Source organism: Pseudomonas sp. NPDC078416 (assembly GCF_050268485.1).
Taxonomy (GTDB): Bacteria; Pseudomonadota; Gammaproteobacteria; order Pseudomonadales; family Pseudomonadaceae; genus Aquipseudomonas.
In genome coordinates this window covers 1-55,216 of sequence record NZ_JBNNGV010000017.1, presented here as the reverse complement: position 1 = coordinate 55,216, position 55,216 = coordinate 1, and the positions used below count along the sequence as shown (strand labels likewise).

The window sequence follows — 55,216 nt, the reverse complement described above, 5'->3', positions numbered from 1 at the left end:
GCGGGTGTATCCGCCGCTGACGCCGAAAAGGTCAAGATCGGTTTTCTGGTCAAGCAGGCTGAAGAGCCCTGGTTCCAGACCGAATGGCAGTTCGCCGAAAAGGCCGGTAAAGACCACGGTTTCGAAGTCATCAAAATCGCCGTTCCCGACGGTGAAAAAACCCTCTCTGCCATCGACAGCCTCGCCGCCAACGGCGCCAAAGGTTTTGTCATTTGCCCGCCTGACGTTTCCCTCGGCCCGTCCATCGTCGCCAAGGCAAAGGCCAATGGTTTGAAAGTCATGGCCGTCGATGACCGTTTCGTCGATGCCAAAGGCAAGTTCATGGAAGACGTGCCGTATCTGGGCATGGCCGCTTTCGAAGTCGGCCAGAAACAGGGCGCGGCCATGGCCGACGAAGCGAAGAACCGCAAGTGGGACTGGAAAGAAACCTACGCGATCATCAACACCTACAACGAGCTGGACACCGGCAAGAAGCGCACCGACGGTTCGGTCGATGCGTTGAAGAAAGCCGGTTTGCCTGAAGATCATATCCTCTTCGCACCACAGAAAACCCTCGACGTGCCGGGCAGCATGGACTCCACCGGTGCAGCTTTGCCGAAACTGCCAAGCGGCGCGAAAAACCTCATCGTTGGCGGCATGAACGACAACACCGTGCTGGGCGGCGTACGTGCCACAGCGGGTGCAGGCTTCGCGCCGGCCAACGTGATCGGCATCGGCATCAACGGCACTGATGCCATCGACGAGTTGAAGAAGAAGGAAAGCGGCTTCTTCGGCTCGATGCTGCCAAGCCCTGACAAAGAGGGCTACAACACCGCCCTGATGGTCTACGAGTGGGTCACCACCGGCAAAGAACCGCCAAAATACACCGCCATGGACGACGTGACGCTGATCACCCGTGCCAACTTCAAGGACGTGCTCACTCCGCTCGGTCTGTACAAGTAAGCGCGGCAGTCGAGTCGGGACGCCTGGCAATCAGGCGGATATCTGCGAGGCCCCGTTCCACCCGGCAAGGGTGGGGCGGGGTGGAGGTGGTTCATGCAACAGGCATCGGTTCAGCAACAGGTTCAGCACGGCGGCAGCCTGCGCTTCAACGGGATCGGTAAAACCTTCCCCGGTGTGAAGGCGTTGTCGGACATCAATTTCGAAGCTCGGCCAGGCAGCGTTCATGCGCTGATGGGCGAGAACGGCGCGGGTAAATCGACGCTGCTGAAGATTCTCGGCGGCTCGTACCAGCCCAACAGCGGCGATCTGCAGATCGGCGATCAGCATCTGGCGTTCAAATCCACCGCCGACAGCATCGCGGCCGGGGTGGCGGTGATTCATCAGGAATTGCACCTGGTCCCGGAAATGTCGGTGGCGGAAAACCTGCTCCTCGGCCACATGCCCAACCGCTGGGGCATGATCAACCGGCGGGCCATGGTTCGCCGCGCGCGGGAGCTGCTCAAAGGCCTGGCCGACGAGATCGACCCGAACACGCGTCTGGGTGATCTCTCCCTGGGGCAGCGGCAACTGGTGGAAATCGCCAAGGCCATGTCCCGCAATGCTCACGTCATCGCCTTCGACGAGCCCACCAGCAGCCTGTCGGCGCGGGAAATTGATCGTCTGATGGCGATCATCACTCGGCTGCGCGATGAAGGCCGGGTCATTCTTTACGTTTCCCACCGCATGGAAGAAATCTTCCGCGTCTGTGACGCCGTCACCGTGTTCAAGGACGGACGCTTCGTGCGCACCTTCGAAGACATGGCCGATCTGGACCATGATCGTCTTGTCACCTGCATGGTCGGGCGCGACATTCAGGACATCTACAACTACCGAACGCGTCAGCATCAAGGGCCGAGCCTGCGCGTGACCGGCCTGATGGGGCCAGGCTTGCAGGAACCCGCCAGTTTTGCGGTTGAGAAGGGCGAGATCCTCGGCTTCTTCGGCCTGGTCGGCGCCGGCCGCACCGAGATGTTTCGCATGCTGTCGGGGTTGACGCGCAGTCAGGCCGGGACCTTGCAGCTGGAAGGCAAGCCGCTGAACCTGCGTTCACCGCGCGACGCCATCGACGCCGGCATTCTGCTGTGTCCGGAAGACCGCAAGAAAGAAGGCATCGTGCCGCTCTCCAGTGTCGCCGAGAACATCAACATCGGTGCCCGTCCTCGGCACGTCAGCCTGGGTTGCCTGATTCAGGGACGCTGGGAGCGTGACAACGCCAGACACCAGATCAAATCAATGAACGTCAAGACGCCTTCGCCCGAGCAGCAGATGTTGTTTCTGTCGGGGGGCAATCAGCAGAAGGCCATTCTCGGCCGCTGGCTGTCGATGCCAATGAAGGTGCTGTTGCTGGACGAACCCACCCGTGGCATCGACATCGGCGCGAAATCCGAGATCTATCAGATTATCCATAACCTCGCCGCCGACGGCATCGCGGTCATCGTGGTGTCCAGCGACCTGATGGAGGTGATGGGGATTTCCGATCGCATTCTGGTCATGAGTGAAGGCGCCATCACCGGCGAATTGTCCCGGGAAGAGGCTAATGAACAGCGTCTTCTGCAACTGGCATTGCCGCGTACGCGCGGTTGAACCTGGCTATGAAAACTGGCTATGAAAAATAAGAACGAGGTGCGTATGTCTACCGAATCCAGCCTGACGGCTCCCCGCCAAGGCATGAACCTGCGTCGATTCGTCGACGACTGGGCCATGCTGATGGCCGCCCTGGGCATTTTTGTGCTCTGTGCGCTGCTGATCGACAACTTCATGTCGCCGCTGAACATGCGCGGACTCGGCCTGGCGATTTCCACCGTCGGCATCGCCGCCTGCACCATGCTGTACTGCCTGGCGTCCGGGCATTTTGACCTGTCGGTCGGTTCAGTGCTGGCATGCTCCGGGGTCATTGCCGGTATCGTCATTCGTGACACCGACAGCGTGTTTCTCGGCGTATCCGCGGCGCTGGCCATGGGCTTGCTGGTCGGCCTGATCAACGGCATCGTCATCGCCAAGCTGCGCATCAACGCGCTGATCACCACCCTGGCGACCATGCAGATCGTCCGGGGGCTGGCCTACATCTTCTCCAACGGCAAAGCGGTGGGCGTTGGCGACGAGGCCTTCTTCGTGTTCGGTAACGGTCAGCTGTTCGGCGTGCCGGTGCCGATCCTGATCACCGTCGTCTGTTTTATATTCTTCGGCTGGCTGCTCAACTACACGACCTACGGGCGCAATACCCTGGCCATCGGCGGCAACCAGGAAGCGGCGTTGCTCGCAGGCGTCCACGTTGACCGGACCAAGATCATCATCTTCGCTGTGCACGGCTTGATCGGCGCGCTGGCCGGTGTGGTGCTGGCCTCGCGCATGACCTCGGGTCAGCCCATGATCGGCCAGGGCTTTGAGCTGACAGTGATTTCAGCGTGCGTACTGGGCGGGGTGTCTTTGAGCGGCGGCATCGGCATGATTCGTCATGTCATCGCCGGGGTGTTGATTCTGGCGATCATCGAGAACGCCATGAACCTCAAGAACATTGACACGTTCTACCAATACGTCATTCGCGGCACGATCCTGTTGCTGGCGGTGATCATCGACCGGTTGAAGCGTCGCTGATCCGCAGTCCTTGAAAGGGCGCTGCGTGGGGCAGGTATTTCCCCACGCAGCACTGCTCACGTCCTGATCCCGCTCTGCCCGTCCCGGCTCATTTCCCCAGCAAGCTCAACCCCGTAGATCGCGAGTCACAGACGCCTTCCGCTCAGGGAGCGAGCCGCGTTACACGAGTTTAGAGGTCTCGAAGATCAGCTTCATCGTCGCCTGGGCCAGCGACTGCGCTTCAACCCGTATCGTCTCCAGCTGCGCTTTTGCCTCGTTGAACCGGGCGTCGTGGTTACGCACTTCGATGAGCTGCGTCAGCTGCAGCGATGCCTCGATGAGACCGTATAGATTACGGTGCAGCTGGTGGGTGACTTTCGTGAGATGGGGGTGTAGGTCCGGCTTCTCCTGAGGACCGATCGCCAGTGCCGTGTTCAGTGCGTCGGCGGACGATCTGTTGCCACTCATGACGTAGTTCAAGTCGACACCGGCTTCTGCGATGCGAAGCAGGTAGTCAGCCTTTGGTGATCGGTTGCCGTTCTCGTAATTCCCCTGCGCGTTGGTCTCGACGCCGCCGATGGCCCCCAAAGCGCTCTGTGAAAGCTTCAGTCTATTGCGTTCCTGCCTGAGTCTCAGGCCAAGGCCTTTCATGTGCTCAACTCCATTTGACGATCCCTGACTTTAAGCAGCTGATTGCGACTTCATGAATCGACTCGGCGTGGGAATGAGCGGATCAACGCAAACGGGTGCGGCTTATGAGGTTTAATCTATTCATACCGGGCCAGACAATAGCGTCATCCGGTTGGAATGTGGATCCTAAAATAATTGCGTGTACGAATTTTCTCAAACAGCCGTACGATAAAAATCCGAACGAATACATTTGGTGCGACTGCTCGGCTTTTTGGATGAGGGCTTGGAAGAGTGGCAGGGCGGTGGACGGCCGGGCGCCTGAAGCCCCGGCGTCGATGCGGTCAGGAAGGGCAGCGGGTTTCGGATTGGCGCGCCCATTGTGTGGCAGTGCGGGCGATGGTATCGGCCAGCGTTGAAACGGCTTTCTGGTGCGCGATAACCAGACTTTCCATGCCGATGCCCGCCGGCTGGCGAATGACACTGCTGCAGGTGAGGTTCTGGCGCTGGGTACCGGGACCGGTGCCGCTGGCCCGAAGGCTCAGGTTCCAGACCACGTCGATCAGTGCGTATTGATCCAGCACCGATTCAAAGCGACGTACGTCGGTGCGCACCGACAGAACGGGCTGGTCGCTTTGTTTTGGCAAACCCGCCAGGTCCCGGGAACCGAAGCGCCGCTCCAGCTGCCCGGTCAGGGCGTCATGGAATTCATCGCCCAGCGGCGCGCCCCAGCGCTCATTCTCCAGAATCGCCAGACTGCCATCACCCTGGCGGATGACCAGTGGCGGCTGATCGACCTGTACCGCCATGAGCACCGCCTGCATTTCGAACTGGAATGGCGACGGGCTTGCATTCGCCGGAGCCTGGGTCGCCGGTGCGATCAGTGTGTAGTAATGGGTCGGCGTGGAGGAGCAGGCCGTCACACCCAGCACACAGGCCAGGGTGAGCAGGGATTTACCCAAGATAGAGTTACGCAGGGTCATTGAGCAGGCTCCGGAGCGATTTCACGTGAAGAGGATGATCCTTTATACGAGCCAGGCGCTGCGTCGCCGGTGCGACCGCGAATCAGCGATTCAGGATGGCGACTGAGGAAATCGGTCAACACTCGCACTGAACGCGCCGTACGCTGCACTTCGTCCATGGCCTGCCCCAGTTGCTGACGCGCCGGGGAGTCATCCGACAACGCTTCGTTGGCCGTGCCCAGGGTTTTCTGCGCCTGCTGCAACGCGCCGCGCATCTGAGGCAACACGTCGCTGTTGACCTGCTTCATGGTTTTCTGAAGTTCGATCAGGCTGCCATTGAGGTTCTTCGCCAGGTCGTCGAGGGGGATCTTGCCGAGTTTGTCGACGAACGCTTGCAACTGCTCCTGCAGTTTATCGAAGCTGCCGGGCACCGTCGGGATCTCCAGCGGCCGGGCTTTGGCGTTGTAGGCAACCTTCGCTGCCTTGGGATCGAAATCCATCGCGACGTAAAGCTGGCCGGTCAGCAGATTGCCCGTGCGCACTTGCGCCCGCAGCCCGCGCTCGACGAACTGGCCGAGAATCCGTGAGGTCTGCTCTTCGTCATCGCCACCGCCGGCTTGCTGTTTCAGCTTGTCATTCGCTGCACCCAGACGTTGCGGATAGATCACGGCGCCCACGATACCGGGGAACGTTCCCGTCGCCGGATCGTAGTCGAGGTCTACAGACACCACGCGGCCTACGTTAACGCCAAGGAAGTCCACCGGCGCGTTTACCACAAGGCCGCGCAACGACTGGTTGAAGCGCATGCGGATGTATTTGGGTTCGCCGTCGGGCGGCGCCAATGCAGTGGCCTGGTCTTCAAATAGCTTGAATTCGGCGTTGCCGGCGGCCGGCTTGGCGTCCGGGCTGTATTTGGGTTCGCGGAAGGCGATACCGCCGGAGAGGATCGAGGCCATGGACTGGGTGGAGACCTTCAGGCCCGAGGCGCCAAGGGTGACGTCGACGCCGCTGGCGTTCCAGAAGCGTGAATCGTCGAGGACGAACTGATCGTTTGGCGCGCCGACAAAAATTTCGACGTCCACGCCCTTGCCGTCCTTCGCCAGTTCGTACGCCACCACCTGGCCCACCTGAATGCGGCGGAAGTACACCGGCGAACCGATGTCCAGCGAGCCGAGGTCGTCGGTGTGCAGAATGAAGCGCTTGCCTTTCTCGCCAAAGGTCACGGCGGGCGGAGTTTCCAGACCGGTGAAGTCTTTCTTGGTCTCTTCCGAGCTGCCGGCGTCGGCGCCAATGAAGGCGCCCGACAACAGGGTATCGACGCCGGTGACGCCGTGGGCGCCGATGCGTGGACGCACGACCCAATACTGCGTGTCGGCGCGGGTGAACGGAACCGCCGACTGGTTCAGGTCGATGCTCGCCAGCACGTGGGTGCGGTCATCGCTGAGTTCGATGTCGGTCACCATGCCGATCACCACGTTCTTGTACTTGACCTGGGTTTTCTTGGCTTCCAGACCCTCGGCCGTGAGGAAGCTGACCACCACTTTGGGGCCGACGTTGAGGAAGTCATGGACCACCATCGACAGGCCGATCAGGGCGGCGACGATCGGCACCAGCCAGACCAGTGAGACGCGCACCTTGCGGGCCTTGACCTGCGGTCGGGTCGGCGGGGAGGGGGGTAGGGTGTTATCGGACATCTTCAACCTCTGCGTCCCAGATTAGCCGGGGATCGAACGTCATGGCGGCAAGCATAGTCATCACCACCACCAAACCAAAAAACAGAATGCCAAGGCGCGGCTCGATGGTGCTGAGCCCGCGAAACTGCACCAGCGCTGCCACCAGCGCGACCACCAGCACATCGAGCATGGACCAGTAGCCGATCACTTCAATGAAGCGGAACAACCGCGAACGCTCGCGCATCGCCCAGGTGCTGCGGCGCTGGCACGTGATCAATAACAGCCCCAGCACCAGAAACTTGATGCAGGGCACGACCACACTTGCGATGAAAATCAGAATGGCGATGTCCCACGAGCCGCCTTCGGCGAACTCGATCACCCCGCTCATGATGGTGTTCTCGCTGCTGCTGCCGAGCATCGTCGTGTACATCACCGGCAACAGGTTGGCCGGGATGTAGAAGATCAGACCGGCGATCAGAAATGCCCAGGTGCGCGTCAGACTGTTGGGCTTGCGCCGATGCACCGGCGAATCGCAGCGCGGGCATTCATGGGTGTCTTCCGGGCAGACGTAACTGCAGACGTGGCACAGGGTGACTTTGTACTCGCGGGCGTAGGGGATGCCGTTCATTCAGGGCCGACTCCCAGCTCGTCCCACAGCCGGCGGATGTCTTTGCCGGCAATCAATACGATCAGCACCATCAGCATGGCCATGGCCCACAGCCCTACGCCCGGATGCACATCCAGCATGCCCGCCAGCTTGACGATGGCCACCAGAATCCCCAGCAGGCACACCTCCAGCATGCTCCAGGGCCGAAGGTGTTCCAGGGTGCGCATGCACATTTTGAAACCGGGGGCGATCTCGCCGCGATGGGCGTGGGCCAGGACCCAGAACAGCAAGGCGATCTGCAGCGCCGGCGCAAGGATGATGGCCAGCCCTGCGACCAGCGCGATCAAGGTGATCTGCCCCTGGGCCAACGCCTGAACCGAACCCCACAGGGTCACTTCGTTGTGCAGACCCTGCATGCTGATGCTGATGACCGGAAATACATTGGCGAAGATGAACAGCACGCAAGCGGCGATGCTCAGGGCGAGCAGTTGTTCGATGTTCAGCCGGTGACTGCGACGCAGGATCGCGGCGCAGCGCAGGCAATAGGCAGCCTCGCCTTTATTGAGGGGCATGGCCTCATAGACCGAGTCGCAATGCTCACAGATGATCCACTGATCAGCGCGCGTCTGGGGCTGCGCAAGCGCTGGAGCAGGCGGCTGCTCGGATGGATGAGCCTGGCGGTGAGAACTGGCGGTCATCGGCGCGTGCGTCGCGGAATTCGTCGGTGTGTTCACGATAGGTCGGCTTTTGTCGGTTGCGCGCCTGAGTGGCGGGCGGGCAACGATACCCTGTCGGCGAAGCGCAGGCTCGCATTTGCTGAAGTGAATGTCATGAAAGGTGCGCCTGCGAAAAGACTTGAGAGATTGACCACAGTGCCATCATCGGGTTCGGTTAATTGTAAGGCGGGCAGCAATCTTTCCGGGCGCTGTGACCAAGAGTGCTGAAGACGGGTTCATGGCTGCCGCCGAGCAGTGTACCGGCTGGACGTTCAACTCGCACTCGCCTGCGGTGATAGACTCCCGCCACTTCAAACGAGGAGCAACAGACGTGCGCAAGATGGCAATGATGGTGGCGGTGTTGATGCTGGCAGGTTGTGATGGCGGCAAGCCGGCGACGCCCGCCCAGGTTCCGAGCACTGATTCGACCGCGGAAGCGCCGACGCCGGCTTCGCAGCAGTGGACCATTCGTGTCCATTTGAAAGAAGCGCTGAGCGACATGGCCTATTGGCTGGTCGAACACCATTACCCGTCCTACGTGGTGAAGGTCGATGGCAGGGAAGTGGTGATGATCGGGCCGTTCGAGTCTCAGGCAGATGCCGAGAAGGCCAAGACAGAGATCGATGCCGCGATGGTCAAGGGCCATCGCCTGTCACAGCTGGAAGTGATTGCGCCGAGATCCTGAGGATCTCAAGCCGGAGGGATCAAGTGATGCCTCCGGCTAAAGCTAATCTTGCGTCAGAGCCACAGGTCGTTGATCAACGACGGCCCAGCAACAGACCCACCACCAGACCAAAACCTGCGGAGACCGCTACGGTCTGCCATGGATGGCCGCCGATGTAATTCTCGGTGGCATCAACGGCTGGCTTGGCGCGTTCGCGCACGCTGCCCACGGATTCCATTGCCTGCTTGAGCTTCTGGCTCAGTTGAGCACGTACGGTGTCGGCTTCTTCGCCTACCAGAGAGGCGCTGTCCTTGAGCAGTTTGTCGGACTCTTCAATGAGGGCGGCCAGTTCGCTGAACGCTTGATCCTTGATCTGTTCGACAGCGGCGTTTTGGGCAGCAGTTTTACGAGCCATGGCAAATTTCCTTTCAATAGTTATGGCAGTGTGCAATGGAGTTATGAGCGTCTGAAAAGTTGCAGCACATTTCCGACAGCGGCCAAAAAGTACAACGAATGGAGTCGGGGTTCGCCCTCGACGGGTGTAAGATGCTGACGTTTTTCGAGCCCGCTACCGGCTCCGTTCAAGCGTTTCGTTTTGCACATCGAGGTACATACCATGAGCTACAACCTGGCCAATAAAACCCTTCCGGAACGTGCCGCCATCGAGGACGAAAAGTCTCGCCTGTTCGATCTGTGGCAGAGCAATCTGGGCAAGGCCAAGGGGGACGCCGCCCGGCTGATGGGCGAACGGGCCAAGCGCAAGGGCAAATGGTCGGAGTGGGTGCGCGGCGAACTCGACGCCATGTCGCCACCGGAGTACGCCAACATGGTGCGCGCCGAGGTCAATCGTTTGGTGGCAGCGGCGCGGGGCTGAGGCAGTCGATCCCGCCCATTGTGGGACCGGCTTCAGCCGGGAAGAGGCCAGTCCTGGCGACTTCATTTTTGCCCGTTTTTGCGGTCTGGCGCCTCACGCTTTCCCGGCTAAAGCCGGTCCCACTGAAAGTGTAAAGCCGATCACGCCGTTCGCCATCACCAACTGCCGCTGGCCGGTTTCGGCAGGCTCAGCGTGCCGCTGTCTTCAAAGCGCATGGTGCCGAACAGTCCGCCGGCCAGCTTGCCGTGCAGCTCGTAGGGCAGGTTGTCCAGCCGTTGCTGATCAGCGAGGCCCACCGCCTGGCGCAGGGCGGCAAAGGCTGAAACGGTGACCGGCACCGTCAGTACGCCCTCGGAGAAACGCCCGATCGTGCCTTTTTGATCGCTCACGCCGGACGCCAGCAAGCGGCCGTTGACGTCCAGGTTCAGCGCGACGCCGTCGTACTGGATGTCGGTGTCGTTGGGATTTTGCAGGCGCAGCTTCACGGCGAAGCGGATTTCCAGATCCTGGCCGGGCAGGGGATCGATGCCTACCACGTTGATGTTCAACGGGTCCCGGTTGGGAAACAGCGCGCAGGCGCTCAGTGCGAGCACCATGGTCAGGCCGGCGAGGAGGGTGCGGATCAGGCGTAGCGGCATCGGTGACTCCCGTGGCAGGCCGTTGGGGCACAACATGCCCCTTCAAACGTCCTGACGATTCAAGTGTGCGACCCCGCTCGCCGGAAGAGGTTCTGCGTCAGGAGCTGCATCAGCTTCTGCATCGGGGCCGCGGGACGGGTCCTGCAGCACCTTCAAAGTCGCGGCTTCCGGGTCGAATTCGGTGAGCTCCGGCTCCTGGTATTCCTCCGGCAGAAAGATATTGAGGATGATCGCGCAGAACGCGCCGACGGTGATGGGCGATTCGAAAATGTTGTGCAGCGCCTTGGGCAGCTCGCGCAAGACCTCCGGCACGGCAGCCACGCCCAGGCCCATGCCCAGGGAAATCGCCACGATCAGCATGTTGCGCCGATGCAGGCCGGCCTCCGAGAGGATCTTGATGCCCGCCACCGCGACGGTGCCGAACATGATCAGCGTTGCGCCGCCCAGCACCGGCTTCGGCATCAGTTGCAGCACGGCGCCGATGATCGGGAACAGGCCCAGCAGCACCAGAATCCCGGCGATGAAAAACGCCACGTAGCGGCTGGCGACACCGGTCAGCTGAATGACCCCGTTGTTCTGCGCGAACGTCACCATGGGCAGGCTGTTGAAGGTCGCCGCCAGCGCCGAATTCAGCCCGTCCGCCAGCAGCCCCGACTTGATCCGGCGGATGTACACCGGCCCGCTCACCGGCTGTTGGGAAATCATGGAGTTGGCGGTGAGGTCCCCGGCGGCCTCCAGCGGTGACACGAGAAAGATCACCGCGATGGGGATGAACGCCAGCAGATCGAAGGAAAACCCGTATTTGAACGGCACCGGCAGGCTCATCACCGGGACATGGGGCATCTGCGCAAAATCCACCCGGCCCATGAACCAGGCGACGGCGAAGCCCAGGGTCAGGCCGATGATGATCGCGCTCAGGCGCAGTAACGGAATGTTGAACCGGTTGAGCACCACGATAGTGATGAGCACCAGGCCGGCCAGGCCCATGTTCGCCGCCGAGCCCAGGTCGCTTGCGCCGAAGCCGCCAGCTATGTCGGTCATCGCCACTTTCAACAGCGAAAGGCCCATCAGGGTGATGATCGTGCCGGTGACCACCGGGGTGATCAGCTTGCGCAATTTACCGATGAACTGGCTCAGGGCAACCTCGACGAACGCTGCGCAGAAGCACACGCCGAAGATCGTCGAGAGGATTTCGTCGGTGCCGCCGCCACGACTCTTGACCAGAAACCCCGCGCTCAGAATCACGCTGAGGAAGGAGAAACTGGTGCCCTGCAGACACAGCAGCCCCGAGCCGATCGGGCCGAAGCGTTTGGCCTGAACGAAGGTGCCCAGCCCGGAGACGAACAGCGCCATGCTGATCAGGTAGGGCACTTCGCTGTCGAGCCCGAGCACGTTGCCGACGATGAGGGTAGGGGTGATGATGCCGACGAAACTGGCCAGCACGTGCTGCAACGCCGCGAAGATCGCGGCGGCGAAATGCGGTCGGTCATTCAGGCCGTAAATGAGTTCGGTTCTGGATGCGACCGAGGCTGAAGCCAAGCGGGTCGGGGCGCTGTTGCGGGGTGCGGTCATGGTTAGCCTGCCATTTTGTTTTTATGGGGTCATGGGCTTTGCGGATGACACATCTCCAACCGGTGCGAACATCTTGTCTTGCCGGTCAGGATTGCCGACTGTACAACATGTCCACAAGCAGAAATACATTTTAATGAGAGATTGTGTACAAAGCGCAAGGCGAGGCATGGCAGTCGGTCGTGGGAAAAAGGGCGCGCAGGATGCCAGAAAACACTACGCAGGTCAGCGGGCAACGTGGAGTGCTTCGCAGGCAAGTTCTCCCGGCGCTGAACGATCTTTTGCCCTGAGCCTCCATAGTGTTGACCGCCAGTGATGATCGTCATTAGCCTGTCGATTTAGTTCTGCAGTATCTCTGGACAAGGAGGTTTTTACTGAGGCTTCACGATGATCATGAGCACGGCGCAGCAGTTTCCGTTGAGTGAATCGCAAATCGCATTGATAGCCCGGGCGCTGGCTGACAGCCGCCGCTTCCGGATCCTGGTTCAGATTGGTAACAGCGAACAGGCGCTGCCCTGTGCCGAAGTGCTGAAAGTTCACCCGGTCAGCGCCGCCACCGTTTCCCACCACACCCGAGAGCTCGAGCGAGCCGGCCTCATCGCCACCCTGCGCGAAGGCAAATACGCCAGCTTCATGATCCAGCGCGAGGTCCTGCACGCCTACGCTCGGCAGTTGATGGAGATCTAGCAAGCTGCGCGTTGTCTGCAGGACGCGGAGCGTCCGGGGCGGTGTTACCACGCGGAGCGTGGGAACAATCAACATCTATGGTGAACAAACCGGCCTCTTCCCGGCTAAAGCCAGTCCCACTAAAAGCAGCGCGTACACCCCGTAGATCGGGTTATCTCGACTAAAAATTGATGTCGCCTGCACCGGCGTCTTCCCGGCTGAAGCCAGTCCTACAAGGGCACCTTGTACAGTCAGTGGGACCGGCTTTAGCCGGGAAGCTTTTGCTTTGCTTCTGATCTGCTTTTGGTCTTCATACGCAAAAAGTCCAGACACCGCAAAACGCGACTTGGGTGCAGGCCGAACGCAGACGACGCGGAGTGGGCCGAGCCGCATGGATGCGGCGAGAGCGCCGTCAGGACATGGATGTCCGTTCGGCGCGGGCCCGCGGAGCGTCGTCGGAGTGAGGGAACCCCGAGGAACGAGGGGCCAAACCAGGAGCAAGCACCCTTGGTTACTTGGGGTGCTTTTCCAAGTAACTCGCCGAAGGCGAAACAGTCTGCCCCCAGGCAGACGCCCTTGATCCGCTTTAGATCTTCTTCAGCCCCATTGAAAATAGCCCTGACCACCCTTATGTCTTGAACAGTCCCGCATCCGGAGTTCCCCATGTACCCAGACGTTCAACTGTTCATCGATGGTCAATGGCGTGCCAGTACAGACGGCCGCACTATCAACGTCATCAACCCCGCCAACGGCGAAACCCTCGGCACCGTGGCCCACGCCGACATCGCCGACCTGGACCAGGCGCTGGCAGCGGCCGAGCGCGGCTTTGACACCTGGCGCAGCACCCCGGCCTACGACCGCTACAAAATCATGCAAAAGGCCGCCAACCTGCTGCGCGACCGCGTCGATCACATCGCCAACATCATGACCCAGGAACAGGGCAAACCCCTGGCCGAAGCGCGCATGGAAACCCTGTCCGCCGCCGACATCATCGACTGGCTGGCCGAAGAAGGCCGCCGTGCCTATGGCCGCCTTGTGCCATCGCGCAACGTCTCGGTCGAACAGAAAGTCATCAAGGAACCGGTCGGTCCAGTGGCGGCCTTCACGCCGTGGAATTTCCCGATCAACCAAGTGGTGCGCAAGCTGTCCTCGGCGCTGGCGGCCGGCTGCTCGATCATCGTCAAGGCCCCGGAAGAAACCCCGGCGTCGCCTGCCGAACTGGTCCGTGCGTTCGTCGATGCCGGCGTTCCAGCGGGCGTCATCGGCCTGGTTTACGGCGATCCGGCGCAGATTTCCAGCTACCTGATTGCCCACCCGACCATCAAGAAAGTCACCTTCACCGGCTCGACCCCGGTGGGCAAGCAGCTGGCGGCGTTGGCCGGTCAGCACATGAAGCGCGCGACCATGGAGCTCGGCGGTCACGCCCCGGCGCTGGTGTTCGACGATGCGGACATCGACCTGGCCGCGCGCACGCTGGCGGGCGCCAAGTTCCGCAACGCCGGGCAGGTCTGCGTGTCACCCACGCGGATTCTGGTCCAGCGCGGTGTGTTCGATGAATTTGTCGAGAAGTTCGTCGGCCACACCCACGAGCTGAAAGTCGGCAACGGCCTGGAGCAGGGCGTGACCATGGGCCCGGTGGCCAACGAGCGACGCATTCCAGCGTTGAGCGCGTTGATCAAGGACGCCAGCGACAAGGGCGCCAAGGTTCATGTCGGCGGCAAGGCCATCGAAGGCCCGGGCTACTTCTTCCAGCCCACCGTCATCAGCGGCCTGACCACCGAAATGCGCATCATGAACGAAGAACCCTTCGGCCCGGTGGCGCTGCTGGTGCCGTTCGACACGGTGGAAGATGCGGTCAAGGAATCCAACCGCGTGCCGTTTGGCCTGGCGTCGTACGCGTTTACCTCGTCGATGAAAACCACCCACATCCTCAGCACCCGCATCGAAGCCGGCATGCTGTCGATCAACCACCAGGGCATCGGCCTGGTTGAAGTGCCGTTCGGCGGCATCAAGGATTCCGGCTACGGATCCGAGGGCGGTACCGAAGCGATCGAGGCGTACCTGAACACCAAGCTGGTGACGGTGTTCAACGTTTAACGCCTACTGTAGGAGCCGGCTTGCTGGCGAACCGTGCCTGCCAACCACCCTTGAGGCGACTGACCCCGCGCATTCGCCAGCAAGCCGGCTCCTACAGGTACTGAGTGCGGCTGAACTCCCACGCACCCCGCGAACTCTGAACCCACAGATCACTTCCGATCCACGGGGACGAGCCATGGCGACCAGCGGCGTGCAGGCAGTAGCGGCAGACAGCAAAGGGGCGGTGTTCGAAACGGATCTCCCCGCCCGGCTCGATCGTCTGCCGTGGGGGCGGTTTCATACGTTGCTGGTGTTTGCCCTGGGCATCACCTGGCTGCTCGACGGGCTGGAAGTGACCCTGGCGGGCTCGGTGTCCGGGGCGTTGAAAGACAGTCCGGTCCTGCACCTGACCAACGCCGACATCGGTCTGGCCGGCGGCGCCTATATCTGCGGCGCGGTACTGGGAGCATTGTTTTTCGGTTGGCTGACGGACCGTCTGGGGCGGCGCAAGCTGTTCTTCATCACCCTCGCGCTGTACATCACAGCGACCGCTGCCACGGCGTTTTCCTTCAGCCTCTGGAGTTTCCTGCTGTTCCGGTTTCTCACCGGGATGGGCATCGGCGGCGAGTACACGGCGATCAACTCGACCATCCAGGAATTCACCCCGGCACGGTTTCGCGGCTGGGTGGACCTGACCATCAACGGCACCTTCTGGATCGGCGCGGCATTGGGCGCGGTCGGCTCCATCGTGCTGCTGGACGCCCCATGGGTTGGCGCGGACATGGGCTGGCGCCTGTGTTTCGGCATCGGCGCGGTGCTCGGTCTGATCATCCTGCTGATGCGCCTGTGGCTGCCGGAAAGTCCGCGCTGGTTGCTGATTCATGGCCAGGGCGAGGAGGCGAGGGTGATCGTGGAAGGCATAGAAGAGCGCCTGCGCCGCCAGGGCCACGACCTGTCCACCCCGGTCGGCCCGCCGTTGCGTTTGCACGCGCGGGACCACACGCCGCTGAAAGAGATTTTCCACACCCTGTTCAACACCTACCGCCGTCGCGCCTTGGTGGGCCTGACGTTGCTGACCGCTCAGGCGTTCTTCTATAACGCGATTTTCTTCACCTACGCCCTGGTGCTCACCGAGTTCTACCAAGTGCCGTCGGCCTCCATCGGCTGGTACGTGTTGCCCTTGGCGCTGGGCAATTTCTGCGGGCCTTTGCTGTTGGGGCGGCTGTTCGATGTGGTGGGGCGGCGGGTGATGATCAGCCTGACCTACGCCGTGTCCGGGGTCTTGCTGACCATTAGCGGCTATCTGTTTCAGCAGGGCGTTCTGGATGTCACGCAACAGGCCATCGCCTGGATGATCATTTTCTTCTTCGCATCGGCCGCGGCCAGTTCAGCGTACCTGACCGTCGCCGAAACTTTTCCGCTGGAGATACGTGCGCTGGCGATTGCCGTGTTCTATGCGTTCGGCACGGCGCTGGGTGGCATTGTCGGCCCGACCCTGTTCGGCCAGTTGATCGACACCCACGAGCGCGGCCCGGTGTTTATCGGCTACCTGATTGGTGCCGCGTTGATGTTGCTGGCCGCCGTGGTGCAGGCGATCTGGGGCGTGGCCTCGGAAGGCAAATCCCTTGAAGAAGTGGCGCGGCCCCTGTCCCAAGCCCACGACTGACCCAGCCCCACGACTGACTCAAGCACGCGGTCGGCGATTGGTCAGTTTTGTTCAATCGCCCACCCGGCCGCGCTTCGTACACTCACCCGACAGTCAATGAAGGGTGGGAGGTGCAATGAACCTGATGATTTCCATGGCGGCGTTCGCACTGGCCGCGTCCATATCGCCGGGGCCGGTGAACGTCGTGGCGCTCAGCTCGGGCGCGCAGTTCGGCCTCATCGCCAGCTTGCGCCACGTGCTCGGCGCGACAGTGGGCTTTGTCGTGCTGCTGCTGTTCACCGGGTTCGGCCTGCACGAAGTGCTGCAGCGTTGTCCGATGCTGACCGAGATCATTCGCTGGGCCGGGGTGGCGTTTCTGCTCTATCTGGCGTGGAAACTGGCGATGGATAACGGACACCTTGACGTTGCCAAACCCACCCGCGAGCCGTCGTTTCTCCACGGTGCTGCGATGCAGTGGCTGAACCCGAAGGCGTGGCTGGCGGCGGTGGCGGGGATGGGTGCGTTTGTAGCCGATGGCGAGGCGCGACTGATCGGTCTGTTTGCGCTGATCTACTTCGTCGTGTGCTACCTGTCGGTGGGCTGCTGGGCCTGTGCCGGTGCCTTTCTCGGCCCCTGGCTGCGCAGCCCCGGGCGCATCCGCGTGTTCAACCGCAGCATGGCGGCGCTGTTGGCAGGCTGCGCGGTGTCGCTGTTTTACGTCTGAGCTTTCTCTTGCGAGCAACTTCTTGCGAGCAACTACAGGCGGTCAGGGCTTGTACTGACCCGGCGTTGCCGCCAGATGTTTTTTGAACGCCCGCTGAAAGTGCGCCTGATCGGCAAAGCCACTCTGCTGGGCGATGTCGGCAATAGGCTCGCCGCTGCGCAATTGCGCCTGGCCGTGCTGGATGCGTCGGTTGACCAGCCAGGCGTGCGGGGTCATGTGGTACTGCTGCTCGAACGCACGAATCAGGTAGGCCTCGGACAGATTCGCCGCCGCGCACACGTCTTCCAGCCGAATCGGCTGCAGGTAATGCGCATCGATGTAACGCGCCGCACGTTCGACCTTGGGATTGGCCTGTCTTGGCGTCAGCGTCGAGCCGCCCAGACGCTGCTCGACCAAGGTGAAAAACCCGACCGCGGCTTCCTGTTTCGCCAGCGTATCCCGCTGCGAATCCACCAGTTGCCGATGAAGTTCGAGCAGCCCGTCGAACAACAGCGGGTCGCGACTGTGGGTGGCCGGATAACCCCGAAACAGGCCCCCGTCGCTGACCCCGCAATCACGCTGAAGCGCGCCCAGCCACTGCGCGTTCACGTACAGCATCAGGTAGGACCAGGGCTGATCGTCGATGGGATTGCAGGCGTGGACCTCGCCGGGGTTCATCACCACAACGGTGCCGGTGGTGATGGTCTGGGTGGTTTTCTCGTGCAGGTAGGTGCTTTGGCCGGCGGTGATTGCGCCGATGGAAAATACGTCGTGGGAATGGCGGGAGTAGCAGACCTTGCGGCCGTCCTCGATAGAGCGCGCCTCAATGAACGGCAGTTGCGCGTCCCGCCAGAACACCGGTTTATCACGCTGTCTCACCGGGTTCTGGCAGGTCATTTCAACTCATCCCTTCTCGCGCTTGCAGCTGTGAAAGAGGTCCAGCGCCGGCTGGTATTCCGTGCTGGTGACGCCGAGCAAGCCTAGCACCGAATGAAACACGTAGTCATGGCTCAGGTCGGGCTGGCCTTGCCTGGCAGCCAGACAATGGCGATCAACGCCGGCGTCTTCCAAGGTCGAGTGGCCGAACCACATCACCATCGGCACGTGGGTCTGGGCTGAGGGTGCGATGGCGTAGGGCGCGGCGTGCAGGTAGATGCCGTTCTCGCCGAGGGATTCGCCGTGGTCCGAGACGTAAATCATCGAGGCATCGACCTTGTCCTGATTGCGCTTGAGCAGCTCGATGGTCTGGGACAGGAAGTGATCGGTGTACAGGATGGTGTTGTCGTAGACGTTTTTCAGCTCGTCGGACGTGCAGCTGCCCAGCTGATTGGTTTGACAGACGGGCGTGAAGCGCTCCAGGGTCTTGGGGTAGCGATCGTAGTATTCCGGGCCGTGGCTGCCATCGGAATGGAGGACGATGACGGCGTTGTCCTGCAGCCCGTCAATGTAATCCTGCAAGCCCACCAGCAGCGATTCGTCGAGGCAGTTTTTGCCATCGCAGAACGGGCTTGGCTGGTTTTTCGGGATATCACTGTGGGGCACGCGCAGGCAGGTGCCTTTGCAATCGCTGTTGTTGTCCAGCCACAGCACCTTCAGGCCGGCGCGCTGGAGCATGTCCAGCAGACCCTCGTAGGTTTTGCCCTTTTTGTCGCTGTAATCAGTGCGCGGAAATTTCGAAAACATGCACGGCACTGACACCGCGGTTGACGTGCCGCACGAGGCCACGTGGGTGAAATTGAGAATGTCCTGCTGCTTCAGTTCCGGGTTGGTCTCCCGCCCATAGCCGTTGAGGGAAAAGTGGTCGGCCCGGGCCGTTTCACCGACGACGAAGATCATCAGGCTCTTTTTCGGCCGCTGCTGCGCTTGCGGACTGAGCGCAGCGTCGGCGCCGACGGTCTGGATTTTCAGCGTCTCTTTGATGGCGACGGTCTGCTTGGTCAGCTTGCCGATGGCGTAGAGGTAATTGGTCGGGTTGATGAAGTGGGTGAGCTTGTCTTCATCGCGAAAGATCGGCGCATAGGTCGCGTAGAAGGGCCCGACCGCAGCGGCGATCACCAGCAGACAGCCGACGCAGACGAGCACTTTGTTGACCAGCCCGGGCAGCACGCGACGGTAGGTCACCGGCAGCCGCCAGATCAGCGCGATCGGCAGCACACCCAGCAGCCCCAGGTAGACAAACAGCTTGCCGCTCAACAGGGCCTCGGCCTCGCCGGGGTTGGTTTCAAGCACGTTCTGCATCATCGTCGTGTCGATGCTGATGCCGTAGGTGTTCATGAAATACGCGGCGCCGGCCGAACACAGCGCGACCAGGCTCAGCACTGGTTTGAGCGTCGGACGAAACGAGAAAGGCGTGAGCAGCAGGGTGATCGCGGCCCACAGCAGGAAGGCAAACGACACATAGAACGCAATGGCTTTGACGCCCTGCAATTGCGCCTGGTCAACCAGTGCGCGCCAGGTCGCCAGGTTGTAGAACAGCACCAGACACAGGGAAAACAGCATCACCAGACGAGTAGACGTGACCGGTTTGATCATCGATTTCATTTCCGTATAAGGGACCACGCAGCGCCTGGTATGCGAATGCATCAGGCAGTTCCATCCTTGGGGCCGAGACGTCAAACACGTCCATTCAATGGCTGCCGGGAAGGTAGGCGGGGCAGATCGCGCGGAGTTTTCCAAAACGATTGTGAAGGCTTTGTGAAAGCGCCAGCTCGGTGGTTGCTCCCGCTTCAAACCCGCTTTTGCAGGGGTGTCGAGCGCTTGTGTTTACTTCCCTGCAATGACTCTGTCGACGGTGCCTTCCTGTTTCAGGCGGGCAAATGCGGCGGCGATCCGCTGCACCGTTTCGTCCGGGGTGCTGGCGCTGAGGGCGATGTAGAGACCTTTGGACAGTTCGTCGAGGGTGAAAACGCTTTCCAGGTCCTCGAACGCGATGTGCAGGTCGGCGCATTGTTCGCGGGCTTCGCGCTCGGGCATGGGGATCAGCTCGACCTGGCCGCTGATCAGTTTGCGCAGGTTGTCGAGATTATTGGCCGAGACCACCATCCTGCTGAAACCCTTGCCCTCCAGGTACTGCTGCCGCGAATCATCGCGCACGACCCCGACGGTGTAATGGCTGGCGTCCTGCAAGCCCTTGACCTGCACATCGCGGCGCTCGCGAAGTTTATAAAACGATGGTGTGACGTGTTCCAGTTCGCCGACCCACTTGAACAGCGCCTCCCGTGCGCTGCTGCGAATCATCGGGTAGATCAGCACGTTCGCTTCGAGCCGGGCGATGTCGTAGGCCCGCGCCCAGGGGTAAAGCGCCATGTGGTAGTCGGTGATGCCCGCGTTGGCGAGGGTCATCTCGACCACTTCACTGGCGACCCCGACCACCTTTTGGCCGTCAAGGGCGCTGTAGGAGGAGTCTTCGGTCACCACTTGCAGCGTCGTGGCGTCTGCGCTCAGGCACACGAACAGCATCAGGAACGTGACCAGAACGCTGCGCTGACGATGAATTTTTCCCATGGCATTCCTCTCGGTTCAGATCACACAGCGGTCCCGGCCCTGGCTTTTCGCCCGGTACAGCGCCCGGTCGGCACTCTGCAGCAGTTGATCGAAGTGCTCCATGTTCGCCGGGTCGAGCTCGGCCACGCCGATACTCAAGGTCACGAAAGGCGAGACCGGTGAAGCGCTGTGTACCAGTTGTTGCCGGGCCAGCAGGCCGCGCAGGCGATCGGCCGAGGCCAGCGCCTGGTCCTCGTCCTGCCCCGGCAGCAGCACGGCGAACTCTTCGCCGCCGAGCCGCGCCACCAGTTCGCCGGAGCGCGAGAACAGCGCGCTCATGGCCAGCGCCACGTCGCGCAGGCATTGGTCACCCCGGGCATGGCCGTAGGTGTCGTTGTAAAGCTTGAAGAAGTCGATGTCGCACATCAGCACCGACAGCGGCTGGCGATGACGCAAGGCGCGGTTGAATTCCAGCTCCTTGAGCTCGTCGAAATGACGGCGGTTGGCCAGGCCGGTGAGCGGATCAAAACGGGTCAGGGCTTCCAGTCGTGTGTTGGCGGCCTTGAGCTGTGCGGTGCGCTGCTCGACCAGTTCGGCGAGCTGGTCGCGGCTGGCGGCCAGGGCGATTTCGTCGCGGGCCTGACGCTCCAGGTGCGCGGCCAGTTTGTCCTGCAGGTCATTGACGCCCGCTTCGAGCAGGTCAAGCTCGTCACCGGCCTTGCCGCGGCGCTCCAGGGTCAGATGCTTCTTGAGGTTGAGCGGCGTCAGGTGTTCGAGGTGGCGGGCAATGCGCCGCACGTGCAGGGTCACCGAGCGGTTGAACATGCCCATGATCAGCCCCGCGAGCGCCAGGGACTGGATGATCTGGGTGAGCATGATGACCGCGACTTCTTTCCACAGGCGTTTCCACAGCAGGCTCTCGTCGCCCTCGATGGTCAGTTCGCCGACCACTTCGCTGGCGCCGGGGTAAGGCGAGATGGTCAGCTGCCGATGCAGCGCCGGGGCGCGGATCGAGCCGGTGTGACCGGGGTGTTGGCGTTCCAGAACTTCAGGGGCGCGACCGGGGCGCAGGATTTTCAGCTGGACCCGGCCCACCGGCGCCGCCGTGGCCACGCTGTCGATCTGGGTCTGCAGCGCCTGATCATCCATTTCCCACACAGCTTTGGACAGCGTGCCCTGGAACACCTGATCGATCAGGGTCAGCTCGGCGTTCATGTTCGCCAGATTGGTGTTCCAGGCGAACCAGGTGCGCACCAGCACCGTCGCCGCCGTGAACAGCACGCAGAACGCCAGCGTCGCCAGCACCAGACGCCGCGCCAGCGAACCGGTGCGCTGTCCGGTGCGTGGGGTGGGGCGGGTGTCGCCGGGTGGGGCGGAACGCGTTTCGAATGGCATGCTCATTGCCACTTGCGCGCAATGGCGTCGTAGGTACCGTTGGCGCGAACGGTCGCCAGGGCTTTCTGAAACCGCTGCACCGTCGCGTCAGGTGTGCCGGCGCTGAACGCCATGTTGAAGCCGCCGGCTTCTTCCAGCTCTTTAATGCGCAGGGATTGCACCAGCGTCCGGGTGGGGTCATCGCCGACCTGTCGGGCGAGGTAGTAAGCGTTCAGCTCGTCGGAGATCCACAGGTCGACGTGGCCGGTCTGCAGTTTCTGATAGTTGAATTCGTAGCGGTTGCTCGATTGCAGCTGATGGCCGATCTCGAATTTGCGCGCCATCAGGTATTGCTCGCCAACGTCTTCGTTGACCGTCGCGGTCTGCCAGTCCCGGGCGTCGTCCAGGCTCAGCAGGGTGACGGGATGGCTGGCGGACGAATACAGAAACCAGCGCGACGCGGCGATGGTGCCGACCCACTTGAACAGCCGCTCACGCTCGGCGGTGCGGGTGATGGAGTAAATCAGCACGTTGGGGTTGTGCAGCGCCAGATCATAAGCCCGCGCCCAGGGCATGGACTGAATGGAGGCCTGCACATTGGCCTCCTTCAACACCGCCTGAACCACCTCGGTGCTCATACCGGTGAGCACCCCGTCGCGGGTCATGTTGTAGGGCGGGAGTTCTTCGGTGACGACATGGATCTCGACACGGGCCGCGTCCGAGTTAATCGATTCAGCTCCGGACGCGCCAGTGCCCACGCACAGCAACAGCGCCACACAGAGTGCGCTGCCCAGTGTGTGAATGAGCGAATGGAGTGTCATCGATAACTACCTCATGGGTGCAAAAGCGACAGATGCCGGGCCGTGAATAATCCGGCACAACCGTCACCGACTGCCTTGCACACCGGGATATCGGCTGAATAATCCGTCACTTGAGACGGCATCCTGCCGGGCATCCTAACAGCTTCAACAGACGAGTCCGGGTTACCGGACTGTCCCGCACCACCTCTCACAAACTCGCCGCCCTCCAGACTAAGCACATCGCGGGCCAACACCCGATCTCCAGTGCCCGGACTGGCCTCTTCCCGGCTGAAGCCGGTCCTACTAAAGCACTGCGTACCGTCCAAAAATGCTGGCGCCTGCAATGGCCTCTTCCCGGCCAAAGCCGGTCCTGCCAGGGCATCGCCTGTACCCAGTGGGATTGGCGGTGGTTCAGACCGTAGGACCGGCTTTAGCCGGGAAGCTCTTTTTGATCGTCGTACACAGAAGGTCCATACACCGCAAAACGCGATTTGAGTGCAGGCTGAACGCAGCGCCCACGGAGCGCGACGGGAGTGAAGGAGCCGACGAAGTAAAGCGCTGATGGCCTTGGGTTATGGCATGTGGCTGACGGCGCGGCAGTGGCTTTAAGCCCTTTATCAGGTAGCAGCAGCGTTGGGCGTCTTCACCGGCGGCACGATGGACAGCGCGATCAAGGCGGCAATCGCGCACAGCAGGCCGGAAATGAAAAACGCCGGCAGGTACGTGGCGAAATGCGTGCGTGTCCATCCGGCGCCGAAGGCGGCAAACGCAGCGCCCAGCTGATGCCCGGCGAACACCCAGCCGAACACGATATTGGCGCGCTCGGCGCCAAATCGCTGGGCGGTCAGCTTGACGGTCGGCGGCACCGTGGCGATCCAGTCCAGCCCGTACAACAGGGCAAACACCGACAGCCCGAACACGGTGAAATCCAGAAACGGCAGCAGCACCAGCGACACGCCACGAAAGCCGTAGTACCAGAACAGCAGCCAGCGATTGTCGAACCGGTCCGACAGCCAGCCGGAACCGATGGTGCCGAAGAAGTCAAAAATCCCCATCACCGCCAGCATTCCGGCTGCCGTGGTCGCGGCCAGGCCGTAATCGCCGCACAGGCTGATGAAGTGCGTCTGAATCAGGCCGTTGGTGCTGGCACCGCAGATGAAGAACGTCATGAACAGCACCCAGAACGTCCAGGTTTTCGACACGTCGCGCAGCACCCGCAGCGGCGTGATCAGCAACTGAACGAAGGTCTGGGAACTCGCGGCAACGGGTTGAATGTCCTCATCGCCATACAGCGGCAGTTGCAGATCAGAAGGTCGGTTGCGCATCAACGCCAGCACCGCGACCCCCGCAATCACGATGGTGGTGCAAATGCATGCCAGCGCTGTGCGCCAACCGAAATGCTCGGTCAGGTTCGCCAGCATCGGCATGAACACCAGTTGGCCCGTGGCGGAACTGGCCGACAGCAAACCCATCGCCAGGCCGCGATGTTTTGAGAACCAGCGCGTCGCGACGGTGGCACCGAGGACCATCGCCGTCAGGCCTGTGCCAAAACCGACCACCACGCCCCACAACACGACCAGCTGCCAGAACCGGGTCATGAACAGCGACAAAACCATGCCGCTGGCGACCAGGGTCAGTGCGGTCAGGACCACCTTGCGCACGCCGAAGTGGTTCATGAACGCGGCGGCGAAAGGGCCGACCAGGCCGAACAAGGCGAAACGTATCGCCAGCGCCGAAGAAATCTCGGCAGTGTCCCAGCCGAATTCCGCCTGGAGCGGCCGGATGAACACACCCGGCGCGCCCACTGCGCCGGCCATGACCAGCATGGTCAAGAAGGTGACGGCCAGGATCACCCAGCTGTAGTGAATGCGACGGCGCGACAGCGAAGCCGCCAGAACGGAGGAAACCATGGGAAATCACCGGAGAGCGGGGCAGTTGGATGATGGCTGTACTCCAATATGAACGCTCAGCTGTCGGGCCTCCGTCAAGGAGATATTTCCGGATGTTGCAGATATTTGGGTTCTCAACGGTGGGAACCGCTCAAGCAACGCAGTATCCCGTCGGCATTTCAGGGGGTGAAACAGTGGATTGCTTTTTCTGGTGATTCTCCAAGCTGGCACCCCGGCCCATTATTTGTTCCACCAGCGCGGCACACCCCTGCGGCACCGCCGCCCCACGCTGAGTCGATCCACTTGCCCAGGAGCCCACCCCATGACCGCCATCACGCTTTATCACTTCCCGCTGTCCGGCCATTCTCACCGCGCCGAGCTGATGTTGTCGCTGCTGGGCCTCGACCCGAAAATTCAGTTTGTCGACCTGGCCAAGGGTGAGCAGAAGAAGCCGGAATTCCTGGCCATCAACGCCTTCGGCCAAGTGCCGGTCATTGACGACAACGGTGTCATCGTCGCCGATTCAACGGTGATTTTGGTCTACCTGGCGAAGAAGTACGACCCGTCCGGCCGCTGGTTGCCGAATGATCCCGAGGGGGCAGCGAACGTGCAGCGCTGGTTGTCTGCCGCGTCCGGCGCGATTTACCTGGGCCCGGCGCGGGCGCGTCTGATCACCGTGTTCGGCGCGGGCTTCGATCCGAAAGACACGATCCAGCGTGCCCACGACGCGCTCCGCGTCATCGATCAGCACCTGAGGGGCCGCGAATTCCTCGCCACCGATCACGCCACCATCGCCGATGTCGCCGCCTACAGCTACATCGCCCACGCGCCGGAGGGCAACGTCTCGCTGGACGAATACGTGAACGTGCAGGCATGGCTGGCGCGCATCGAGAACCTGCCGGGCTTCACGCCCATGCCGCGTACGGCAGCAGGCCTGGTCAAGTAACCCTCCGTGATTCCAGGGAGTTCGCGCCATGAACGAGATTCGCACTGAAATAGCATCGCCATGGCATTCCGGCGAGCGCGCTCTGCAGGCCAAAGTTGGCGTTGCGGAGCGCATGGAAACCCTGGGCAAGCGCGTCATTCGTGACTACATGCCCGATCAGCACCGTGAGTTCTACGAGCACCTGCCCTACCTGATTCTCGGCGCCGTCGACACTGAAGGCTGGCCGTGGGCGACCCTGCTGGATGCCCAGCCGGGGTTTATCCATTCCCCCGATGCCAGGCGTCTGGACATTACTCGACGCCCCGATGCCGAAGACCCGGCCGGCACCGAATTCGCACCGGGCGCGGCGGTGGGCATGCTCGGCATCGACCTGCACACCCGCCGTCGCAACCGCATCAACGGCCACATCAGCGACGTGTGGGAAAACGGGTTTTCCGTGAGCGTCGAGTACTCGTTCGGCAATTGCCCGCAGTACATTCAGCTGCGGGAGCTGAAACAGTTGCCGTTGCCGACACTGCCGCAACGGCCTGCGGCGCAACGCCTGAACGCACTGGATGACGCCGCCATGGCCACCATTCGTGGCGCCGACACTTTCTTCGTCGCCAGCTATGTCGACCTCGGGGGCGCCCAGCCCCATCGTTCGGTGGACGTGTCCCACCGCGGCGGCCAGGCCGGGTTCGTGCGGGTGGATGGAGAGGTGCTGACCATCCCGGATTTCGCCGGCAATCTCTTTTTCAACACGCTGGGTAATTTTCAGCTCAACCCCAGGGCCGGTCTGTTGTTCGTTGATTTCCAGACCGGCGAGCTGTTGCAGGTGGCGGGCACTGTCACGTTGATCCTCGACGGGCCTGAAATCGCCGCGTTTCAAGGTGCCGAACGTCTCTGGCAGGTGCGCGTGGAACAGCTGGTGCGTCGGCCGGCGGCGCTGCGCTCGCGCTGGGAATTCCAGGGGTGGTCCCCCAACAGCCTGATGACCGGGGACTGGCAGCAGACCGCCGCCCGTCTGCAGGCCGATGCCCTGCGCGATCAATGGCGGCCCATGCGGGTGACGCGGATCGAGGACGAAAGCGACGGCATCCGTTCGTTCTATTTCGAGCCTGCCGACGGCGCCGGTTTGCCTGCATTCAAGGCCGGTCAGCATCTGCCGCTGCGCCTGGCGCCTGAAGGCCGTACGCCGCCGCTGATTCGTACCTACAGCCTGTCTAGCGCGCCGTCCGACGGATTTTTCCGCATCAGCGTCAAGCGCGACGGCCTGGCCTCGGCGTACCTGCATGACCAGATCAAGGTCGGCGACTTGCTCGAGGGGCGGGCACCCCAGGGCAGCTTCGTGGTGGACCCGCAAGAGCGCCGGCCGCTGGTCCTGCTGGGTGCGGGCATCGGCGTCACGCCGATGCTGTCGATGCTGCGAGAAGTCATCTACGAAGGCAAACGGGTGCGGGGAGGGCGGGCGACGTGGTTTATCCAGAGTGCCCGTCGTCTGGCCGACCTGGCGTTTCGCGAAGAAGTGGACACACTCATTGCCAGGGCGGGGGATCAGTTGACCGCGATTCGCGTGTTGAGCCAGCCGGAAACGTCGGCGCGTGTGGGTGAGGATTTCCACCTGACCGGCCGCATCGACCTCGATCTGCTCAAGGCGCTGCTGCCGTTCAATGATTTCGATTTCTATGTGTGCGGGCCCGCTGCGTTTACCCAGGCGATCTACGACGGCCTGCGCGCCTTGCACATTCGCGACGAGCGGATCCACGCCGAGACCTTCGGCCCGTCGAGCCTCAAGCGCAGCGGCGATTCCCGGCCGATTGCGTTTGAGCAGCCGCCTGCCGCCACCGAAGCGGTGCCGGTGGTGTTCGAACGCTCGGCCAAGGAAGCGCGCTGGCAGCCCGCCGGTGGCACCTTGCTGGAACTCGCCGAGAGCCGAGGCCTGAGCCCGGAATTCAGCTGTCGCGGTGGATCCTGCGGCACCTGCAAGACCCGGCTCGTCAGTGGCCAGGTGCATTACCCGGTCCCGCCGGCTGAAAGGCCGGCGCCGGACCACGTGCTGATCTGCTGCGCAGTCCCGGCTTCAGGGCCGCTGGTGCTCGATCTGTAACCATCCATGCGTGTGCGGGAGAGACGGCGATGAACCCATGGCCAGCGTTCGAGAAAGAGGAAACCCCGATGCCGTTTCAGGCAACCGAGCAGGAGATTTCCTGGCTGCTGCCGCAATCGCTGGCATCCCTGGCTGGCGAGATGGCGGCAAGCCACGAACAGATCGACACCCCGGCGACCCTGCGGTTGTTCAAGTGGGTCCGTTCGGTGTCGGGATTTGACCGGCCGCGATAACGGCAAAGGCGGGGGCGAACAGGGCGTTCGCTCCGGCAACGGTTGAAATGAGGCAGCGTCTGGTCGGATGATGGGCGCCGATTTGCTCACCCTTCGCAGCGGCTCATCGGCGGCGCCTCCCGGCGGGGCGAATGGCCATGACCCTTGCGGCACTCGTTGCCCTTCACAAGGACGTTCATCTTGATCACCCGCAGAACCCTCATCGGCGCGTCGTTGCTCGCTGTGCCCGCGTTACTGAGTCTTTCCTCACTGGCTGCCGAGCGTCGCGCCGGGCCGTCTTCCGACCGGGCCATTGCGCAGCAACTGGCCGACCTCGAACGTCGTCACGGTGGCCGGCTGGGTGTCGCCATGCTGGACACGGCCAGCCAGCGCCTGATCAGCCATCGCGGCGATGAACGCTTTGCCCTGTGCAGCACCTTCAAATGCCTGGCTGCCGCCCATGTGCTGGCGCGGGTGGATCGCAAGCAGGAAGACCTGTCGCGGCGCATTGTCTATTCTGCCGAGCAACTGGTGGCGTATTCGCCGACCACCGAGCTGCATGTGGGCGGGCAGGGGCTGAGCCTGGGTTCGCTGTGCGAGGCGGCGATGACGCTGAGCGATAACACCGCAGCGAACCTGCTGCTCGACAGCATGGGCGGCCCGGACGGTCTGACGGCGTGGCTGCGGTCTATCGGTGACACGCAAACCCGGCTCGACCGCCGCGAGCCCGATCTGAATGAAAACCGGCCGGGGGATCTGCGCGACACCACCACGCCCGTCGCCATGCTGCAGACATTGAATACGCTGGTGCTGGGCGACGAACTGAGGCTGCCGTCCCGCGATCAGCTGACGGCGTGGCTGGTGAACAACCAGACCGGCGACAAGAAGCTGCGCGCCGGCATCCCCGGCGGCTGGCGTGTAGGGGACAAGACCGGTTCGGGTGCCAACAACGCCAGCAACGACGTCGCCGTGATCTGGCCCGGCGACCGGCCACCGATTCTGGTGACGGTCTATTACACCGGCTCGAAAGCCAGCGTTGATCAGACCAATGCACTGATGGCCGACATCGGGCGGCTAGCCGCTGCGGTTTAAGGTTAGGCTTCGAGGGCACGAGGGCTAGCCGCAAAATCTCGATACACATTGCCGCGATGAATCAGCCGTACGGAGCACAGCCGGTGGACTCGGGCTCGGTCGAATCGCGGTCCTGCGCCTGTCCTGCGGTGCCCGAGGCGCCGCTCAATTGCCACAAATTCCAACACCCCACGTCGATATGTGGCGTATTGATATTAAATTTCCCTCCGCTAGACAACTTTAGCCTAACCCAATAAAACCGGGCACTTCAGCTCTACACGCTGTAGGAAATGTCTGACAGACGCCTCCGTTTTTGCGCGCGGTCTCAAGACTGTCATCAAACAGAAATGTTTCCAGTTTTAAATCTGCCTCGGGTCTTCAACTGTGACCACACACACAAAATTCTCTTGTTGAGGTATTGCCGTGATTCTGCTGACTAAAAAACGCCTGTCGCTTCTGATGGCTTCGATGTGCCTGTCGGGTATGGCACACGCCGTTGATGTGACTGGCGCTGGTTCGAGTTTCGTATTCCCGGTTATCTCCCAGTGGTCGCAGGACTACAGCAAAACTGCTGACAATCGCGTCAACTACCAGTCGATCGGTTCGGGCGGCGGTATTGCCCAGATCAAGGCTGCAACCGTTGATTTCGGCGCGTCCGACGCCCCGATGTCTGCTGAAGACCTCAAGGCCGGCGGCCTGGGTCAATTCCCAAGCGTCATCGGCGGTATCGTTCCGGTCGTCAACCTGGAAGGCGTCAAGGCCAACGACGTGAAATTGAGCGGCCAGGTTCTCGCCGACATTTTCCAGGGCAAAATCACCAAGTGGAACGACCCTGCGATCGTCAAACTGAACGATGGCGTGAAACTGCCTGAAACCAACATCACCGTCGTTCACCGTTCGGACGGCTCGGGCACTTCCTTCAACTTCACCAGCTATCTGACCAAAGTCAGCGACGCATGGAAAGCGGGTCCAGGCACCGGCTCTGCCGTTCAATGGCCAGTGGGCGTGGGCGGCAAGGGTAACGAAGGTGTGGCGGCTTACGTAAAACAGATCAAGGGCTCGATCGGTTACGTTGAATACTCCTACGCCACCAAGAGCGATATCGCTTTCACCCAACTGCAGAACTCTGCTGGCGAGTTCATCAAGCCTGACGCCAAAGCCTTCGCCGCAGCGGCTGACACGGCTGACTGGGCCAATGCCAAAGACTTCAACCTGATCATGACCAACGCCCCGGGCAAGACGGCATGGCCGATCACCGCGACCACCTGGATCATCATGTACAAGCAACCGAAGAACGCCGAGAAAAGCGCTGCTGCTTTCGACTTCTTCAAATGGTCCCTGGAAAAAGGTCAGAGCGCTGCTGAAAAACTGGAATACGTACCTCTGCCTGCATCGCTGGTCAGCAAGATCGAAGACTACTGGAAAACCGAGTTCACCAAGTAACTCGACGTAATCCGGCTAACCCCTGTCACCGAGCGCTCGGTGACAGGGTTTCCTTGCGAGTGGACCTACCATGACTGAGAACACCCAATACATGTCCGCTGTGATTCCGGATGCAATATCCGAGAGCGAAAAACGCGCGGCCCGCGATCACCGACACGACGCCTGGTTTCGGCGCACGATGCTGGGAGCGGCTCTGTTGGTGCTGCTGTTGCTGGCGAGTATCGCCGGCTCGACACTCTGGGGCGGTGCCCTGGCATTCAAGACGTTTGGCTTCGAATTTCTTACCAGTACCGAATGGGACGTGGTCAACGGCAAGTTTGGCGCGTTGGTGCCGATCTACGGCACGCTGGTCACCTCCTTTCTCGCGCTGCTGATCGCCGTTCCGGTGAGCTTCGGCATCGCGGTTTTTCTGACTGAAGTCGCACCGCCCTGGTTGCGCATGCCCATCGCTTCGGCGGTGGAACTGCTGGCGGGCATTCCCTCGATCATCTACGGCATGTGGGGCCTGTTCGTGTTCGGCCCGTTCATGGCGCAATACATGGCGCCGTGGATCAACGACAACCTCGGCGCGCTGCCGCTCATTGGCCCGGTGTTCCAGGGCCCGCCCCTGGGCATCGGCATGCTCACCGCCGGCATCGTGCTGGCGATCATGATTATCCCGTTCATCACCTCGGTCATGACCGAAGTGTTCCGCAGCGTGCCCATTGCCCTTAAAGAATCGGCCTACGCCCTGGGCGGCACGACCTGGGAAGTGGTCTGGGACATCGTCCTGCCTTACACCCGCTCTGCGGTGGTCGGCGGGGTGTTCCTGGGTCTGGGCCGTGCCCTCGGTGAAACCATGGCGGTGACCTTCGTGTTGGGCAACGCCCACCAGTTCTCCGCATCGCTGATGATGCCAAGCAGCTCGATTGCTTCGGTGATCGCCAACGAGTTCAGCGAGGCCTACACCGACCTGCACCGTTCTGCACTGATCGCCCTGGGCTTCCTGCTGTTCGTGGTCACCTTCATCGTGCTGGCGATCGCCCGTCTGATGCTCTCTCGTCTGTCGCGCAAGGAGGGTCTATGAGTAAGGCCGATAACGAAAACCTGTACCGCTCCCGCGCAATCAAGAACAGGATCGCGATGGTCCTCAGTTGCGCCGCGACGGCCTTCGGCCTGTTGTGGCTGGTGTGGATTCTGCTGACCACGATCGTCAACGGGTTCGAAGCGCTGAACCTGCGGCTGTTCACCGAAATGACCCCGCCACCCGGCTCGTCGGGCGGTCTGGCGAACGCCTTCTACGGCAGCATTCTGATGTCCGGCATCGGTCTGTTGATCGGCACGCCGATCGGTTTGATGGCGGGTATCTGGCTGGCAGAGTTTGCGCGCAACACCAAACTGGGCAATGCGGTGCGTTTCATCAACGACATTCTGCTGTCGGCGCCGTCGATCGTGCTCGGTCTGTTCGTGTACACCGCGGTGATCCTGCCCCTCAGCGCCGTGACCAACCATCAGGTCGGTTTCTCGGCCTTCGCCGGTGCCCTGGCACTCGCCCTGCTGGTGATCCCGGTGGTGGTGCGAACCACCGACGAAATGCTGCAGCTGCAACCGTCGACCATGCGCGAAGCCGCATTGGCGCTCGGTGTGCCGCAATGGAAGCTGACGCTGCAGATCGTCCTGCGTGCGGCCAAGGCCGGCGTGGTGACGGGCATCCTGCTGGCGCTGGCGCGCATCACCGGCGAAACCGCGCCGTTGCTGTTCACCGCCTTCGGCAACCAGTTCTGGAGCAGTGACCTCCTCAAACCGATTGCAAGCGTGCCTGTGGTGATCTTCCAGTACGCGATGAGTCCGTTCGATGACTGGCACTCCCTGGCCTGGGCCGGCGCCTTGATTATGACCATGTTTGTACTGGTGCTGAGCCTCAGTTCCCGTCTTCTCCTTTTGCGCAATAGGGCGTCCTGATGAACAACCTTTCCCTCGCCGACGAAAAAACCAAAATCCAGGTACGCGGTCTCGATTTCTTCTACGGCACTCAGCGTTCGCTGAAGTCGGTCGACATGATCATCCCCGAGAAGCGCATCACCGCGATCATCGGCCCGTCCGGCTGCGGCAAGTCCACGCTGCTGCGCGTGTTCAACCGCATTTACTCGATGTACCCGAAGCAGGAAGCCAAAGGCGAAGTGATGCTCAACGGGGAGAATATTCTCGCCCCGGGCTACTCGATGAACCGCCTGCGCAGCAACGTCGGCATGGTGTTCCAGAAGCCGGTGCCGTTCCCGATGTCGATCTACGACAACATCGCCTACGCGGTGCGTCACCACGAAAAACTCTCCCGTCGCGAGATGGAAGAGCGCGTCGAGCAGGCCCTGCGCGGCGCGGCGCTGTGGGACGAAGTCAAAGACAAGCTCAAGCAGAGCGCCCAGAGCCTGTCCGGTGGTCAGCAACAGCGTCTGTGCATCGCCCGCACCATCGCGTTACGCCCGCAAGTGCTGCTGCTGGACGAACCGACTTCAGCCCTGGACCCGATCTCCACCGGGCGCATCGAACAGCTGATCACCGAGCTCAAAGAACAGTTCACCGTGATCATCGTCACCCACAACATGCAACAGGCCGCGCGCTGCTCGGACTACACCGCGTTCATGTTCATGGGCGAACTGATCGAGCACGGCGACACCGACACCATCTTCACCAAGCCTTCCAAGACCCAGACCGAGGATTACATCACCGGTCGTTTTGGCTGATCGGGAATATCGCTGGAGCCTTCCCGGCCAAAGCCGGTCCTACAGTTGATCGCGGGCTGTCAGTGGGACCGGCTTCAGCCGGGAAAGGGCCAGCCGCTACCGCGCGGCACCGGTAGCGCTGGAATCCCCCATGAACGCCTCCAGCCGCTTGCGCAGCCAGCGTTCGGCGGGGTCGGTGTCCATCACGCTGAGCCAGACCATCGACAGGTCCAGATTCGGCGTCACAAACGGCAGCGGCTCGCCACGCAGACCGGTTCGGGCCATGGCCCGGGTCAGGTGGTCGGGCAGGTTGCACAGCAGATCCGTCCCCGCCATCAATGCCGGCAACGTGCTGTATTGCGGCACCGACAGCACGGCGGTGCGCTTGCGTCCGATCGCGGCCAGCCACTCATCCGCAAAGCTCGAAATGTTCGCCACGTGGGACACCACGACGTGGGGCCGCGTGCAGTATTCGTCCAGGGTAATTGGCTCAGGCGACGAATCGGCCCGCACCACCATCGGCTGCACGCTGCGCAGCATTTTTCGCTTGGCGTTGGCCGGCAGTTCACGGGTCAGGCAGACGCCCACGGTGATGTCGCCCGACATGAGCAATTCCGAGACATTCCAGAAATTGACCTGCTTGATCACCAGCACAATGCCGGGCGCTTCCTCACGGATCGCGCGCAGCATCGGCGGCAACAGGCTGTATTCGACGTCGTCGGACAGGCCGATGCGGAAGGTCATGTCGCTGCTGGCCGGGTCGAATTCCCGCGTGAGGCTCAGGGCCACGGACATCGCGTCCAGCGCCGGCGACAGGTGACTGATGATCTCGTTGGCCCGCGCCGTGGGTTCCATGCGGTGACCAACACGAATGAACAGCGGGTCGTTGAACAGTGCGCGCAGGCGGTTGAGGGCGGCACTGATGGTGGGTTGGCCGAGGAACAGCTTTTCGGCGGCACGGGTCACGTTACGCTCTTGCATCAAGGTCTCGAACACCACCATCAGGTTGATGTCAGCCTTGCGCAGCTCATTGCGATTCATAGATCGTCCCCGTTACCCGACATTCGTCACCCTGCTGTGTAAGGCCTGCGACATGATAGGCGCCAGTTTATGGAGCGCGGTCGTTCGGCGTCCAGCCTTCCCGGCCAAAGCCAGTCCTGCCAGTTATTCGCGTGCTTTCAGTGGGACCGGCTTCAGCCGGGAATGGGCCAGTGTGAGCACCCTCGATTTTGCGGCGTGGCATTTGACACCTTCCCGGCTAAAGCCAGTCCTTCAGGTGTATGGGTGCTTTCAGTGGGACCGGCTTCAGCCGGGAAGAGGCCAGTGTGCGCACCCTTGATTTTGCAGCGTGACCGCCGAGGCGCTGTCTGCCAATGCCGGCCGGAGGTGCGTTTTTGCCACGGGCTTACTTTTCCCGATGAACTTCGGCAGAACCCCATGAGTCAGCATTAAAACGCTCACCATGAGGCTCCACATTCCATGCAGATTTCCTTGAAAGGCCAGGTCGCCCTCGTTACCGGCGCGAGTTCCGGACTGGGTGCCGGCGCGGCCAGAGGGCTGGCGGCGTCTGGCGCGGCAGTGGTCGTCAACTTCCACTCACAACCCGAACCCGCGCAAAAGCTCGCGCAAGAAATCGTCGATGCCGGCGGCCAGGCCATCGCCATCGGCGCCGATGTCTCCAACGAGCAGGACGTGGAAAGGTTGTTCGCCGAGACCCTGAAGGCGTTCGGCCGTCTGGACATCCTGGTCGCCAATTCCGGACTGCAGAAGGATGCCGCCTTCGCCGACCTGACCCTCGAGGACTGGAACACCGTCATCAACGTCAACCTCACCGGCCAGTTCCTCTGCGCGCGCGCTGCAGTGCGGCAGTTCGCCAAACAGGACATCCGCCCCGAGGTGTCTCGCGCCTTGGGCAAGATCATCCACATGAGCTCGGTGCATCAGGTCATCCCGTGGGCCGGCCACGTCAATTACGCTGCGTCGAAAGGCGGCGTCGATCTGTTGATGCGCAGCATTGCCCAAGAGGTGGGCGAGCAGCGTATCCGCGTCAACAGCATCGCGCCGGGGGCGATCCGCACCGCCATCAACACCAAGGCCACCAGCGGCGACGCCGAGAAAAAATTGCTGGAGCTGATCCCGTACGGCCGCGTGGGCGAGGCCGAAGATGTGGCCAATGCCATCGTCTGGCTGGCCTCGGATGCGTCCGACTATGTGCATGGCACGACGCTGTTCATCGACGGTGGCATGAGCCTATACCCGGAGTTCCGCAACAATGGCTGAACACACCCCGAACCCCGATGCACAGGAACCGCAAAACCCCATCGAAAACCACGGCATCATCGGCGACATGCGCAGCGCCGCGCTGGTGGCCGACACTGGCAGCATCGACTTTTGCTGCTGGCCCGACTTCGACAGCCCAAGCATCTTTACCGCGCTGCTGGACACCCCTGATGCGGGGATTTTTCAGCTGGCGCCGATTCTTCCCGACGCCCGTCGCCAGCAGTTGTACCTGCCGGAAACCAATGTGCTGATGACGCGCTGGATCGCCAAGGACGCGGTGGTAGAAGTCACCGACCTGATGCCCATCGCCTCTGAAGTCGACAATCTGCCGCGCCTGATCCGCCGCATTCATGTTCGCCACGGCCAGACAGCCGTGCGCATGCTCTGCCGGGTGCGCCACGATTACAGCCGCGCTGAAACCACTGCGCGGATGGACGGCCAGGACATTCGTTTTGAGGCCGAAGGCCAGCCTGCCATGCGTCTGGCGGCGACCACCGTATTGAAACTCGAAGGCCAGGCCGCGGTGGCCCGGTTCGAGATGAAGCAGGGCGATGTGGTCGAGTTCATGCTCGGCGGCGCCGACGATCCGCTGGTCAAGGCGACGAATTGCGAATGCGATTTGAAAAACACCGTCAACTACTGGCAGCACTGGAGCCGTCACTCCAATTACCGCGGGCGCTGGCGTGAAGTGGTCAATCGCTCGGCCCTGGCCCTCAAGCTGCTGACCTCGCGCAAGCATGGCGGGATCGTGGCAGCGGCGACCTTCGGGCTGCCGGAAGAAGAGGGCGGCGAGCGCAACTGGGACTACCGCTATACCTGGATCCGCGATGCTTCATTCACTGTCTATGCCTTCATGCGCCTGGGCTACACCGAGGAAGCCAACGCCTTCATGCACTGGGTCCGTGAACGCATGGGCGACTGCTGCGAAGACGCCAACAAGCTCGGGATTCTCTACGCGCTGGACGGCCGCGAAGAATTGCCCGAAGAAGAACTGGATCACCTCGGCGGCTACGGAGGTGCGTCGCCCGTGCGCATCGGCAACGAGGCGTACAAGCAGACGCAGCTGGACATCTACGGCGAGCTGCTCGACGCGGTGTACCTGGCCAACAAATACGGTGAGGCCATTTCCCACGAGGGCTGGAAGCACGTCACGCGGCTAGTCAACGAGCTGTGCGAAACGTGGAACAGCAAGGACGTCGGGATCTGGGAAATGCGCGGCGACGATCAGCATTTTCTGCATTCGCGACTGATGTGCTGGGTCGCGCTGGACCGGGCGCTGCGGCTGTCGCTGAAACGTTCGCTGCCGGCGCCGTTCGAGCGTTGGGACCGGGAGCGTCAGGCCATCCATGACGACATCTGGGAGAACTTCTGGGACGCCGATCTGGGCCATTTCGTCCAGCACAAGGGCAGCAAGAACCTCGATGCGTCGATGTTGCTGATGCCACTGGTGCGCTTCGTCGGCGCCAGCGATCCCAAGTGGCTGAAGACCCTGGACGCCATCGAACGCACGCTGGTGCGCGACGGCATGGTGTTCCGCTACCGCAACGATGATGACTACCAGGACGGTCTCGACGGTGAAGAGGGCGCATTTGTCGCCTGCTCATTCTGGTACGTCGAGTGCCTGGCCCGTGCCGGGCGGGTCGAGCAGGCGCATCTGGAGTTCGAACAGTTGCTGCGCTACGCAAACCCGCTGGGTCTGTATGCCGAGGAGTTCGATGCCCACGGCCACCATTTGGGCAACACGCCGCAAGCCCTCAGTCATCTGGCGCTGATCAGTGCGGCGAGTTTTCTGGATCGCAAACTCGAAGGCAGCCAGACCCTCTGGCAGCCCTGACTTCCGGGATTAAAGGAGAAAATCGATGGCTCATGCATTCAAGGTCGGTGACCACGTGCGCTGGAATTCCGAAGCCGGGCACATCGTGGGGAAGGTGACGAAGGTTCACACCAAGGAGGTTGAGTTCATGGGCCGTCATCGCCATGCCTCGCCCGATGCGCCGCAGTATGAGGTCAAAAGCGACAAGACCGGTCACCTGGCGATGCACAAAGAGGACGCGCTGGAGAAGGCTTGAGTCCTGCTGTTTCGCCAACAAATGGCCCGGATACGAAAACGCAGCGATGACGGCAATCATCGCTGCGTTTTTTATGGCCGTGATCAGCGCGGTTACGGAATCAGGCGCTGGGCCCGCAACGTGTCGAACACGTCAAAGAACGCCTGGTCACTGGCCTGAAACTCCTTGAAGCCCAGGGTCCGGCTTTTCGACATGTCGGTCACCACTTCGATCGGGCGGCCCAGGTCGGCGTCGGTGTGCCACGGCGAGATCAGGCGAGTGATGTCGGCTTCTTTCAAACCGTGGGCGCGAACGAGCTCGTCCCATGCTGCCTGATCGTTGGCCATCTGCTCTTCCAGCGGGGAAACCTTCTCCGGGAATTCAGCAGGATGCACACCGAAGTACTCGGCGATCTGGCCCCACATCCACTTCCAGCGAAACACGTCGCCGTTGGTGATGTTGAACGCCTGGTCCGCCGCCGCTGGCGTCGTGGCCGCCCACAGTTGTTGTTTGGCCAGTTGCCGCGCGTCGGTCATGTCGGTGAGGCTGTCCCACTGCACCCGGGAGCCGGGGAACACGAACGGGCGGCCGGTGGCTTTGCAGATAGACGCGTAAACGGCAAGGGTAGTCGCCATGTTCATCGCGTTGCCCACCGCGACGCCGGTGACAGTGTGCGGACGGTGCACGCTCCAGGTGAAACCGTCGCGTTTGGCGGCGGCAAACACTTCATCTTCCTGGGCGTAATAGAAATTCTCGATGTCCAGCCGACCCTGGGATTCGCGGAACGGCGTCTGCGGCAGGGTGCCTTTCCCGTAAGCTTCGAACGGGCCGAGGTAATGCTTCAGCCCGGTGACCAGCGCGACGTGCTTGACGCTCTTCGCCGGGCTCAATGCGTCCAGGACGTTACGTACCATGGCGGCGTTGACGCGGATATTTTCCGCTTCCGTGGCCTGACGCGACCAGGTGGTGAGGAAGACGTGGCTCGGTTTGAGGTCGGCGAGGGCCTGTTTGACCGATGACGGGTCTTGCAGGTCTGCCGCGACAGGAATTACACCCGGCGTTTGCGAGGGACGGCGGGAGAGGGCGGCCACCTGCCAACCGTTATCGAGCAACAGTTGAGTGGTTGCGCTGCCGACGATGCCGCTGGCGCCGACGACCAAGGCCGTTTGAGTCATGGGGGTCTCCTGTTTGATCGAGTGGAACGGGCTTCATAACCATGTAGCCCTCAGGTTTCAGAACGGCACTGGCGCCGATAGGTTCACCGCGATTGGCCGGGTGCGACCCCACACCGCGCCGGCTCACCCGACCAGAAGCGCCGTCCCGTACATGCCAATCGCAAAAACCACATGCCCGACCACGTTTTGCAGACGCGCCACGTTCGGCTTCGGTGCCTTGTTGCAGGCCACGCCAACGCCCATGCCGGGCTGCAGGATGAACCAGCCGGCGCCGACGGTGACCAGCCCGACGATGAGTGGAGGAAGAAAGGTCGGGGCATGGGCCCATTGCACACCCCAGATGAATAACAGCGCGGCAGCAAACAGCACACCGACGGTGTAATGCATGAACCAGCCAATCGCCAGCTCACTGGGCACGGGAGGGGAATTGCCGATGCCGTTGCGGTGCACGAACTGCCCCTTGGGCATCCCGGCAAACCAGCGGCCGACGAGGTGCCAGGGCGGGGTCGGCAAACCCAGCACCGCCTTGAGCAACAACGCCCAGAGATCCAGCAGGGCGGTGCCGCCCATACCGATGAGTATTGAAAGGTAGATGAATTCGAACATGTCCGTCCCTGCTTGCAGTCAGTGGCCGATGGGCCAGTGATGGCCGGACACGTTAGCAGTTTTGTCAGAGAAAGCGCGTGGGTTGAATGCATGCGCTGCATTGGTGGGACCGGCTTCAGCCGGGAAGAGGCCTGCATGAACACCGCTGGATTTGCGGTGTGACATCCGACGCCTTCCCGGCTAAAGCCGGTCCCACATTCAGGCTCGCAGCCAGTCCCATTGACTGCACGCAATTCCCTTAGTGGGACCGGCTTCAGCCGGGAAGAGGCCTGCATGAACACCGCTGGATTTGCGCTGTGACACCGGCCGCCTTCCCGGCTAAAGCCGGTCCCACATTAACGGTCGCTCAAGCACTTACCAGCGGTCATTGCCACGGCCATGGTCGAAGCCCCGGCGATAGCCGCCGTCGTAGTAGCCGTGGGGCGGTGGTGGCGCGAAACGGCGGTATTCGACCCGCTCACGCACCGGCACATAGACAACCTGCTGGTACTGCGGCTGATAGCGCGGCGCATAGCGCGGTTGCGGGCGGTAATCCTGATAGCGATCGTGACGGTCGTTGTTTGACTGACTGATCACCGCGGCCAGTACGGCACCGACAGCGGCTCCGGCGATGACAGGCACAATCACGTTGCGTTCGCTGGCGGACGCCGCACCGGCGCTGGCGAGCAGACCGGACAGGATCAGGGCTTGGGTCATCTTGGACATCATGGTGTCTCCTTTGGCGAAAGAGTGGGTTCGCCATGGACGTATGAAACACCGGATCCATGTAAAGCCACGTCTAGGATCGGTAAAGGTTGGGTAAACCCGGGTCGATCCCCAAACGGCCCATGGGGCAGGTTTTGGCCTCGGGTTTTACCTCGAGGCGCAGAACATGAATGCGCGGAACTTCCGGAAACGACGACCGCCGATCAGGTAGCCACTCCTCGAAGGAAACCTCCTGCGCCACGTGGAATCAACTGGTTACGTACGTGAGGGTGAGGGGAAATAATGATGGTGACCGACGATCTTGTCCGGTGGAACAGCCACTGGCGGCTAAACGACCACACAGTGTTGTGCAGGACCTGTAAAGCCAGGCAGAGCGAAGCGGAAAGGGAAGCGACCTTTGTGCATTTGCCCACCTGCGGCTATGCCCGTGAAGCGGCGCATCCGTGGGATGAACTGGACGCCAGTTGCGGAATGCAGCTTTCTCACTGAGCAGATATCTCACTGAACAGCGCCGCCTTCACCCTGCAGCCACGGCCTTGAACATCAGGCTTGGCGCCTGACCCGGTACGTCATCAAGTTCGCCGCAACGTTTCATGCCGATTTTTTCCAGCACGCGGATAGATGCTGCGTGGGTCGGCCGCACATAGCCGTAGACATCCCCCAGGTTCAAGCTCGAGAACCCGAACGCCAGTGCCGCTCTGCCCATTTCCGTGGCAAACCCCTTTCCCCACGCCTCAACCGCAAACCGATAGCCCAGATTGATCCGCTGCTCGCCCATAAAGTCGTGAAGCCCGATGCCGCCAAAGCCGATGATGTGTTCGGGCGCATCCTTGCGCGCAATCGCCCACCAGCCGTAACCATGGGTCTCCCAGTGCTTGATCCAGCCTTCTAGCATCCCAGCCGCCTGGGCTTCGTCGGTCATTGGCCCGGAAGGATTGAACAGCTGGGTCCGCGGGTCGCTGTAGATGGCGAACAGGCGGGCGAGATCATCGGGTTCCGGGGCGCGGTAGATCAGTTGAGCGCTGCTCATGGGCATGGCGGGTGATCCTTCTTTCAGCCTTCACAGTATTTGCAGCGGATCGCTGGCGTTGACGCTCTGATCTACCAGTTGAATGCGATTGCGTCCACCCCGTTTGGATTCATACAAGGCGGCATCGCTGCGCTCGATCAACTCTGCCAGGCTGGACGGCGGTTGGCTGAACAGGCTGGCCCCGATGCTCAACGTGACGGGCTGGGGGGTGGAAAAGGTTGCCGAGGCGGTCGCGTGAAAGGCCTCGCGCAGCGTGCTCCCCACGGCCAGCAAATGCTCGCTGGAGGTGTCACTGAGCAGCACCACAAATTCATCCCCGCCCAGGCGCGCGGCCAGCGAGCCATTGGGCAAGGCCCCACGGATAATTTCGCTGAGCGCGACCAGCAGCCGGTCGCCGGCGCTGTGGCCATAGAGGTCGTTGACCAGTTTGAAATTATCGACGTCCATCAGCAGCAGCGCTCCCGGACGCGCCTGTGAGACGTTTTCCAACAGACGCTGCCCGCGCATTTCCAGCGCGCGGCGGTTGTACAGCGCCGTCAGGGGATCCCGCGCCGCCAGCCGGGCCATGCGTTTTTCCCGACGATGACGCTCTGAGCCCGTCATGGACAGGGCGATCAGCATCACCGCGATTGTGCCTTCAACCAGCGAAATCTGGATGATCTCGCCACGAAAGGCCGCCAGATCGATCAGCGTGCCAGGTACCACCGCAGTGACTGCCTTGGAAAAATAGAACACGCCGTGGGCCAGCAGCACATAGCGCAACTGCACCGCGCCGACGCTCAGGGACTTGCCGTGAGGGCGCAGCAACCCGCTGGCCTTGACCATCAGCAGCGAGATCAACAGCGAGTTGGCTGCCAGCATCACTTTCGACCACCACGGCTGGTCTGGCAGCAACAGCAGCCCCATCCACAGGACGAAGATCAAATACCAGGCCCGCGACAACCGGGTCTCGGTAAACCGCGCAACGCCCAGCAGAAACAGCCAGTGGGCGGTGACCAGCAAGCCGTTGGCGAACCAGATGCCAATCACCAGAATGCCGCTGCTGCGCAGCAATGCCAGGGTCGAGCCCACCGAAATAGTGGCAAACCCCGCGCTCCAGAACAGCAGCGAAGGCTCCCGCACCGTCCGCCACTCCACGGCGAGGTACAGCGCGGCGGCCGCAGCGAGGGCGATGGTCATCGTCAGCAGGGTGATCGGGTCGAGCGCCATAAGCAGCCTGATGTGTGGGGGTTGCGGTGTCGTCGCGAGTCGAAGCGCCTGGAGGCTTTCTTTCGCTGGCTGTTGTGTATCGGCCACCCCGACAAAACTTTAACGCCGGCGCCGTTCCGCTAGAATGGCGCGGACCCGGTCCTGCCGCCGTTGATCAAGGTCTTTTTTGGCAGCGAACGGCTGCAACCATCGGCAACCCAGGCATGACGAAAAGCGAGGCGGCAGTGATCGAGCGGCGAGAATTCAGCGCAGGCTTTAAGGGCAAGAACCTTCGCTACGTGGATGAGAACAGGCGAACGCCCTCGGCCCGGACCCGAACCGGTTTCGTGCTGCTCGAACACTTTTCGTTGCCGGCCTTCACCCAGGCCCTGGACACATTCGTCACCGCCAACCTACTGCGCCCCGACCTGTTCTCGTCACGGACATTCGGCTTGCACGCGGGCGAGGTGATCAGCGACCTGGGGCTTGTAATCCGGCCCGACGCGCAGCTCGACGTTTCTGCGCTCAAGGACCTGGACTTGCTGGTGATCTGTGGCGGTTATCGCACGGAGCTCAAGGCCGATGAGCAATTGGCGCACCTGCTGAGCATCGCCGCCGAGCAGGGCATTGCCCTCGCCGGGCTGTGGAACGGGGCCTGGTTTCTCGGCTCGGCGGGTCTGCTCGATGGCTACCGGTGCGCCATTCACCCTGAGCACCGCGCCGCCCTGGCGGAGATCTGCAAAGTCAGCGAAGTGACCAGCGAAGCCTTCGTCATCGACCGCGATCGCCTCACCGCCGCAAGCCCGGCGGGAGCGTTCCATATGGCACTGGAATGGATCAAGACCCTGCACGACAAAGCCCTGATCGAAGGCATCGAGGACATTCTGTCTTTCGAGGAATCACGTTATCGGCGGATCAAGCCGAGCCGGAACATGACGGTCAGTGCGCCGCTCAGGGAGGTGGTCAAGTTGATGGACGCCAACCTTGAGGAGCCCCTCGAGCTTGAGCAACTGGCGGAGTACGCGGGGCGTTCGCGGCGACAGATCGAGCGGCTCTTCCAGGAGCAGTTGGGCACCACCCCGCAACGCTACTACCTGGAGTTGCGCATCACCGAGGCCCGGCGCCTCCTTCAGCACACCGAGCTTTCGCAGGTGGAGGTGCTGGTGGCCTGCGGGTTTGTCTCGCCGAGCCATTTCAGCAAATGCTACAGCGCGTACTTCGGTTATCGGCCCTCGAAGGAAAAGCGTCTGGTCAAATGAGCGCCGCCTTGATTTACCCACCCGCCAGCCCAACCCTGTAGGCTTCGTTTTGATAAGGACAGGGCCGGGCCAGGCAAGTACAGACCGGCCGGATCCAGGCTCGCCCGCACAGAGACAGCGTTAATGAGTGAAATCAGTACCAAGATAATCACCGTCGAGGGCCATGCCGCCCTGAAGAAGGAGCTCGACTACCTCTGGCGCGAGCACCGGCCTGACATCACGCAAAAAGTGGCCTGGGCCGCTTCCCTGGGTGATCGCAGCGAGAATGCCGATTATCAGTACAACAAGAAGCTGCTGCGCGAAATCGACCGGCGCGTGCGCTACTTGCGCAAGCGGCTGGAAGACATGCGCGTGGTCGCTTATTCGCCGGAGCAGGAGGGCCGGGTGTTCTTCGGCGCCTGGGTTGAAGTCGAGGACGAAGAAGGCGAGAGCAAGCGTTTCCGCGTCGTCGGTTATGACGAGATCTATGGGCGCATGGACTACATCTCCATCGATTCACCCATGGCCCGGGCGCTGCTGAAGAAGGAAGTCGGCGACGAGGTCTCGGTGCCGGTGCCGTCCGGCAGCAAGCAATGGTGGATCACTAAAATCGAATACCAGAAATAGCCGCGGCCTTGCGGTCGCCGGTCCGGCTATTTGGGTGGAGGGAGGACGGCGCAGTGCCGCCCCCGTCATACCCCGAGGCTAACCCTCGCGCAGCACTTGCAGTGGACTGGCGTTCAGCGCCCGCCGCGTGCCGAACACGCCCGCGCCGCCGACCAGCAAGGTGCCGATGAGTGGCAGCACCAGCAGCCAGGCGTGGGGGTGCCATTGCAGGTTGAAGGCGTAACGGTAGAGGACAAAGCTCACCAGCTCACAGCCAATCGCCGCCAGCACACCGCTGACCGCCCCGAGCAGGCCGAACTCGATGCGCCGGGCTTTGGTCAGCAACGCGCGGTTGGCGCCCAGTGCCCGTAACAGCGCGCCCTGTCGAATCCGCTCATCCAGCGTCGCCTGCAAGCCGGAGAACAACACCGCCATCCCCGCCGCCAGCACGAACAGCAGCACGTACTGCACCGCCATCGTCACCTGATCGAGAATGCTGCGCAGTTGCTCCAGCAACGCCTCCACCTGCAGGATCGTCACTGCCGGGAAGGCCCGGGACAGTTCGACGATCTGCTGATCATTGCCCGGTGCCAGATAGAAACTGGTCAGGTACGTGGCCGGCACGTCCTTGAGTGTGCCGGGCTGGAAGATCATGAAGAAGTTGGGCTGAAAGGTGTCCCAGTTGATGTCGCGCAGGCTGGTGACCTTGACCTCGCGGGTCAGCCCGCCGATCACGAAGCCGAGGGTGTCGCCCAGCTTCATGTTCAGGCTGTTGGCCAGTTTGGTTTCCACCGACACGCCGGGAACCACGCCCTCCGCAGGCGGCTGATCGCTCGCCCACCATTGCCCGGCGGTGATGCTGTTGCCTTCCGGCAGCGTTGCAGCCCACGTCAGGTTGAGGTCGCGCTGGGTGGCGTTTTCGCCACGCGAGTCCTTGGTGACGAACTTGCTCACCGGCTCGCCGTTGATCGTCATCAAGCGCCCCGGAATCATCGGGTACAACGGCGCGCTGTGCGTCGACAGGCGGCCCATGCGTTCGGCGAAGTTGTCCTTGTCGTTGGGCAGGATATTCAGCGCGAAGTAGTTTGGCGCATCCTTGGGCAGTTGGTTCTGCCAGGTGTCGAGCAGCTCGCCGCGCAGCAGCGCAATCAACCCCATGGACAGCAGGATCAGACCGAATGCCAAGGACTGACCCGCTGCGGCCATGGGATGGCGCAACAGCTGACCCAGGCCCAGACGCCACGGCAGCGATGCCCCGGCCAGCAAGCGGCGCAGGCTTTTCAGGGCCAGCAGCAAGACACCGCCGAGCACCAGCGCTGCGATCAGGCCGCCGCCGAGCAGGGCGAAGGTCAGCACCAGGTCCAGACTCAGGCGCCACATGATCAGGCCCAGCGCGAACAGCGCTGCGCCATAGACCAGCCAGGTGCTGGCCAGGATCGGCAGCATGTCCCGACGCAACACCCTTAGCGGCGGCACGCGACCCAGCGCTGCCAGCGGCGGCAGTGCAAAGCCGGCCAGGGCAACGAGCCCTGTGCCGATACCGGCGACTGCCGGCAGCCAGCCACCCGGCGGCACGGCGGCGGGCAGCAGGCTTTCCAGCAAATGAAACAGGCCCAGTTGGGCAAACCAGCCGAGCAGGGCGCCCGCTGCGCTGGCCGCAACGCCCAGCATGGCGAGCTGCAGACCGAACAGCGCCAGCGCTTCATTGCGCGACAGGCCCAGGCAACGCAACAGCGCACTGGCATCGAACCGGCGAGCCGCGAAACGCGCCGCCGACAAGGCCACCGCCACGCCGGCCAGCAGCACCGCGACCAGACTGGCCATGTTCAGGTAACGCTCGGCCTTGCCCAGGGCGCCACCGATCTGTTGATTGCCATCCCGGGCGTCGTCGATTTTCTGGTTTGGCGCCAGCCCGGGTTCAACGGCCTTGCGGTAGGCAGCGAGGTCTTGCGGCGTGCCGCGCCACAGATCCCGATAACTGACGCGGCTGCCGGGCTGCACGACCTTGGTGGCTTCAAGGTCCGCCATGTTGATCATCACCCGAGGCGTCAGGCTGTAGAAGTTGCCAGCGCGGTCGGGTTCGTAGGTCAGCACGCGGGTCAGCTTCAAGGTCTTGGAGCCGACGTCGATGCTGTCGCCGACTTTGAGGTTCAGCGCCACCAGAATCCGCGCTTCTGCCCAGGCTTCACCGGCTTGCGGCTCTCCGCCTACGGTTTCGGCCTCGTAGGGAGCAGGGGCACTTTTCAGCTCGCCCCGCAACGGGTACGCCCCATCGACGGCCTTGACGCTGGCCAGCTGGATGCCGTTATCGGTGGCCACCACGCTGGAGAAAATCACGATCTGCGAGTGATCCAGCTTCAGCGCCTTGCCGGCGTCGATCTGCGCAGGGGTTGCCGGCGCGGAGCCGCCGAGGATCAGGTCGGCGCCGAGAAACTCGGTCGCTCGCAACAGCATGGCGCTGTTCAGGCGCGCGCCGAAATAACCAATGGCCGTGCTGGCGGCAACCGCCACCACCAACGCGAAGAACAGCACGCGCAGCTCGCCGGCACGGGCATCGCGCATGAGCTGGCGCGCCGCGAGGCTAAGCAGGCGTGAAAAAGGCAGGCGTGCCATCAGGGCTCCATTGGGGCGACCAGTCGGCCACCTTCGAGACGAATCAGACGCCGGCAACGGTGGGCCAGGCGCTCATCGTGGGTGACCAGCACCAGGGTGGTGTTGCGTTCCTGGTTCAGCTCGAACAGCAGATCGCTGATGCGCTCGCCGGTGTGGCTGTCCAGGTTGCCGGTAGGTTCATCGGCGAACAGCACGTCCGGGTCGGCGGCAAACGCGCGGGCGATGGCGACCCGTTGCTGCTCGCCGCCCGACAGTTGCCGTGGCGTGTGGGTCAAACGCTGACCCAGGCCAACGCGTTCCAGCAGATGCCGGGCCTGATCACGGGCGTCTTTGCGGCCCTCCAGCTCCATTGGCAGCATGACGTTTTCCAGCGCATTCAGGCTGTCGAGCAGCTGGAAGGACTGGAAGACAAAGCCCACGTGTTCAGCGCGAACCCGGGCGCGCTGATCTTCATCCAGCTCGCTGAGATTGCGCCCCGATAGGACGACGGAACCGGCGCTGGGCAGGTCGAGGCCGGCCAGCAGGCCGAGGAGAGTGGATTTGCCCGAGCCCGACGCGCCGACGATGGCCAGCGTGTCGCCCTTGTTTAGTTCCAGGGAGAGTTCGTGCAGGATGGTCAAGTCACCTTCGGTGCTTGGGACCACTTTGCTGAGGTTCCGAGCACTGAGAATACTTTCGCTCATGGAGAATCCGATGCGTGCGTGGTTTTTAAGTGCTGGCCTGGGTTTGCTGCTGGTATCACAAGGCGCGATGGCAGGCACGGTGCTGATCGTTGGCGATAGTATCAGCGCGGCTTTCGGCCTGGATACCCGGGTCGGTTGGGTCAGTCTGCTGGAACAGCGTCTGGCGAAGGAAGGCTTCAAGGAAAAAGTGGTCAATGCGTCGGTCAGCGGCGACACCAGTGCGGGGGGCCAGGCGCGGCTGCCGACGCTGCTTGCCGAGCACAAACCGGATCTGGTGATCCTCGAACTGGGGGGTAATGATGGCTTGCGCGGGCAGCCACCCGCGCAATTGCAACAAAACCTTACCGACATGGTTGAGCAATCCAAAGCGGCCGGGGCCAAGGTGCTCTTGCTGGGGATGAAAATTCCGCCGAACTACGGTGAGCGCTACACCACGGCCTTCGCGGCGGTGTACCCGAAAGTCGCCGAAGCCACCAATGTCGCGCTGGTCCCCTTCATGCTGGAAGGCGTAGGCGGCAGGCCTGACATGACCCAACAGGACGGCATTCACCCCAATGCCCCGGCTCAGCCTTATCTGCTGGATAACGTCTGGCCGGTCCTGAAGCCGTTGCTTTAGTCGCCGCCGCAAACATCAGGCCGATACAGGCAGGGCGTCGGCCATCAGGTGCGAGGGACCGCTCATTGCCAGCCGTCGGGTTTGCGCCTATGGTGGCCCAAACCTATACAGGACCGAGAAGATGTACAAGAAAGAGCAGTGGCCACTCACGCTGTACTTCGACGGTGACTGCCCGCTTTGCGCGCGGGAGATCAAGCTCCTGCGTTCCCACGCTTCCGCGCACGCAGGTCCAGACGCTACAGCCGCGCGATTGGTGTTCGTCGACATCAGCGAAGAGGGCTTTGATGCACAGGCCCTCGGATTCACCCATGATCAGATGCAGTCTGTGTTGCACGCCCGATTCGACGATGGCACCTGGGTCACGGGCCTGGACGCCACCCTCTGGAGCTGGCGCGCCGCCGGGCTTGGCGCCTGGGCTGCGCCGCTGTCATGGCGGCCCCTGCGGCCTTTGCTCAACGTCGGTTATCGGCTGTTCTGCCGCTTTCGTCCCCAGTTGGCGTGGTTACCTCATCCGGAGGGCAGCCGTCGATGCCGCGACGACCGTTGCGCGGTTTCCAGACCTTCAGATCAAAACCGCTGATTTAAAGGCCTGCAGGCCTTTTCCGGACGGGGGCTTTCGGCTAATGTGGCGCCCCCGCTCTGGAGCCCCCAATGCCGCGCCGTCCTGCCTGGTCCCTTTATGCCTATCAATTGATCGAGCCTGACGAACAGCTCGACCTGTTCGCGTGCCAGGAAATCCTCGTGCACCTGGTCGCTCGCCAGCTCGAACTGGCAGGCTCGGCCGACCGCACGTTGTGCGGCACCTTGCTGCCCGCCCAGCCGCGCTGGTCGGAAGTCCAGCAGGCGGTTTATCAGGATGAGCGGCTGTGCCCGCTGTGCCGGGCGATCATCGACGCGCAACGGCGCGGCTGGCATCCGATCTGGCCGGAACTGGAGACCGGCGTTTAAGGGCGCGAGCACTCCCGGACGGGCAGGCGTGCGTGTACAATCGCGCACAATCAAGCCTTCGTTTACCAAGGATTCTCCGGATGTTGTCGCGCATTCCAGCTTTCGCCCGCTGTCTGTCGCTCGCTGCGCTGTGCGCGGCCGGCCCCGTCTCCGCCCTGGAGTTTCCGTTGCCGCCGCCCGGTGAGGACATCATCGGCCAGGTGCAGACCGTGACCGCCAAATACGAAGACACCTTCGCCGACCTGGCCACGCGCTACGACCTGGGCTACCTGGAAATGATCGCTGCCAACCCCGGCGTCGATGCCTGGCTGCCGGGCGCAGGCACCCAGGTGGTGTTGCCGACGCGTTTCATCCTGCCGCCGGGTCCTCGCGAAGGCATCGTCATCAACCTCGCCGAGTACCGTTTGTACTACTACCCGAAAGGGCGGAACGTGGTGTACACCTTCCCGCTGGGCATTGGCCGCGAAGGCTGGGGCTCGCCGGTTTCTACCACCAAAGTCACTGCCAAGACGCCCAATCCGACCTGGACCCCGCCTGCGTCGGTCAAGGCCGAGCACGCCGCCGACGGCGACATCCTGCCCAACGTGGTGCCGGCCGGGCCGGACAATCCGCTGGGCCCGTTCAAATTCGGCCTGGGTCTGCCGGGTTACCTGATCCACGGCTCGAACAAGAAGTTCGGCATCGGCATGCGCACTAGCCACGGCTGCTTCCGCATGTACAACAACAATGTGCTGGAAATGGCGGACATGGTCCCGGTGGGCACCACCGTGCGGATCATGAGCGAGCCGTACAAATTTGGCGTCAGCGGCGGCAAGGTCTACCTCGAAGCGCACACGCCGCTGGACGAGAGCGGCAAGCCGTCGGTGGTCGACAAGCACACCGCCGTGATCAACGCACTGCTCAAGCGTGAAGACCTGGCCAACAGCCTGCGAATCAATTGGGATGAGGTGCGGGACGTAGTGGCTGCCGAAGACGGCATGCCGGTCGAGATTGCCGTGCCGACGACGCCAGCGCCCGTGGTGGGCGGCGCGCCTATGACGCTGCAATGACCTTCCCGCTGTAAGCAGCGTGATGCCGATGCCCGCCCGTCCTGCGCCGAATGCGCAGGCGGGCGGGTTTTTTATTGCCTGAAAAACGCCTCATCAAGAAAGACTGTCGGCAAACTCCGGGCAATAAAAAAGCCGACCCGTTAACGGGTCGGCTTATCAATAATCCCGAGGGATTATTACTTGCGGCTAGCCTTGTCCAACATACGCAGAGCGCGTTCGTTGGCTTCGTCAGCAGTTTGCTGAGCTTTTTGAGCTGCAGCCATAGCTTCGTCAGCCTTGCGATAGGCTTCATCGGCACGGGCTTGCGAGCGAGCCGCTGCGTCTTCAGTTGCAGTCAGACGAGCTTCGGTTTCTTTGGATGCGCTGCTGCAACCGGTAGCCAGAACTGCGGCCAGGGCCAGAGCAGAGAATTTCAGAACGTTGTTCATCGTGTTCCCCTTAAAGGACTTCTATCAAATTAGTCATCTCTCGAGAGTGAGAAAATGACCGGCGTACATCTTACTCATTGTTTGTAGTAAGTAAACGGACCGCGCGCAAGATCTGCAGAAAATTCTTGGGTTTGAACGTGTTCCGTGCAACTCCTCACGCTTTTTCTTCGCACAGGATAAACCTCAGGCAAAGGCGTCTGTCAGGTGACGCCGGTCCGGGCGATTTCGCGGTACCGGCGACCTTTTTTGTATAGTCGATTATCGTGACAAGCGCATCATGGACGGCCGCTTGAAAAGGCCATCAAGTGACTTAATACCGGGCGTTGCGTCTGAATGGACAGTGCTCGGCGACAACAGGTTCCGTGGGCTCACTCCGTCAGATGCTCGGCAGCGCAATTAACAGTTGATTCACTTGAGCGCACTTGCTCAGGGCGCCTACTATTTGCCTGTGCTCAAATTGTTTGAGAACAGCGATGCTCTTCGCGGTGTCCAAACGGCACAGGGTGGCGCAGTCCGCTCTATTGCAGAAGGCGCTATTGCAGAAGCCAATAGTAGTCGTACTGCCTGTAGAGGTTCCTTCGCCGGGAAAATGTCGATAAGGTAAGGGTCCAATTCCAAGACCCGCGAGGAGTAGTGATGAGCGAGGCGTTGTCCATCCACCATGACGAGACCGGTCACCAGTTCGAAGTCAATATCGACGGCTACCGTGCCTATCTGACGTACATGGACCTGGGTAAAGAGACCCTGGATATCTACCGTACGTTCGTTCCCAACGAACTGCGCGGGCGGGGGATAGCGGCGGCCTTGACCAAGGTGGCCCTCGACTACGCCGACCGGATCGGCTACACCGTGATTCCTTCATGCTCCTACGTGGAGCGCTACATGGAGCGCAACCAGCGGCAGGCTGCCAAGATCTGACCGAAGCGCTTCACACAGTAAAACGCCGAGCATGTGCTCGGCGTTGTCGTTTCTGCGGGACGGTCAATCGCGCTTGCGCTGGGGCAGTACGTCCTTGAGCTTGGCGTGCATGCTGCGCAGGGTTTTCTCGGTGCTTTCCCAATCGATGCAGGCATCGGTGATGGACACGCCGTATTGCAGGTCGGCGAGGTCCTTGGGAATCGCCTGGCAGCCCCAGTTCAGATGGCTCTCGACCATCAGGCCGATGATCGACTGATTGCCTTCGAGAATCTGATTGGCAACGTTCTCCATCACCAGCGGCTGCAGCGCCGGGTCCTTGTTGGAGTTGGCGTGGCTGCAATCGACCATGATGTTCGGCTTGATCTTCGCCTTGTTCAGCGCCTGTTCGCACAGGGCAACGCTGACCGAATCGTAGTTGGGCTTCCCGTTGCCGCCGCGCAATACCACGTGACCGTAGGCATTGCCCTTGGTGGTGACGATGGACACGCCGCCTTCCTGGTTGATGCCGAGGAAACGATGGGGACTGGACACCGATTGCAAGGCGTTGATCGCCACGGTCAGGCCGCCGTCGGTGCCATTCTTGAAGCCGACTGCCGAGGACAGGCCCGAGGCCATTTCGCGGTGAGTCTGGGATTCAGTGGTGCGCGCACCGATGGCCGACCAGCTGATCAGGTCCTGCAGGTACTGAGGCGAAATCGGGTCAAGGGCTTCGGTCGCGGTTGGCAGGCCTTTTTCGGCCAGGTCGCGCAGCAACTGACGGCCGATGTGCAGGCCATCCTGAATCTTGAAAGAGTCGTCCAGGTACGGATCGTTGATCAGGCCTTTCCAGCCGACGGTGGTGCGTGGCTTTTCGAAATACACGCGCATGACCAGATACAAGGTGTCGGACACCTCGGCCGCCAGTGCTTTCAGGCGATCGGCGTATTCGTGGGCGGCCTTGAGGTCGTGGATCGAGCAGGGCCCGATCACGATGAACAGGCGGTGGTCCTTGCCATCGAGGATATTGCGGATGACTTCGCGGCCCTGGCTGACAGTGGCCTGGGCGGCGGCGGTCAGCGGGATTTCGCGTTTCAGCTGATCCGGGGTGATCAGTGTCTCGTTGGAGGCAACGTTGAGGTCGTCAATCGGTAAATCAGCCATCGTGTTACTCATCAGGTCACGGATGCTGGCCGCCAGCGTCCCCGTGCGGCGGAGCCGAGCATGATTGAGCGCAACGGGGGAGCCGAACCTTAGCGCGTTAGCCGGTGGTTCGACAATGGGTAAACGTGGCTTTCGTCCAACGGTTGCGGCATTGTCTGACCGGTTGCGGACGGCGACAGACATTTAATCAACCGAACATCATTCAGAGGAGAAGCGCGTGGATCAATTGCAACTGACGGACTTCGACCTCGACCAGCAACTTCTCGACCTGCCCGGCGTCTCACTGCTGATTTTCACCAGCCTCGGCTGCTCCAGTTGCCGTTGGGCGCGGCACCATTTGCCCGGGCAATCCCTGCCGCTGGATCGCCTGTGCTGGATCGATGCCGAAGAAAACGGCGGTGCGGTGGAGCGCTACGGCGTGTTTCATCTGCCGGCGATGTTTGTGGTGCGTGACGGCGCCTTCTTCGGGCCCCTTCGCACGCAGATGGCCGCTGAAGCCATTGTCACGGGCCTGGCCCAGGCGCTGGCGACGCCACCAGACGAATTACCCTGAAGCGGAGTTTCCATGAGCGAAAGTGCAGCGAGCGAAAGCGCAACCAAACCCCGGATCGGCATCATCGGCACCGGTGCGATCGGCGGCTTCTACGGCGTGATGCTGGCCAGGGCCGGCTTTGATGTGCATTTTCTGCTGCGCAGCGAATTCGATGCCGTCGCCCGCAACGGCCTGCGCGTGGACAGTCAGGTGCACGGCCCGTTAGCGCTGGAACATGTCCAGGCGTACGCCTCAGCGGCCGACATGCCGCCCTGCGACTGGTTGCTGATCGGCGCCAAGACCACCGGCACTGGCGGGGTGGCCTCCGCCATCGTTCAGGCCGCGGCGCCGGACGCCAAGGTTCTGCTGCTGCAAAACGGGCTGGGCGTCGAGGAAGAATTGCGCGCCGAGCTACCCGACTCCCTGCATCTATTGGGCGGCCTGTGTTTTGTCTGCGTGTACCGCACGGGTCCGGGGCAGATTACCCATCAGGCCTTCGGTGCCGTGAATATCGGTTATCACAGCGGGCCGGCCGATACGGCAACGCGCGGGCACTGGGTCGAGCAGGGCGCTTCGCTGTTTCACCAGGCGGGCATTGACTCTGTGGCGATGGGCAATCTCGACAAGGCGCGCTGGCAGAAGCTGGTGTGGAACGTACCCTATAACGGGCTTTCCGTGCTGCTCAACGCCAGCACCACGCCGCTGATGGCCGACGCCGACAGTCGCGCGCTTATCCAGGGCCTGATGACGGAAGTGGTGCAGGGCGCTGAAGCGTGCGGTCACGTGCTGCCGGAAGGTTATGCCGAGCAATTGCTCAAGGTCACCAGCCATATGCCCGATTACCGGCCGAGCATGTACCACGACTTCACCGAAAAACGACCGCTGGAACTCGACGCCATCTACGTCCGGCCCCTCGCCGCTGCGCTTGCCGCGGGCTGCGACATGCCCAAGGTGCGCGCCCTGTATCACGCGCTGGCGTTTATTGACCGCGGCAATCGTTGACGGTCATGGCCGTGCGCTTGCCCACCTCCTGCTTTAAGGAAGCCTGATGAGCACTGAGCTGAACGTTAAAACCCCGGGGAGCAAGCTGGTGCTGGCGATTTCCTCGCGGGCGCTGTTTGACTTGCGGGAAAGCCATGACGTTTATATGGCCAGCGGGGTCGCGGCCTATCGTCAGTACCAGATCGACCACGAAGATGAAATCCTCGAGCCCGGTGACGCGTTCCGCCTGGTGGAAAAACTGCTGAGCCTGAATGCCAGCCTGAATCAGTCCCGGGTGGAAGTGGTGCTGGTCTCGCGCAACAGCGCCGACACCGGCTTGCGCGTGTTCAACTCGATTCAGCATTACGGTCTGGACATTTCCCGCGCCGCGTTCGTCGGCGGGCGCAGTCCGTTTCCGTATCTGGCCGCTTTCGGCAGTCATCTGTTTCTCTCGACCCACGCCGAAGACGTGCGCAGCGCGCTGGATGCGGGCTTCGCCGCTGCGACCATCCTCTCCGGCGGCGCCCGGCGTGCGGCCAGCGCCGAACTACGCATCGCTTTCGACGGTGACGCCGTGCTGTTTTCCGATGAGTCCGAGCGCGTGTATCAGTCCGGCGGGCTCGAGGCGTTCCAGGCCAACGAGCGCGAGGCGGCGCGACGGCCCTTGCCCGGCGGGCCGTTCAAACCCTTTCTCGCGGCATTGAACGCCCTGCAGCGCGAATTCCCTGAAGAGTCCTGCCCGATTCGCACGGCGCTGGTCACCGCACGTTCGGCCCCGGCTCACGAGCGGGTGATCCGTACGCTGCGCGAATGGGACATCCGTCTGGATGAGTCACTGTTTCTCGGCGGCCTGGACAAGTCGGCGTTTCTCGAAGCCTTCGCTGCGGACGTGTTCTTCGACGATCAGCCAGGCCACTGTGAGCGGGCGCGCGACGTCGTGGCGACCGGGCATGTGCCCCACGGCATCAGCAACGAGCTAAAACCCTGAGGCGTTAGACCGAAAAGCAACAGTCGGCCGTCGCAGTGGGCGGCGCGCTGCTACGCTGATTAAGTCTTCACTTCACAGGCTGACCGGGGGTCCCATGATCCGCTCGATGCTCTACGCCACGGACCTCGGCGCTTATGCGCCGTATACGCTGCAGCACGCGCTGGTGCTGGCGCGCACCTTCGATGCCGAGCTGCATGTCGTGCATGTGGTGGAACCCATGGGCCTGTTCGCCGAGTCGGTGCTGCAGAGTTATCTCGCCGCAGACGTGCTCAAAGAGCTGCACAGCGAGGGTGTCAACACGGTGATCGACGGCATCGAAGCGCGGGTGCTGGCCAGTTTTCGTGAAGAACTGGGCGAGGGCCATGAAGACCTGGCGCTGATCCGCAGTGTCCGTGTGGTCCAGGGCGACCCCTCCAATGTGATACTCGATCAGGCGCGTCTGCTGGGCGTCGACCTGCTGGTGGTG

General features: G+C 62.0%; 55 protein-coding genes (1 of these 55 cut by a window edge). 31 read left to right on the top strand and 24 right to left on the bottom strand.

Annotation, left to right across the window (positions count from 1 at the left end):
• The 3 genes from ACQKEN_RS15960 to araH all read left to right on the top strand — a co-directional run.
• On the top strand, window positions 1–942 hold the 3' portion of the coding sequence (locus ACQKEN_RS15960; protein WP_427686888.1) for a substrate-binding domain-containing protein. The gene continues 69 nt to the left of window position 1, outside the view; the window shows 942 of its 1,011 coding nt (coding positions 70–1,011); the start codon falls outside the window, past its left edge; its stop codon occupies window positions 940–942.
• A 93-nt stretch (window positions 943–1,035) separates the two neighbouring features.
• Window positions 1,036–2,565 carry an L-arabinose ABC transporter ATP-binding protein AraG gene (gene araG / locus ACQKEN_RS15955; protein WP_346627813.1) on the top strand — a complete coding sequence of 510 codons (1,530 nt, stop codon included), beginning with the start codon at window positions 1,036–1,038 and terminating at the stop codon, window positions 2,563–2,565.
• A 45-nt stretch (window positions 2,566–2,610) separates the two neighbouring features.
• Complete coding sequence (araH, locus tag ACQKEN_RS15950) at window positions 2,611–3,576, top strand: L-arabinose ABC transporter permease AraH (RefSeq protein WP_427686886.1); 966 nt, start codon at window positions 2,611–2,613, stop codon at window positions 3,574–3,576.
• A 159-nt stretch (window positions 3,577–3,735) separates the two neighbouring features.
• Here araH and ACQKEN_RS15945 read toward each other — a convergent pair whose 3' ends face one another.
• The 5 genes from ACQKEN_RS15945 to ACQKEN_RS15925 all read right to left on the bottom strand — a co-directional run bounded on the left by ACQKEN_RS15945 (window position 3,736) and on the right by ACQKEN_RS15925 (window position 7,996).
• Window positions 3,736–4,206, bottom strand: a complete 471-nt coding sequence (locus ACQKEN_RS15945) for a helix-turn-helix domain-containing protein (protein ID WP_427686884.1) — start codon at window positions 4,204–4,206, stop codon at window positions 3,736–3,738.
• 320 nt (window positions 4,207–4,526) lie between these two features.
• A complete protein-coding gene (locus tag ACQKEN_RS15940; protein ID WP_427686882.1) occupies window positions 4,527–5,165 on the bottom strand; it encodes a PqiC family protein in 639 nt (212 codons plus the stop codon).
• Window positions 5,162–6,838: an intermembrane transport protein PqiB gene (locus tag ACQKEN_RS15935; RefSeq protein WP_427686880.1), complete on the bottom strand. Its 1,677-nt coding sequence runs from the start codon at window positions 6,836–6,838 to the stop codon at window positions 5,162–5,164. The genes ACQKEN_RS15940 and ACQKEN_RS15935 overlap by 4 nt, the downstream gene beginning before the upstream one ends.
• A complete protein-coding gene (locus ACQKEN_RS15930; RefSeq protein WP_427686878.1) occupies window positions 6,828–7,445 on the bottom strand; it encodes a paraquat-inducible protein A in 618 nt (205 codons plus the stop codon). Before ACQKEN_RS15930 ends, ACQKEN_RS15935 begins: the two co-directional genes overlap by 11 nt.
• Window positions 7,442–7,996, bottom strand: coding sequence for a paraquat-inducible protein A (locus ACQKEN_RS15925; protein WP_427686969.1), 555 nt, complete (start codon window positions 7,994–7,996; stop codon window positions 7,442–7,444). The genes ACQKEN_RS15930 and ACQKEN_RS15925 overlap by 4 nt, the downstream gene beginning before the upstream one ends.
• Window positions 7,997–8,378: 382 nt before the next feature.
• On the opposite strand from ACQKEN_RS15925, the gene ACQKEN_RS15920 reads away from it, so the two are divergent.
• Window positions 8,379–8,825, top strand: a complete 447-nt coding sequence (locus ACQKEN_RS15920) for an SPOR domain-containing protein (RefSeq protein ID WP_427686876.1) — start codon at window positions 8,379–8,381, stop codon at window positions 8,823–8,825.
• Window positions 8,826–8,898: 73 nt separating this feature from the next.
• Here the strand turns inward: ACQKEN_RS15920 and ACQKEN_RS15915 are convergent, their stop codons facing one another.
• Window positions 8,899–9,219 carry a DUF883 family protein gene (locus ACQKEN_RS15915; protein WP_427686874.1) on the bottom strand — a complete coding sequence of 107 codons (321 nt, stop codon included), beginning with the start codon at window positions 9,217–9,219 and terminating at the stop codon, window positions 8,899–8,901.
• 201 nt (window positions 9,220–9,420) lie between these two features.
• Between ACQKEN_RS15915 and ACQKEN_RS15910 the strand changes: the two genes are divergently transcribed.
• Window positions 9,421–9,678, top strand: coding sequence for a hypothetical protein (locus ACQKEN_RS15910; protein WP_122534790.1), 258 nt, complete (start codon window positions 9,421–9,423; stop codon window positions 9,676–9,678).
• Window positions 9,679–9,833: 155 nt separating this feature from the next.
• Here the strand turns inward: ACQKEN_RS15910 and ACQKEN_RS15905 are convergent, their stop codons facing one another.
• Both ACQKEN_RS15905 and ACQKEN_RS15900 read right to left on the bottom strand, forming a co-directional pair.
• Window positions 9,834–10,316 (bottom strand): LEA type 2 family protein, encoded by a 483-nt coding sequence (locus tag ACQKEN_RS15905; RefSeq protein WP_427686872.1) that lies wholly within the window; start codon window positions 10,314–10,316, stop codon window positions 9,834–9,836.
• Window positions 10,317–10,358: 42 nt separating this feature from the next.
• A complete protein-coding gene (locus ACQKEN_RS15900) occupies window positions 10,359–11,888 on the bottom strand; it encodes a nucleobase:cation symporter-2 family protein (RefSeq protein ID WP_427686870.1) in 1,530 nt (509 codons plus the stop codon).
• Between the two features lie 384 nt (window positions 11,889–12,272).
• Between ACQKEN_RS15900 and ACQKEN_RS15895 the strand changes: the two genes are divergently transcribed.
• The 4 genes from ACQKEN_RS15895 to ACQKEN_RS15880 all read left to right on the top strand — a co-directional run bounded on the left by ACQKEN_RS15895 (window position 12,273) and on the right by ACQKEN_RS15880 (window position 16,996).
• A complete protein-coding gene (locus ACQKEN_RS15895) occupies window positions 12,273–12,572 on the top strand; it encodes an ArsR/SmtB family transcription factor (protein ID WP_427686868.1) in 300 nt (99 codons plus the stop codon).
• Window positions 12,573–13,214: 642 nt separating this feature from the next.
• Window positions 13,215–14,648: an NAD-dependent succinate-semialdehyde dehydrogenase gene (locus ACQKEN_RS15890; protein ID WP_427686867.1), complete on the top strand. Its 1,434-nt coding sequence runs from the start codon at window positions 13,215–13,217 to the stop codon at window positions 14,646–14,648.
• Between the two features lie 175 nt (window positions 14,649–14,823).
• A complete protein-coding gene (locus ACQKEN_RS15885; RefSeq protein ID WP_427686865.1) occupies window positions 14,824–16,293 on the top strand; it encodes an MFS transporter in 1,470 nt (489 codons plus the stop codon).
• Window positions 16,294–16,408: 115 nt separating this feature from the next.
• Window positions 16,409–16,996: a LysE family translocator gene (locus ACQKEN_RS15880; protein ID WP_427686863.1), complete on the top strand. Its 588-nt coding sequence runs from the start codon at window positions 16,409–16,411 to the stop codon at window positions 16,994–16,996.
• Window positions 16,997–17,038: 42 nt separating this feature from the next.
• Here the strand turns inward: ACQKEN_RS15880 and ACQKEN_RS15875 are convergent, their stop codons facing one another.
• The 6 genes from ACQKEN_RS15875 to ACQKEN_RS15850 all read right to left on the bottom strand — a co-directional run bounded on the left by ACQKEN_RS15875 (window position 17,039) and on the right by ACQKEN_RS15850 (window position 24,542).
• Entirely contained in the window at window positions 17,039–17,872 is an 834-nt protein-coding gene (locus tag ACQKEN_RS15875) for an AraC family transcriptional regulator (RefSeq protein WP_427686861.1), read from the bottom strand.
• 6 nt (window positions 17,873–17,878) lie between these two features.
• Window positions 17,879–19,516: a phosphoethanolamine transferase gene (locus ACQKEN_RS15870; protein WP_427686967.1), complete on the bottom strand. Its 1,638-nt coding sequence runs from the start codon at window positions 19,514–19,516 to the stop codon at window positions 17,879–17,881.
• A gap of 222 nt (window positions 19,517–19,738) precedes the next feature.
• Window positions 19,739–20,479, bottom strand: coding sequence for a substrate-binding periplasmic protein (locus ACQKEN_RS15865; RefSeq protein WP_427686858.1), 741 nt, complete (start codon window positions 20,477–20,479; stop codon window positions 19,739–19,741).
• A 15-nt stretch (window positions 20,480–20,494) separates the two neighbouring features.
• Window positions 20,495–21,853 carry a diguanylate cyclase domain-containing protein gene (locus tag ACQKEN_RS15860; RefSeq protein ID WP_427686856.1) on the bottom strand — a complete coding sequence of 453 codons (1,359 nt, stop codon included), beginning with the start codon at window positions 21,851–21,853 and terminating at the stop codon, window positions 20,495–20,497.
• A gap of 2 nt (window positions 21,854–21,855) precedes the next feature.
• Window positions 21,856–22,653: a substrate-binding periplasmic protein gene (locus ACQKEN_RS15855; RefSeq protein WP_427686854.1), complete on the bottom strand. Its 798-nt coding sequence runs from the start codon at window positions 22,651–22,653 to the stop codon at window positions 21,856–21,858.
• Between the two features lie 596 nt (window positions 22,654–23,249).
• Window positions 23,250–24,542 carry an MFS transporter gene (locus tag ACQKEN_RS15850; RefSeq protein ID WP_427686852.1) on the bottom strand — a complete coding sequence of 431 codons (1,293 nt, stop codon included), beginning with the start codon at window positions 24,540–24,542 and terminating at the stop codon, window positions 23,250–23,252.
• Window positions 24,543–24,843: 301 nt separating this feature from the next.
• Between ACQKEN_RS15850 and ACQKEN_RS15845 the strand changes: the two genes are divergently transcribed.
• From ACQKEN_RS15845 to pstB, 8 genes are all read left to right on the top strand, one after another.
• Complete coding sequence (locus ACQKEN_RS15845) at window positions 24,844–25,467, top strand: glutathione S-transferase family protein (RefSeq protein ID WP_427686850.1); 624 nt, start codon at window positions 24,844–24,846, stop codon at window positions 25,465–25,467.
• Window positions 25,468–25,495: 28 nt separating this feature from the next.
• On the top strand, window positions 25,496–27,553 hold the full coding sequence (locus tag ACQKEN_RS15840; RefSeq protein WP_427686849.1) for a pyridoxamine 5'-phosphate oxidase family protein: 2,058 nt from the start codon (window positions 25,496–25,498) through the stop codon (window positions 27,551–27,553).
• 29 nt (window positions 27,554–27,582) lie between these two features.
• Window positions 27,583–27,786, top strand: a complete 204-nt coding sequence (locus tag ACQKEN_RS15835) for a hypothetical protein (RefSeq protein ID WP_427686847.1) — start codon at window positions 27,583–27,585, stop codon at window positions 27,784–27,786.
• A 180-nt stretch (window positions 27,787–27,966) separates the two neighbouring features.
• The gene (gene bla, locus ACQKEN_RS15830; protein WP_427686845.1) at window positions 27,967–28,857 is read left to right on the top strand and encodes a class A beta-lactamase; all 891 of its coding nucleotides are present in this window, start codon (window positions 27,967–27,969) and stop codon (window positions 28,855–28,857) included.
• 402 nt (window positions 28,858–29,259) lie between these two features.
• A complete protein-coding gene (gene pstS / locus ACQKEN_RS15825) occupies window positions 29,260–30,279 on the top strand; it encodes a phosphate ABC transporter substrate-binding protein PstS (RefSeq protein WP_427686843.1) in 1,020 nt (339 codons plus the stop codon).
• 70 nt (window positions 30,280–30,349) lie between these two features.
• Entirely contained in the window at window positions 30,350–31,345 is a 996-nt protein-coding gene (gene pstC, locus ACQKEN_RS15820) for a phosphate ABC transporter permease subunit PstC (RefSeq protein WP_237254285.1), read from the top strand.
• Entirely contained in the window at window positions 31,342–32,220 is an 879-nt protein-coding gene (gene pstA, locus ACQKEN_RS15815; protein WP_427686841.1) for a phosphate ABC transporter permease PstA, read from the top strand. The genes pstC and pstA overlap by 4 nt, the downstream gene beginning before the upstream one ends.
• Window positions 32,220–32,999 carry a phosphate ABC transporter ATP-binding protein PstB gene (gene pstB, locus ACQKEN_RS15810; RefSeq protein ID WP_237254287.1) on the top strand — a complete coding sequence of 260 codons (780 nt, stop codon included), beginning with the start codon at window positions 32,220–32,222 and terminating at the stop codon, window positions 32,997–32,999. The genes pstA and pstB overlap by 1 nt, the downstream gene beginning before the upstream one ends.
• A 96-nt stretch (window positions 33,000–33,095) precedes the next feature.
• Here pstB and ACQKEN_RS15805 read toward each other — a convergent pair whose 3' ends face one another.
• On the bottom strand, window positions 33,096–34,019 hold the full coding sequence (locus ACQKEN_RS15805) for a LysR substrate-binding domain-containing protein (RefSeq protein ID WP_427686839.1): 924 nt from the start codon (window positions 34,017–34,019) through the stop codon (window positions 33,096–33,098).
• Between the two features lie 438 nt (window positions 34,020–34,457).
• Here ACQKEN_RS15805 and ACQKEN_RS15800 point away from each other — a divergent pair, with 438 nt between their 5' ends.
• Genes ACQKEN_RS15800 through ACQKEN_RS15790 form a run of 3 tightly spaced genes read left to right on the top strand, consistent with a single transcriptional unit; the run spans window position 34,458 to window position 37,327 of the window.
• Complete coding sequence (locus ACQKEN_RS15800) at window positions 34,458–35,258, top strand: glucose 1-dehydrogenase (RefSeq protein WP_427686837.1); 801 nt, start codon at window positions 34,458–34,460, stop codon at window positions 35,256–35,258.
• The gene (locus ACQKEN_RS15795; RefSeq protein WP_427686835.1) at window positions 35,251–37,092 is read left to right on the top strand and encodes a glycoside hydrolase family 15 protein; all 1,842 of its coding nucleotides are present in this window, start codon (window positions 35,251–35,253) and stop codon (window positions 37,090–37,092) included. Before ACQKEN_RS15800 ends, ACQKEN_RS15795 begins: the two co-directional genes overlap by 8 nt.
• A 25-nt stretch (window positions 37,093–37,117) precedes the next feature.
• Entirely contained in the window at window positions 37,118–37,327 is a 210-nt protein-coding gene (locus ACQKEN_RS15790; protein ID WP_172612667.1) for a DUF2945 domain-containing protein, read from the top strand.
• Between the two features lie 92 nt (window positions 37,328–37,419).
• On the opposite strand, the gene ACQKEN_RS15785 is transcribed toward ACQKEN_RS15790, so the two are convergent.
• The 5 genes from ACQKEN_RS15785 to ACQKEN_RS15765 all read right to left on the bottom strand — a co-directional run bounded on the left by ACQKEN_RS15785 (window position 37,420) and on the right by ACQKEN_RS15765 (window position 42,031).
• On the bottom strand, window positions 37,420–38,481 hold the full coding sequence (locus tag ACQKEN_RS15785; protein WP_427686833.1) for an SDR family oxidoreductase: 1,062 nt from the start codon (window positions 38,479–38,481) through the stop codon (window positions 37,420–37,422).
• Window positions 38,482–38,604: 123 nt separating this feature from the next.
• Window positions 38,605–39,087, bottom strand: a complete 483-nt coding sequence (locus ACQKEN_RS15780) for a DUF2938 family protein (protein WP_427686831.1) — start codon at window positions 39,085–39,087, stop codon at window positions 38,605–38,607.
• 354 nt (window positions 39,088–39,441) lie between these two features.
• A complete protein-coding gene (locus ACQKEN_RS15775; RefSeq protein WP_146175906.1) occupies window positions 39,442–39,792 on the bottom strand; it encodes a hypothetical protein in 351 nt (116 codons plus the stop codon).
• A gap of 517 nt (window positions 39,793–40,309) precedes the next feature.
• Window positions 40,310–40,828 (bottom strand): GNAT family N-acetyltransferase, encoded by a 519-nt coding sequence (locus ACQKEN_RS15770; RefSeq protein ID WP_427686829.1) that lies wholly within the window; start codon window positions 40,826–40,828, stop codon window positions 40,310–40,312.
• Window positions 40,829–40,852: 24 nt separating this feature from the next.
• Window positions 40,853–42,031, bottom strand: coding sequence for a GGDEF domain-containing protein (locus ACQKEN_RS15765; RefSeq protein ID WP_427686827.1), 1,179 nt, complete (start codon window positions 42,029–42,031; stop codon window positions 40,853–40,855).
• 203 nt (window positions 42,032–42,234) lie between these two features.
• On the opposite strand from ACQKEN_RS15765, the gene ACQKEN_RS15760 reads away from it, so the two are divergent.
• Together ACQKEN_RS15760 and greB are read left to right on the top strand one after the other, a co-directional pair.
• Window positions 42,235–43,269: a GlxA family transcriptional regulator gene (locus tag ACQKEN_RS15760; protein ID WP_427686826.1), complete on the top strand. Its 1,035-nt coding sequence runs from the start codon at window positions 42,235–42,237 to the stop codon at window positions 43,267–43,269.
• Between the two features lie 132 nt (window positions 43,270–43,401).
• A complete protein-coding gene (gene greB / locus ACQKEN_RS15755) occupies window positions 43,402–43,875 on the top strand; it encodes a transcription elongation factor GreB (RefSeq protein ID WP_427686964.1) in 474 nt (157 codons plus the stop codon).
• 78 nt (window positions 43,876–43,953) lie between these two features.
• Here the strand turns inward: greB and ACQKEN_RS15750 are convergent, their stop codons facing one another.
• A complete protein-coding gene (locus ACQKEN_RS15750; RefSeq protein ID WP_427686824.1) occupies window positions 43,954–46,467 on the bottom strand; it encodes an ABC transporter permease in 2,514 nt (837 codons plus the stop codon).
• Window positions 46,467–47,150 carry an ABC transporter ATP-binding protein gene (locus tag ACQKEN_RS15745; RefSeq protein ID WP_065988527.1) on the bottom strand — a complete coding sequence of 228 codons (684 nt, stop codon included), beginning with the start codon at window positions 47,148–47,150 and terminating at the stop codon, window positions 46,467–46,469. The genes ACQKEN_RS15750 and ACQKEN_RS15745 overlap by 1 nt, the downstream gene beginning before the upstream one ends.
• A 10-nt stretch (window positions 47,151–47,160) precedes the next feature.
• Between ACQKEN_RS15745 and ACQKEN_RS15740 the strand changes: the two genes are divergently transcribed.
• The 4 genes from ACQKEN_RS15740 to ACQKEN_RS15725 all read left to right on the top strand — a co-directional run bounded on the left by ACQKEN_RS15740 (window position 47,161) and on the right by ACQKEN_RS15725 (window position 49,763).
• Window positions 47,161–47,766 (top strand): arylesterase, encoded by a 606-nt coding sequence (locus tag ACQKEN_RS15740; RefSeq protein ID WP_427686822.1) that lies wholly within the window; start codon window positions 47,161–47,163, stop codon window positions 47,764–47,766.
• Between the two features lie 121 nt (window positions 47,767–47,887).
• Window positions 47,888–48,346 carry a thiol-disulfide oxidoreductase DCC family protein gene (locus tag ACQKEN_RS15735; RefSeq protein ID WP_427686821.1) on the top strand — a complete coding sequence of 153 codons (459 nt, stop codon included), beginning with the start codon at window positions 47,888–47,890 and terminating at the stop codon, window positions 48,344–48,346.
• Between the two features lie 71 nt (window positions 48,347–48,417).
• A complete protein-coding gene (locus ACQKEN_RS15730) occupies window positions 48,418–48,714 on the top strand; it encodes a hypothetical protein (RefSeq protein WP_427686819.1) in 297 nt (98 codons plus the stop codon).
• A gap of 80 nt (window positions 48,715–48,794) precedes the next feature.
• Complete coding sequence (locus ACQKEN_RS15725; protein WP_427686817.1) at window positions 48,795–49,763, top strand: L,D-transpeptidase family protein; 969 nt, start codon at window positions 48,795–48,797, stop codon at window positions 49,761–49,763.
• Between the two features lie 176 nt (window positions 49,764–49,939).
• On the opposite strand, the gene ACQKEN_RS15720 is transcribed toward ACQKEN_RS15725, so the two are convergent.
• Entirely contained in the window at window positions 49,940–50,191 is a 252-nt protein-coding gene (locus ACQKEN_RS15720) for an Lpp/OprI family alanine-zipper lipoprotein (RefSeq protein WP_065988522.1), read from the bottom strand.
• Between the two features lie 636 nt (window positions 50,192–50,827).
• On the opposite strand from ACQKEN_RS15720, the gene ACQKEN_RS15715 reads away from it, so the two are divergent.
• Window positions 50,828–51,109 carry a GNAT family N-acetyltransferase gene (locus ACQKEN_RS15715; RefSeq protein ID WP_065988521.1) on the top strand — a complete coding sequence of 94 codons (282 nt, stop codon included), beginning with the start codon at window positions 50,828–50,830 and terminating at the stop codon, window positions 51,107–51,109.
• A 63-nt stretch (window positions 51,110–51,172) separates the two neighbouring features.
• Here the strand turns inward: ACQKEN_RS15715 and ACQKEN_RS15710 are convergent, their stop codons facing one another.
• A complete protein-coding gene (locus tag ACQKEN_RS15710) occupies window positions 51,173–52,249 on the bottom strand; it encodes a 3-deoxy-7-phosphoheptulonate synthase (RefSeq protein WP_427686815.1) in 1,077 nt (358 codons plus the stop codon).
• Between the two features lie 217 nt (window positions 52,250–52,466).
• Between ACQKEN_RS15710 and ACQKEN_RS15705 the strand changes: the two genes are divergently transcribed.
• From ACQKEN_RS15705 to ACQKEN_RS15690, 4 genes are all read left to right on the top strand, one after another.
• A complete protein-coding gene (locus ACQKEN_RS15705) occupies window positions 52,467–52,802 on the top strand; it encodes a thioredoxin (RefSeq protein ID WP_427686814.1) in 336 nt (111 codons plus the stop codon).
• A 12-nt stretch (window positions 52,803–52,814) separates the two neighbouring features.
• Window positions 52,815–53,783: a putative 2-dehydropantoate 2-reductase gene (locus ACQKEN_RS15700; RefSeq protein ID WP_427686812.1), complete on the top strand. Its 969-nt coding sequence runs from the start codon at window positions 52,815–52,817 to the stop codon at window positions 53,781–53,783.
• Window positions 53,784–53,829: 46 nt separating this feature from the next.
• Window positions 53,830–54,750 (top strand): 5'-nucleotidase, encoded by a 921-nt coding sequence (locus ACQKEN_RS15695; RefSeq protein ID WP_427686810.1) that lies wholly within the window; start codon window positions 53,830–53,832, stop codon window positions 54,748–54,750.
• Window positions 54,751–54,844: 94 nt separating this feature from the next.
• Window positions 54,845–55,216: universal stress protein (locus ACQKEN_RS15690; protein WP_427686808.1), on the top strand; the 372-nt coding region annotated here is incomplete at its 3' end.

What these genes read in the sequence shown, in the direction of transcription:
- ACQKEN_RS15900 (WP_427686870.1), bottom strand. Translation starts at nt 11,888, where the DNA reads ATGACCGCACCCCGCAACAGCGCCCCGACCCGCTTGGCTTCAGCCTCG.
- ACQKEN_RS15905 (WP_427686872.1), bottom strand. Translation starts at nt 10,316, where the DNA reads ATGCCGCTACGCCTGATCCGCACCCTCCTCGCCGGCCTGACCATGGTG.
- ACQKEN_RS15730 (WP_427686819.1), top strand. Translation starts at nt 48,418, where the DNA reads ATGCCGCGCCGTCCTGCCTGGTCCCTTTATGCCTATCAATTGATCGAG.
- ACQKEN_RS15785 (WP_427686833.1), bottom strand. Translation starts at nt 38,481, where the DNA reads ATGACTCAAACGGCCTTGGTCGTCGGCGCCAGCGGCATCGTCGGCAGC.
- ACQKEN_RS15720 (WP_065988522.1), bottom strand. Translation starts at nt 50,191, where the DNA reads ATGAACAACGTTCTGAAATTCTCTGCTCTGGCCCTGGCCGCAGTTCTG.
- ACQKEN_RS15780 (WP_427686831.1), bottom strand. Translation starts at nt 39,087, where the DNA reads ATGTTCGAATTCATCTACCTTTCAATACTCATCGGTATGGGCGGCACC.
- ACQKEN_RS15935 (WP_427686880.1), bottom strand. Translation starts at nt 6,838, where the DNA reads ATGTCCGATAACACCCTACCCCCCTCCCCGCCGACCCGACCGCAGGTC.
- ACQKEN_RS15805 (WP_427686839.1), bottom strand. Translation starts at nt 34,019, where the DNA reads ATGAATCGCAATGAGCTGCGCAAGGCTGACATCAACCTGATGGTGGTG.
- araG (WP_346627813.1), top strand. Translation starts at nt 1,036, where the DNA reads ATGCAACAGGCATCGGTTCAGCAACAGGTTCAGCACGGCGGCAGCCTG.
- ACQKEN_RS15915 (WP_427686874.1), bottom strand. Translation starts at nt 9,219, where the DNA reads ATGGCTCGTAAAACTGCTGCCCAAAACGCCGCTGTCGAACAGATCAAG.
- ACQKEN_RS15920 (WP_427686876.1), top strand. Translation starts at nt 8,379, where the DNA reads ATGGCTGCCGCCGAGCAGTGTACCGGCTGGACGTTCAACTCGCACTCG.
- ACQKEN_RS15725 (WP_427686817.1), top strand. Translation starts at nt 48,795, where the DNA reads ATGTTGTCGCGCATTCCAGCTTTCGCCCGCTGTCTGTCGCTCGCTGCG.
- ACQKEN_RS15870 (WP_427686967.1), bottom strand. Translation starts at nt 19,516, where the DNA reads ATGAAATCGATGATCAAACCGGTCACGTCTACTCGTCTGGTGATGCTG.
- ACQKEN_RS15845 (WP_427686850.1), top strand. Translation starts at nt 24,844, where the DNA reads ATGACCGCCATCACGCTTTATCACTTCCCGCTGTCCGGCCATTCTCAC.
- ACQKEN_RS15895 (WP_427686868.1), top strand. Translation starts at nt 12,273, where the DNA reads ATGATCATGAGCACGGCGCAGCAGTTTCCGTTGAGTGAATCGCAAATC.
- pstA (WP_427686841.1), top strand. Translation starts at nt 31,342, where the DNA reads ATGAGTAAGGCCGATAACGAAAACCTGTACCGCTCCCGCGCAATCAAG.
- ACQKEN_RS15790 (WP_172612667.1), top strand. Translation starts at nt 37,118, where the DNA reads ATGGCTCATGCATTCAAGGTCGGTGACCACGTGCGCTGGAATTCCGAA.
- ACQKEN_RS15855 (WP_427686854.1), bottom strand. Translation starts at nt 22,653, where the DNA reads ATGACACTCCATTCGCTCATTCACACACTGGGCAGCGCACTCTGTGTG.
- ACQKEN_RS15750 (WP_427686824.1), bottom strand. Translation starts at nt 46,467, where the DNA reads ATGGCACGCCTGCCTTTTTCACGCCTGCTTAGCCTCGCGGCGCGCCAG.
- ACQKEN_RS15745 (WP_065988527.1), bottom strand. Translation starts at nt 47,150, where the DNA reads ATGAGCGAAAGTATTCTCAGTGCTCGGAACCTCAGCAAAGTGGTCCCA.
- araH (WP_427686886.1), top strand. Translation starts at nt 2,611, where the DNA reads ATGTCTACCGAATCCAGCCTGACGGCTCCCCGCCAAGGCATGAACCTG.
- ACQKEN_RS15760 (WP_427686826.1), top strand. Translation starts at nt 42,235, where the DNA reads ATGACGAAAAGCGAGGCGGCAGTGATCGAGCGGCGAGAATTCAGCGCA.
- ACQKEN_RS15910 (WP_122534790.1), top strand. Translation starts at nt 9,421, where the DNA reads ATGAGCTACAACCTGGCCAATAAAACCCTTCCGGAACGTGCCGCCATC.
- pstC (WP_237254285.1), top strand. Translation starts at nt 30,350, where the DNA reads ATGACTGAGAACACCCAATACATGTCCGCTGTGATTCCGGATGCAATA.
- ACQKEN_RS15880 (WP_427686863.1), top strand. Translation starts at nt 16,409, where the DNA reads ATGAACCTGATGATTTCCATGGCGGCGTTCGCACTGGCCGCGTCCATA.
- ACQKEN_RS15835 (WP_427686847.1), top strand. Translation starts at nt 27,583, where the DNA reads ATGAACCCATGGCCAGCGTTCGAGAAAGAGGAAACCCCGATGCCGTTT.
- ACQKEN_RS15940 (WP_427686882.1), bottom strand. Translation starts at nt 5,165, where the DNA reads ATGACCCTGCGTAACTCTATCTTGGGTAAATCCCTGCTCACCCTGGCC.
- ACQKEN_RS15945 (WP_427686884.1), bottom strand. Translation starts at nt 4,206, where the DNA reads ATGAAAGGCCTTGGCCTGAGACTCAGGCAGGAACGCAATAGACTGAAG.
- ACQKEN_RS15850 (WP_427686852.1), bottom strand. Translation starts at nt 24,542, where the DNA reads ATGGTTTCCTCCGTTCTGGCGGCTTCGCTGTCGCGCCGTCGCATTCAC.
- ACQKEN_RS15735 (WP_427686821.1), top strand. Translation starts at nt 47,888, where the DNA reads ATGTACAAGAAAGAGCAGTGGCCACTCACGCTGTACTTCGACGGTGAC.
- ACQKEN_RS15865 (WP_427686858.1), bottom strand. Translation starts at nt 20,479, where the DNA reads ATGGGAAAAATTCATCGTCAGCGCAGCGTTCTGGTCACGTTCCTGATG.
- ACQKEN_RS15740 (WP_427686822.1), top strand. Translation starts at nt 47,161, where the DNA reads ATGCGTGCGTGGTTTTTAAGTGCTGGCCTGGGTTTGCTGCTGGTATCA.
- ACQKEN_RS15875 (WP_427686861.1), bottom strand. Translation starts at nt 17,872, where the DNA reads ATGACCTGCCAGAACCCGGTGAGACAGCGTGATAAACCGGTGTTCTGG.
- ACQKEN_RS15840 (WP_427686849.1), top strand. Translation starts at nt 25,496, where the DNA reads ATGAACGAGATTCGCACTGAAATAGCATCGCCATGGCATTCCGGCGAG.
- ACQKEN_RS15700 (WP_427686812.1), top strand. Translation starts at nt 52,815, where the DNA reads ATGAGCGAAAGTGCAGCGAGCGAAAGCGCAACCAAACCCCGGATCGGC.
- pstB (WP_237254287.1), top strand. Translation starts at nt 32,220, where the DNA reads ATGAACAACCTTTCCCTCGCCGACGAAAAAACCAAAATCCAGGTACGC.
- ACQKEN_RS15710 (WP_427686815.1), bottom strand. Translation starts at nt 52,249, where the DNA reads ATGGCTGATTTACCGATTGACGACCTCAACGTTGCCTCCAACGAGACA.
- ACQKEN_RS15890 (WP_427686867.1), top strand. Translation starts at nt 13,215, where the DNA reads ATGTACCCAGACGTTCAACTGTTCATCGATGGTCAATGGCGTGCCAGT.
- ACQKEN_RS15795 (WP_427686835.1), top strand. Translation starts at nt 35,251, where the DNA reads ATGGCTGAACACACCCCGAACCCCGATGCACAGGAACCGCAAAACCCC.
- ACQKEN_RS15770 (WP_427686829.1), bottom strand. Translation starts at nt 40,828, where the DNA reads ATGCCCATGAGCAGCGCTCAACTGATCTACCGCGCCCCGGAACCCGAT.
- ACQKEN_RS15885 (WP_427686865.1), top strand. Translation starts at nt 14,824, where the DNA reads ATGGCGACCAGCGGCGTGCAGGCAGTAGCGGCAGACAGCAAAGGGGCG.
- ACQKEN_RS15695 (WP_427686810.1), top strand. Translation starts at nt 53,830, where the DNA reads ATGAGCACTGAGCTGAACGTTAAAACCCCGGGGAGCAAGCTGGTGCTG.
- ACQKEN_RS15715 (WP_065988521.1), top strand. Translation starts at nt 50,828, where the DNA reads ATGAGCGAGGCGTTGTCCATCCACCATGACGAGACCGGTCACCAGTTC.
- ACQKEN_RS15775 (WP_146175906.1), bottom strand. Translation starts at nt 39,792, where the DNA reads ATGTCCAAGATGACCCAAGCCCTGATCCTGTCCGGTCTGCTCGCCAGC.
- ACQKEN_RS15930 (WP_427686878.1), bottom strand. Translation starts at nt 7,445, where the DNA reads ATGAACGGCATCCCCTACGCCCGCGAGTACAAAGTCACCCTGTGCCAC.
- ACQKEN_RS15925 (WP_427686969.1), bottom strand. Translation starts at nt 7,996, where the DNA reads ATGCCCCTCAATAAAGGCGAGGCTGCCTATTGCCTGCGCTGCGCCGCG.
- ACQKEN_RS15800 (WP_427686837.1), top strand. Translation starts at nt 34,458, where the DNA reads ATGCAGATTTCCTTGAAAGGCCAGGTCGCCCTCGTTACCGGCGCGAGT.
- ACQKEN_RS15860 (WP_427686856.1), bottom strand. Translation starts at nt 21,853, where the DNA reads ATGCCATTCGAAACGCGTTCCGCCCCACCCGGCGACACCCGCCCCACC.
- ACQKEN_RS15765 (WP_427686827.1), bottom strand. Translation starts at nt 42,031, where the DNA reads ATGGCGCTCGACCCGATCACCCTGCTGACGATGACCATCGCCCTCGCT.